General features: G+C 42.1%; 50 protein-coding genes and 1 tRNA gene (1 of these 51 running past the window's edge). 26 read left to right on the plus strand and 25 right to left on the minus strand.

Features of this window, described 5'->3' with window-relative positions; genetic code table 11:
• Positions 1–76: 76 nt before the first annotated feature.
• The 4 genes from B3B27_RS02185 (at position 77) to tal (ending at position 4,825) form a co-directional block, all read left to right on the plus strand.
• Entirely contained in the window at positions 77–1,660 is a 1,584-nt protein-coding gene (locus B3B27_RS02185) for an ADP-ribosylglycohydrolase family protein (protein ID WP_286832785.1), read from the plus strand.
• A 110-nt stretch (positions 1,661–1,770) separates the two neighbouring features.
• On the plus strand, positions 1,771–2,706 hold the full coding sequence (gene rbsK / locus B3B27_RS02190) for a ribokinase (RefSeq protein WP_238867304.1): 936 nt from the start codon (positions 1,771–1,773) through the stop codon (positions 2,704–2,706).
• A gap of 1 nt (position 2,707) precedes the next feature.
• A complete protein-coding gene (locus B3B27_RS02195; RefSeq protein WP_238867302.1) occupies positions 2,708–3,718 on the plus strand; it encodes a GRP family sugar transporter in 1,011 nt (336 codons plus the stop codon).
• Positions 3,719–3,868: 150 nt separating this feature from the next.
• Entirely contained in the window at positions 3,869–4,825 is a 957-nt protein-coding gene (gene tal / locus B3B27_RS02200; protein WP_238867300.1) for a transaldolase, read from the plus strand.
• A gap of 27 nt (positions 4,826–4,852) precedes the next feature.
• Here tal and pdxA read toward each other — a convergent pair whose 3' ends face one another.
• The 11 genes from pdxA to B3B27_RS02255 all read right to left on the minus strand — a co-directional run bounded on the left by pdxA (position 4,853) and on the right by B3B27_RS02255 (position 19,804).
• Entirely contained in the window at positions 4,853–5,959 is a 1,107-nt protein-coding gene (gene pdxA / locus B3B27_RS02205) for a 4-hydroxythreonine-4-phosphate dehydrogenase PdxA (RefSeq protein WP_238867298.1), read from the minus strand.
• A 23-nt stretch (positions 5,960–5,982) separates the two neighbouring features.
• Positions 5,983–6,975, minus strand: a complete 993-nt coding sequence (locus B3B27_RS02210) for a DUF4837 family protein (protein ID WP_238867297.1) — start codon at positions 6,973–6,975, stop codon at positions 5,983–5,985.
• Positions 6,976–7,057: 82 nt separating this feature from the next.
• Positions 7,058–8,086, minus strand: a complete 1,029-nt coding sequence (gene rlmN / locus B3B27_RS02215; RefSeq protein ID WP_238867295.1) for a 23S rRNA (adenine(2503)-C(2))-methyltransferase RlmN — start codon at positions 8,084–8,086, stop codon at positions 7,058–7,060.
• Between the two features lie 240 nt (positions 8,087–8,326).
• The gene (locus tag B3B27_RS02220) at positions 8,327–9,043 is read right to left on the minus strand and encodes a head GIN domain-containing protein (RefSeq protein WP_238867293.1); all 717 of its coding nucleotides are present in this window, start codon (positions 9,041–9,043) and stop codon (positions 8,327–8,329) included.
• A gap of 157 nt (positions 9,044–9,200) precedes the next feature.
• A complete protein-coding gene (locus B3B27_RS02225) occupies positions 9,201–10,511 on the minus strand; it encodes a TolC family protein (RefSeq protein ID WP_286832781.1) in 1,311 nt (436 codons plus the stop codon).
• 1 nt (position 10,512) lies between these two features.
• Positions 10,513–11,619, minus strand: a complete 1,107-nt coding sequence (locus B3B27_RS02230) for an efflux RND transporter periplasmic adaptor subunit (protein WP_238867291.1) — start codon at positions 11,617–11,619, stop codon at positions 10,513–10,515.
• A gap of 85 nt (positions 11,620–11,704) precedes the next feature.
• Positions 11,705–12,952 carry an ABC transporter permease gene (locus B3B27_RS02235; RefSeq protein WP_238867290.1) on the minus strand — a complete coding sequence of 416 codons (1,248 nt, stop codon included), beginning with the start codon at positions 12,950–12,952 and terminating at the stop codon, positions 11,705–11,707.
• A 50-nt stretch (positions 12,953–13,002) separates the two neighbouring features.
• Positions 13,003–14,265 (minus strand): ABC transporter permease, encoded by a 1,263-nt coding sequence (locus B3B27_RS02240; RefSeq protein ID WP_238867289.1) that lies wholly within the window; start codon positions 14,263–14,265, stop codon positions 13,003–13,005.
• Positions 14,262–14,984: an ABC transporter ATP-binding protein gene (locus B3B27_RS02245; protein WP_238867288.1), complete on the minus strand. Its 723-nt coding sequence runs from the start codon at positions 14,982–14,984 to the stop codon at positions 14,262–14,264. The genes B3B27_RS02240 and B3B27_RS02245 overlap by 4 nt, the downstream gene beginning before the upstream one ends.
• A 632-nt stretch (positions 14,985–15,616) precedes the next feature.
• On the minus strand, positions 15,617–16,258 hold the full coding sequence (locus B3B27_RS02250) for a polysaccharide deacetylase family protein (protein ID WP_286846774.1): 642 nt from the start codon (positions 16,256–16,258) through the stop codon (positions 15,617–15,619).
• A 75-nt stretch (positions 16,259–16,333) separates the two neighbouring features.
• Complete coding sequence (locus tag B3B27_RS02255; protein WP_286846775.1) at positions 16,334–19,804, minus strand: DUF2723 domain-containing protein; 3,471 nt, start codon at positions 19,802–19,804, stop codon at positions 16,334–16,336.
• A gap of 599 nt (positions 19,805–20,403) precedes the next feature.
• Here B3B27_RS02255 and ndk point away from each other — a divergent pair.
• From ndk to folE, 7 genes are all read left to right on the plus strand, one after another.
• Complete coding sequence (gene ndk / locus B3B27_RS02260) at positions 20,404–20,865, plus strand: nucleoside-diphosphate kinase (protein ID WP_238867283.1); 462 nt, start codon at positions 20,404–20,406, stop codon at positions 20,863–20,865.
• Between the two features lie 51 nt (positions 20,866–20,916).
• A complete protein-coding gene (locus B3B27_RS02265) occupies positions 20,917–21,933 on the plus strand; it encodes a peptidoglycan DD-metalloendopeptidase family protein (RefSeq protein WP_238867281.1) in 1,017 nt (338 codons plus the stop codon).
• Between the two features lie 112 nt (positions 21,934–22,045).
• Positions 22,046–22,597, plus strand: coding sequence for a DUF1599 domain-containing protein (locus B3B27_RS02270; protein WP_238867279.1), 552 nt, complete (start codon positions 22,046–22,048; stop codon positions 22,595–22,597).
• Positions 22,598–22,616: 19 nt separating this feature from the next.
• A complete protein-coding gene (locus tag B3B27_RS02275; RefSeq protein ID WP_238867277.1) occupies positions 22,617–23,921 on the plus strand; it encodes a BT_3928 family protein in 1,305 nt (434 codons plus the stop codon).
• Between the two features lie 26 nt (positions 23,922–23,947).
• On the plus strand, positions 23,948–24,703 hold the full coding sequence (tpiA, locus tag B3B27_RS02280) for a triose-phosphate isomerase (RefSeq protein WP_238867275.1): 756 nt from the start codon (positions 23,948–23,950) through the stop codon (positions 24,701–24,703).
• A gap of 212 nt (positions 24,704–24,915) precedes the next feature.
• Positions 24,916–25,449, plus strand: coding sequence for an SPOR domain-containing protein (locus B3B27_RS02285; protein WP_238867273.1), 534 nt, complete (start codon positions 24,916–24,918; stop codon positions 25,447–25,449).
• Positions 25,450–25,467: 18 nt separating this feature from the next.
• Positions 25,468–26,040 carry a GTP cyclohydrolase I FolE gene (folE, locus tag B3B27_RS02290; protein ID WP_238867270.1) on the plus strand — a complete coding sequence of 191 codons (573 nt, stop codon included), beginning with the start codon at positions 25,468–25,470 and terminating at the stop codon, positions 26,038–26,040.
• Positions 26,041–26,046: 6 nt separating this feature from the next.
• Here the strand turns inward: folE and typA are convergent, their stop codons facing one another.
• Complete coding sequence (typA, locus tag B3B27_RS02295; protein WP_238867268.1) at positions 26,047–27,846, minus strand: translational GTPase TypA; 1,800 nt, start codon at positions 27,844–27,846, stop codon at positions 26,047–26,049.
• Positions 27,847–28,271: 425 nt separating this feature from the next.
• On the opposite strand from typA, the gene B3B27_RS02300 reads away from it, so the two are divergent.
• Entirely contained in the window at positions 28,272–29,129 is an 858-nt protein-coding gene (locus tag B3B27_RS02300) for an energy transducer TonB (protein ID WP_286846776.1), read from the plus strand.
• 8 nt (positions 29,130–29,137) lie between these two features.
• Here the strand turns inward: B3B27_RS02300 and B3B27_RS02305 are convergent, their stop codons facing one another.
• The 6 genes from B3B27_RS02305 to rpmH all read right to left on the minus strand — a co-directional run bounded on the left by B3B27_RS02305 (position 29,138) and on the right by rpmH (position 34,006).
• A complete protein-coding gene (locus B3B27_RS02305; RefSeq protein WP_238867264.1) occupies positions 29,138–29,788 on the minus strand; it encodes a hypothetical protein in 651 nt (216 codons plus the stop codon).
• Positions 29,739–30,902 carry a 1-acyl-sn-glycerol-3-phosphate acyltransferase gene (locus tag B3B27_RS02310; protein ID WP_238867262.1) on the minus strand — a complete coding sequence of 388 codons (1,164 nt, stop codon included), beginning with the start codon at positions 30,900–30,902 and terminating at the stop codon, positions 29,739–29,741. The genes B3B27_RS02305 and B3B27_RS02310 overlap by 50 nt, the downstream gene beginning before the upstream one ends.
• Before the next feature lie 23 nt (positions 30,903–30,925).
• Positions 30,926–31,909, minus strand: a complete 984-nt coding sequence (locus B3B27_RS02315) for a D-alanine--D-alanine ligase (RefSeq protein ID WP_238867261.1) — start codon at positions 31,907–31,909, stop codon at positions 30,926–30,928.
• A gap of 21 nt (positions 31,910–31,930) precedes the next feature.
• The gene (locus B3B27_RS02320) at positions 31,931–32,974 is read right to left on the minus strand and encodes an RluA family pseudouridine synthase (protein WP_238869495.1); all 1,044 of its coding nucleotides are present in this window, start codon (positions 32,972–32,974) and stop codon (positions 31,931–31,933) included.
• Positions 32,975–33,019: 45 nt separating this feature from the next.
• Positions 33,020–33,682, minus strand: a complete 663-nt coding sequence (locus B3B27_RS02325) for a PASTA domain-containing protein (protein WP_238867260.1) — start codon at positions 33,680–33,682, stop codon at positions 33,020–33,022.
• A gap of 177 nt (positions 33,683–33,859) precedes the next feature.
• On the minus strand, positions 33,860–34,006 hold the full coding sequence (rpmH, locus tag B3B27_RS02330; RefSeq protein ID WP_238867259.1) for a 50S ribosomal protein L34: 147 nt from the start codon (positions 34,004–34,006) through the stop codon (positions 33,860–33,862).
• A 512-nt stretch (positions 34,007–34,518) separates the two neighbouring features.
• Between rpmH and B3B27_RS02335 the strand changes: the two genes are divergently transcribed.
• From B3B27_RS02335 to B3B27_RS02370, 8 genes are all read left to right on the plus strand, one after another.
• Positions 34,519–34,590 (plus strand) — tRNA-Glu (locus B3B27_RS02335).
• Positions 34,591–34,625: 35 nt separating this feature from the next.
• Positions 34,626–34,880: a 30S ribosomal protein S20 gene (rpsT, locus tag B3B27_RS02340; RefSeq protein ID WP_286832767.1), complete on the plus strand. Its 255-nt coding sequence runs from the start codon at positions 34,626–34,628 to the stop codon at positions 34,878–34,880.
• A gap of 1 nt (position 34,881) precedes the next feature.
• Positions 34,882–35,187 carry a Dabb family protein gene (locus tag B3B27_RS02345; RefSeq protein WP_238867257.1) on the plus strand — a complete coding sequence of 102 codons (306 nt, stop codon included), beginning with the start codon at positions 34,882–34,884 and terminating at the stop codon, positions 35,185–35,187.
• A gap of 367 nt (positions 35,188–35,554) precedes the next feature.
• Positions 35,555–37,513: a DNA topoisomerase (ATP-hydrolyzing) subunit B gene (gene gyrB, locus B3B27_RS02350; protein ID WP_238867256.1), complete on the plus strand. Its 1,959-nt coding sequence runs from the start codon at positions 35,555–35,557 to the stop codon at positions 37,511–37,513.
• An 18-nt stretch (positions 37,514–37,531) separates the two neighbouring features.
• Positions 37,532–38,437 carry a S66 peptidase family protein gene (locus B3B27_RS02355; protein ID WP_238867254.1) on the plus strand — a complete coding sequence of 302 codons (906 nt, stop codon included), beginning with the start codon at positions 37,532–37,534 and terminating at the stop codon, positions 38,435–38,437.
• A gap of 15 nt (positions 38,438–38,452) precedes the next feature.
• Positions 38,453–39,967 carry a potassium/proton antiporter gene (locus tag B3B27_RS02360; RefSeq protein WP_238867252.1) on the plus strand — a complete coding sequence of 505 codons (1,515 nt, stop codon included), beginning with the start codon at positions 38,453–38,455 and terminating at the stop codon, positions 39,965–39,967.
• Between the two features lie 271 nt (positions 39,968–40,238).
• Positions 40,239–41,243 carry a M28 family peptidase gene (locus B3B27_RS02365; protein WP_238867250.1) on the plus strand — a complete coding sequence of 335 codons (1,005 nt, stop codon included), beginning with the start codon at positions 40,239–40,241 and terminating at the stop codon, positions 41,241–41,243.
• 46 nt (positions 41,244–41,289) lie between these two features.
• Positions 41,290–41,721 (plus strand): SufE family protein, encoded by a 432-nt coding sequence (locus B3B27_RS02370; protein WP_238867248.1) that lies wholly within the window; start codon positions 41,290–41,292, stop codon positions 41,719–41,721.
• On the opposite strand, the gene B3B27_RS02375 is transcribed toward B3B27_RS02370, so the two are convergent.
• The 3 genes from B3B27_RS02375 to B3B27_RS02385 all read right to left on the minus strand — a co-directional run bounded on the left by B3B27_RS02375 (position 41,718) and on the right by B3B27_RS02385 (position 44,534).
• The gene (locus tag B3B27_RS02375; protein ID WP_238867246.1) at positions 41,718–42,500 is read right to left on the minus strand and encodes a pyrroline-5-carboxylate reductase family protein; all 783 of its coding nucleotides are present in this window, start codon (positions 42,498–42,500) and stop codon (positions 41,718–41,720) included. The two genes, B3B27_RS02370 and B3B27_RS02375, sit on opposite strands and share 4 nt — an antisense overlap.
• Before the next feature lie 86 nt (positions 42,501–42,586).
• Positions 42,587–43,345 carry a glutamate 5-kinase gene (gene proB, locus B3B27_RS02380; protein WP_238867243.1) on the minus strand — a complete coding sequence of 253 codons (759 nt, stop codon included), beginning with the start codon at positions 43,343–43,345 and terminating at the stop codon, positions 42,587–42,589.
• Between the two features lies 1 nt (position 43,346).
• Positions 43,347–44,534 (minus strand): glutamate-5-semialdehyde dehydrogenase, encoded by a 1,188-nt coding sequence (locus B3B27_RS02385; protein WP_238867241.1) that lies wholly within the window; start codon positions 44,532–44,534, stop codon positions 43,347–43,349.
• 441 nt (positions 44,535–44,975) lie between these two features.
• Here B3B27_RS02385 and B3B27_RS02390 point away from each other — a divergent pair, with 441 nt between their 5' ends.
• Positions 44,976–45,563, plus strand: a complete 588-nt coding sequence (locus tag B3B27_RS02390) for a manganese efflux pump MntP family protein (RefSeq protein ID WP_286845712.1) — start codon at positions 44,976–44,978, stop codon at positions 45,561–45,563.
• 39 nt (positions 45,564–45,602) lie between these two features.
• Here the strand turns inward: B3B27_RS02390 and B3B27_RS02395 are convergent, their stop codons facing one another.
• The 3 genes from B3B27_RS02395 to B3B27_RS02405 all read right to left on the minus strand — a co-directional run bounded on the left by B3B27_RS02395 (position 45,603) and on the right by B3B27_RS02405 (position 49,074).
• Complete coding sequence (locus B3B27_RS02395) at positions 45,603–45,962, minus strand: DUF488 domain-containing protein (protein WP_238867237.1); 360 nt, start codon at positions 45,960–45,962, stop codon at positions 45,603–45,605.
• A gap of 110 nt (positions 45,963–46,072) precedes the next feature.
• Positions 46,073–48,220 (minus strand): S9 family peptidase, encoded by a 2,148-nt coding sequence (locus B3B27_RS02400; protein WP_238867235.1) that lies wholly within the window; start codon positions 48,218–48,220, stop codon positions 46,073–46,075.
• Positions 48,221–48,246: 26 nt separating this feature from the next.
• Positions 48,247–49,074: a DUF4349 domain-containing protein gene (locus tag B3B27_RS02405; protein WP_238867234.1), complete on the minus strand. Its 828-nt coding sequence runs from the start codon at positions 49,072–49,074 to the stop codon at positions 48,247–48,249.
• 95 nt (positions 49,075–49,169) lie between these two features.
• Between B3B27_RS02405 and B3B27_RS02410 the strand changes: the two genes are divergently transcribed.
• Complete coding sequence (locus B3B27_RS02410; RefSeq protein ID WP_238867232.1) at positions 49,170–50,066, plus strand: cation diffusion facilitator family transporter; 897 nt, start codon at positions 49,170–49,172, stop codon at positions 50,064–50,066.
• A 51-nt stretch (positions 50,067–50,117) separates the two neighbouring features.
• Here B3B27_RS02410 and speA read toward each other — a convergent pair whose 3' ends face one another.
• Positions 50,118–52,016 carry a biosynthetic arginine decarboxylase gene (speA, locus tag B3B27_RS02415; RefSeq protein WP_238867230.1) on the minus strand — a complete coding sequence of 633 codons (1,899 nt, stop codon included), beginning with the start codon at positions 52,014–52,016 and terminating at the stop codon, positions 50,118–50,120.
• 243 nt (positions 52,017–52,259) lie between these two features.
• Between speA and B3B27_RS02420 the strand changes: the two genes are divergently transcribed.
• The 4 genes from B3B27_RS02420 to topA form a co-directional block, all read left to right on the plus strand.
• On the plus strand, positions 52,260–53,534 hold the full coding sequence (locus tag B3B27_RS02420; protein ID WP_286845711.1) for a serpin family protein: 1,275 nt from the start codon (positions 52,260–52,262) through the stop codon (positions 53,532–53,534).
• A 379-nt stretch (positions 53,535–53,913) separates the two neighbouring features.
• On the plus strand, positions 53,914–56,469 hold the full coding sequence (locus B3B27_RS02425) for an adenosylcobalamin-dependent ribonucleoside-diphosphate reductase (RefSeq protein ID WP_238867226.1): 2,556 nt from the start codon (positions 53,914–53,916) through the stop codon (positions 56,467–56,469).
• A 157-nt stretch (positions 56,470–56,626) separates the two neighbouring features.
• Positions 56,627–57,256 (plus strand): IMPACT family protein, encoded by a 630-nt coding sequence (locus B3B27_RS02430; protein ID WP_238867224.1) that lies wholly within the window; start codon positions 56,627–56,629, stop codon positions 57,254–57,256.
• A gap of 113 nt (positions 57,257–57,369) precedes the next feature.
• Positions 57,370–57,671, plus strand: the 5' end (the start) of a protein-coding gene (gene topA / locus B3B27_RS02435) for a type I DNA topoisomerase (RefSeq protein ID WP_238867222.1). The gene runs 2,155 nt beyond the window's last position; only the first 302 of its 2,457 coding nucleotides appear in the window; it begins with the start codon at positions 57,370–57,372; its stop codon lies off the right edge, out of view.

The raw sequence follows: 57,671 nt of genomic DNA on the forward strand, positions 1-57,671 counted from the left end.
ATGAAATAGCCGAAGAGATATTACAGTGAAGATAAAATATATTCGATTATTTATCAGTAAACTAAATAATATTATTATGCAACAATTTTACAAGCTAGTCATAGCCGGTTTCACAGGAGTAGTAGCCTTTGTTTTATTCTGCATGTCAGCTGGCTGTGATTCGAAGAAAAACGATAATCTTAAGTTGAATGAATCGGCAATTAGCAAGGCTGATTTGTTTGACAAAATAAAAGGAGGATGGGCAGGACAAGTAATAGGATGTACGTACGGAGGGCCTACCGAATTTATATGGAATGGTACTATGATAGACGACCATGTGCCAATCCCATGGGATGATATGCGTATGTTGTGGTATTTTGAAAATTTTCCTGGTTTATATGACGATATATACATGGACTTGACTTTTGTTGATGTTTTCCAAAAACATGGTTTAGATGCACCTGACTCACTGCATGCAATTGCATTTGCAAATGCTGAATATCCGCTATGGCATGCCAATCAGGCGGCACGTTATAATATCCTTAACGGCATAATGCCTCCAGCTTCGGGTTATTGGAAAAATAATCCACATGCAGATGATATCGACTTTCAGATTGAAGCCGACTTTGCAGGATTAATGTCGCCGGGAATGATTAATTCAGCTGTTGAAATATGTAACAAAATCGGGCGGATTATGAATTATGGAGATGGATTGTTTGGAGGAATGTTTGTAGCATCAATGTATTCTTTGGCTTTTGTATATAATGATATTGAGTTTATTGTTGAAGAAGCTTTGAAGGTTATCCCCGAAGAGAGCGACTTCTTTCACTGTATCTCCGATGTTATTCAATGGTACAAACAAAAGCCGGACGATTGGAAGTATGCCTGGTTTGAAGCGCAGAAAAAATGGACCCATGATAAAGGTTGTCCCGACGGAGTATTTGCGCCTCTTAATATTGATGCAAAAATCAACGCTGCATATATTGTAATCGGATTACTTTACGGGAAAGGTAATTATGGTGCAACAATAGATATCAGCACAAGGTGCGGCTACGACTCGGATTGTAATCCTGCGAATGCCGCCGGAATACTGGGGACTATGATAGGGTACAGCAATATACCTGATTATTGGAAACAAGGCCTTGAGAAGGTTGAAAAAATTAATTTCCAGTATACTGAAATGTCTCTAAAAAAAGTATATGATATAGGTTTTCAGCATGCCGTTGATATGATCAGGAGAAATGGAGGAAGGGAGAATGACGATTCACTGGTTATTAAATACCAGGTTCCACAGACAGTTCCAATGGAAGCTAGTTTTGAAGGATTATTCCCATCAGAGCGCAGAAGTGTGAACAAAAGAATAAGTGAAAAAGAAAAAGAGGCTACTGTTAGTTTCAACGGTTCCGGGTTTGTTTTAACCGGATATGCTTTTGCAGAAAACGGACATGGTGATGAAGTTTTGGAGGTTGATCTTTATATCGATGATAACCTAATTGAGACTATAAAGATGCCAACACAAACACTGTTGAAGCGTACTGAGGTAGCGTGGAATTATAATCTTCTGGAAGGAGATCATAATATTACTTTAAAAAGCCGGAATATACCTGGCAATTATCACATAGATGTTTTAAACCTTATTATATATTCTTGTAAAGAACCACAGGTAAAAGTGTATTATTAGGCTGTCTATGATATCGCAAATAATTATGAAACGATCATGAAAATCAGTTGCGTTCAAGTAAATGATTATTGCGAGTTTCATGCACCATAAATGAAAAATAAAATAATGGTATGAAGAAAATAATGATTATAGGGAGTGCTAATATTGATTACATATTGAAGATGAATGAGTTCCCTGTACCGGGAGAGACTGTTGAAGCTTCAGCGTTCATGCAGGCAATGGGGGGCAAGGGTGCGAATCAGGCTTTAGCAGCACATAAACTGGGCGGGGATGTAATATTTGTAACATCGCTGGGATCCGATTCAGCAGGAAAAAATTTATTGAAATATTATAAGGAGCAAAGCTTAAAAGTAGTTCCAATGATTGCCGAAGGTACACCAACAGGTAGTGCAATGATCTGGGTAAACAAAAATGGGGAAAACTGTATTGTAATTAATCCCGGGGCAAATAGGATGTTTACATCTGAACTGGTTTTCAAGCCAGATATTGAGACTGCTATCAGAAAGGTAGATATAGTATTATTGCAAATGGAAATTCCATATGAAACTGTTAAAACTATATGTGAAGTTGCATTTAAACATGGGAAAAAAATTATACTGAATGTTGCTCCTGCAAGGTCGCTAGATCGAAATATTATTGATAAAATAGATATTCTGGTAGTAAATGAAGTTGAGGCAGAAACTATATCGGGTATAAAGGTTGATGGAGAAAATATTGAAATCGTTCTGGATAAATTGTTGAATATGGGTGTAAAAAATGTGATCATGACTCTGGGAGACAGAGGGTCCATTTTAAAAAATGGCAATGTTTATAAGCATATACCGGCATATAGAGTTAATACTGTTGATACTACTGCAGCAGGTGATACATTTTGTGGTGCATTTGCTGCTGAGTTAGCAAGAGAAAACAATTGGGAAGATGCTCTTACATTTGCGACTGCCGCTTCAGCTATTTGTGTCACAAGAATGGGTGCACAACCCTCAATTCCGACCGAATCAGAAGTGCGTAATTTTTTAAATAACAACAAATTATATAAAAATAACTAATATGTTTATCGTAAACAGCTATTTATTGGCAGTTGTCCTTTGCTTTGTGACAATGCTTTGTTGGGGTTCCTGGGGGAACACACAAAAACTGGCGGCAAAAACCTGGAGGTACGAGCTTTTTTACTGGGATTACGTGATAGGGATTTTGTTGTTTTCAATTATTCTGGGATTCACATTAGGAAGCATCGGGGAGCAGGGGAGAGGATTTACTGATGATCTGATGCAAGTTAATTCAAGAAACTTCTGGAGCGCATTTACAGGAGGAATAATCTTTAATGCATCAAATATTTTACTCTCTTCTGCAATCTCATATGCTGGTATGTCAGTAGCTTTCCCCATAGGGGTTGGCCTGGCGTTGACACTGGGTGTGTTTATAAATTATTTCAGTACTCCAAAGGGTGATCCTGTAATTCTCTTTGCCGGAGTTGCATTTATCATTGCTGCTATTATTTTTAATGGAATTGCTTCGGGTAAGATGATAAAGGGAGAAAGTGAGAACAGTACAAAGAAAAAAGGAATAATAATTGCAATTTTCGCAGGTATACTGATGTCTTTCTTCTATAGGTTTGTGGCATCTGCAATGGATCTGGAAAACATGGCATCCCCTGCTACTGGTATGTTGACTCCATATGCGGCATTTTTTATCTTTGCACTCGGAATATTTGCAAGTAATTTTATTTTTAATACCTGGATCATGAAGAAACCCTTTATAGGTGAACCTTTGTCGTATAAGCAATATTTTGCAGGGAATCCAGAAACTCATTTTGTGGGTATCCTGGGTGGCCTTATCTGGGGTATAGGTACGGCATCCAGCTATATAGCCGCGGGCACAGCAGGTGCTGCTATTTCATATGCATTGGGGCAAACTGCTCCAATGGTGGCCGCACTCTGGGGGTTATTAATCTGGAAAGAATTCAGAGGTGCCCCGAAAAAAGTTAATCAATTGTTGACATTGATGTTCTTGTTTTTTGTTACAGGTTTAATATTTATAATTTATTCAGGAGGTAATTAATCCTCTATTTCACTACCGGAAACCGTTTTCGGTAGTGAAATATATTGTGATTTATTTATTAATGCTAAACCCGAGCCTCTTTTTTGTTTTTTTGCAATTGTTTCCTATCTTTGGTGAAAATCGTTTGAAAAAATCTAAACCCGGAAAATTATGAACTTACTTGAACAACTGAAAACATTCACCAAAGTGGTTGCCGATACTGGAGATTTTGCTTCTATTGAAGCTTACACACCTATAGATGCAACCACCAACCCATCGTTAATCTATGCGGCTTCGCAAGATGAAAAATACAAAAACCTGATTGAAAATGCTATTGGTTTTGCCAAACAGTCATCGTCTGAGAAAACCACTCAGCTACAGAAGGCGATGGACAAGCTGGCCGTAAATTTCGGACTGGAGATTTTGAAAATAGTTCCGGGGCGTGTATCTACCGAAGTGGATGCCCGCCTTTCGTTCGACACCGCCGCTACTGTCAAAAAAGCACGGGAACTTATTGCTCTTTATGAAGAGGCCGGTATTTCGCGCGAAAGGATATTAATAAAGGTAGCCTCTACATGGGAAGGGATTAAAGCAGCCGAAATACTTGAAAGGGAAAGTATTCACTGTAACCTCACACTTCTTTTCTCTCAAGCACAGGCTATAGCTTGTGCCGAAGCGGGGGTGCGGCTGATTTCACCGTTTGTGGGGAGGATTCTCGATTGGCATTTAAAGAACCGTGGCGTATCAGTAATACCCGCACAGGAAGACCCGGGTGTCCTTTCGGTGACCGGTATATTTAACTATTACAAGAAGTTTGGCTATCCAACTCAGGTCATGGGTGCCAGTTTCAGGAATATTGGAGAGATATGCGAACTGGCAGGATGCGATCTTCTCACCATCTCTCCCAAGCTTTTGAATGAGCTGGAACAGACTGAGGGTATATTAACAAAAAAACTTGACTCCAAAGCGGCCTGTGAAATGAACATGGAAAAAATATCACTTGATGAAAAAACTTTCCGCTGGATGATGAATGAAGATGCTATGGCTACCGAAAAACTGGCCGAAGGCATTCGTAATTTCACCAAAGATCTGCTGAAGCTGGAGAATCAGATTGCAGCTAAGCTGTAATAAGAATTTGAGCTACATATCACTGAACTAAAGCTGCTCCTCAGCTTCTTCTTTTGTCAGGTCAAGTTTTTCATCGTCCTTTCCTCTGTCGAAAAACATTTTGCGGAGCGGGTTTTTGCGCGCTTCATCATAGGCTTTTCTGTTTCTGAAGATGTCAATACCCATAAATATAGCCTGCCTGAACGACTCATCCGAAGCCAGGTTCTTTCCTGCAATATCGTAAGCCGTACCGTGGTCGGGAGAGGTCCTTACAATGGGTAATCCTGCTGTGAAATTAACTCCTGAATCCATAGACAGCGTTTTGAAAGGAATCAGACCCTGGTCATGATACATTGCTAGTATGGCATCAAAATCTTTAAAATGGCCGGTTCCAAAAAAACCGTCTGAGGCAAATGGCCCCGCACATAGTATTTTGTTGTCTTGCGCTTCTTTCACAACTGGTGAAATGATCTCTGACTCTTCCTTTCCCAGTAATCCGTTTTCACCGGCATGAGGATTCAGCCCCAGTACGGCGATACGTGGATTCTCTATTCTGAAATCCCGTTTCAAAGAGAGATCAAGGGTTTTCAGCTTCTCCATTATCAGCTCTTTTGAGAGTTTTGACGAAACCTCTGAAAGAGGTATATGGGTGGTTACCAGTGCCACACGCAAATTTTCTGTTGCCATGATCATCAGGGCTTTCTCTCCATTTCCTGAAAACCTCTCCTGCAGAAACTCCGTATGGCCGGGAAAATGGAAACGTTCGTTTTGGATTGTATCTTTATTGATGGGCAGAGTAATCAGCAGGTCTATTTTATTTGCTGCAAGATCACGGACAGCATGGTCTAATGCCATGTATGCTGATTCTCCGGCTTCTATGCTTGCTTTGCCCAATTCAATCTTTATCTCCTCCTTTACACAGTTAACAAGATTGATTTTTCCCTCCTGAGATTCCTCGACTCTGGAAATTATATGAAAATTCACGGAGTTGCTGTTCAGGGCCTTACGATGGTACGAGGCCGATTTAGATGACCCGTATATCACGGGATGGAACAACTCAAGCATCCTCGCATCAGAAAAAGCTTTTAACAGGATTTCATATCCAATACCATTGACATCACCATGTGTGATACCTATTTTTATTAATTCTGACATCTTTATTTTTGACTGACTTATTGTTATGATCTTTTTTTTACTTCGGGTATGCTGATGGTGTAAAGTGTGGATTCCAGATTGCGCATAAGGTTGCGCTTTGTTGTTTCGGGTGCGTAGATGAATGTTTCCACAACCACTACCATGCCGCTGTTTTCATTTACAAATGCCTGCATCACGAAGGGGCCGCCCATCATATCGGTAGTCATCTCCCACAATCCGCGCAGTTCGGCACGAAATATACTTTCCACTTCAATACGCCGGTAGTCGGGCATATACGAATGTATGGCAGTAGTCATCTCTGAATCGAAAGAACCTTTGATATACTCCCCCAGCACGCGATTGCGGATATTTATAAGAGAATCTTTTTCGAAGACGGCTTCCGTGGTATAAGGAAACTGGTAGATAACAATGTCCTGGCGTGACCGGGGCGCATTGTTGGTGGCCCAGTAGAAGTTTTTGTGCTCAGTTACATTCGATAAGCCTTTTGGAAAATGGATGTTTACTCCAAAAACCTGATTTATACGTGTTACCGGATCCGTCAGGTTTTTAAGATATTTGCCATTTCGCTCGAGCTCTTTTGTGACAAAGTAATCTACAATGCTTTCTTTGTTTTCGGTTACAAACTTCACAAAAGTGGCGGTGTCGGGAGCATGAATATTCATTATTACCTGTCCCACGGCATATTTGTCGATATCGGCTGTAAGTTTCGGATAGCTGTAAATGTTCGATATTTCTGGAATAATTATATTGCGTGCCATTTTAAAGGTACTACTGAAATTTTCCGGGACAATTTGCAGTATTCTGAAATTCGGTTCCGGTTGTGGTAGTGCTTTTGCATTCGAGTTGAGTACATTGAACAATGCTATTCCGGCTGTACTTTTCCAGGCAGTGTCATCGATCAGTACCATTACTTCATTAGTTGTTCCTGAAGCGGAGAAAAATCCTCCGCCGCCGTCGCACGATGTGAAAAAGAGGATGGCGGCCACGAAAGGTAGAAAAATTCTAAAATGTTTCATAAGGTGATTATTTGCCTATTATTTAACAAATATACAACTATTTGTGAGGAAATGAAATCCATCGCTTTTAATTTATGAAAAATTAGTGTTGTTCCAGTTTTGCAGTTGATAACATGCCGCAGGCTGCAAAGATATCTTCTCCTCTGGATGCACGTATGGTGCTGATGAATCCTTTAGCAGAGAGAAAGTCTCGAAACCTAATCATATTCTCTTCTGTTGAGGGCCTGAGGCTACTCATCGGGATTACATGAAACCTGATCAGGTTAATGCGGCAGTCCAGGCCTGCCAGCAGTTTGGTTAGTTCCCGTGCGTAAAGCAACGAGTCGTTCACCCCGTCAAACATGATATATTCAAAAGATAACCGTCTTTGGTGACTCCAGTCATATTTATGCAGCATTTCAATCACCGAGGTAATGGGTGCCGATTTCTCGATCGGCATAATGGTCTGTCGTTGTTCCGGAATAGGATTATGCAAACTGATGGCCAGATGGCATTTGCTTTCGTCGAGAAAACTTTTCAGGTTTGACGTTAGTCCGATGGTAGAGAGGGTGATTCGTTTTGGACTCCATGCAAGGCTGTATTCAGCCATCAGCAGTTCCGAAGCCTTATTTACCTGCTTATAGTTGTCCAGCGGCTCTCCCATACCCATAAAAACCAGGTTGGTGATCGTTTCAGAATCGGGTACCGAATATACCTGGTTAAGAATTTCCGTAGCAGTGAGGTTGTCATGGAATCCCTGTTTTCCTGTCATGCAAAAATCACAGTTCATCCGGCATCCTACTTGTGAGGAGACACAGATAGTCAGGCGGTCGGATTCAGGTATGGTGACAGTCTCGATAAACTTTCCGCTACCTGTCTTGAACAGCATTTTTCTTGTTCCATCGACAGATGTTTTCACATCGAGCGGTTCTGATCTTCCCGTGTCGAATTTCTCTGAGAGAATCTGCCTGTTCTTCAGAGAGATATTGGTCATCTCATTGATGTCCTTCACTCGCTTCAGATAGACCCAGTGGGCAATCTGTTTGGCGGTAAATTTGGGAAGGCCCAGTTCAGTAACTTTTTCCGTGATTTCGGCAAGTGTCATGCCGAGTAGATATTGTTTTTGATCCATTTGCTGCAATAGTTATTAAACTACAAAGATACGGAGGATTTAGCAAAATGAAGCATCGAATTGACAAAGAGTTAATTCGAAAACGGTATCTTTATTTTTACTTTTCAGGGGACTCTCCTGGCTTCGTGATATGGGTATGATAGAACAAGTGAACAAGTAGTGAAAACGGAGGCTTTCGCAAGCCCCCATTTTCGGAATTTTTGTAATTAGAAGTAGAGTATTTGTTTTAACCGGCAGGTTTTAATTTCCCGCCCTGATTTTTCCTATGCCGTCTTTGGAGAGGTCTGTTTCGCTTGGCTTTCCGTAGTAGGTTATGTTGCCAATGCCACCAGAACGTGCTTTGAGAAACTCCGATGCAAAACAACTTACATTCCCCACTCCCTGTGAATAAACGGTAGCCCTTCGGGATTTCAGCTCTCCAGCATCTATGTTGCCCACACCTTCAGACCTTATCTCCACACTGTCTGCTGTGCCAGCGATAGAGATGTTACCAACTCCTTCGGAAGAGATATGAACATGTCCTCCATCAAGCTCCCTGGCAGTAAAGTTACCTACCCCCTTAGAGTTGACAATTAGTCCGGGGGAAGAGAAGGATCCCTTAATATTGATGTTTCCTACTCCATCAAAGTCGATTTTTGTAAGGGTAGGGGTGGAGATGGAGATCAGCAGCTTGTCAGCTTTTTTATTAAACTGTTTCCAAAAACTCTTTTCCATCTCCAGAATGAGTTTGCCATCGTCCATTCTCACTTCAAGAATATTAAGCAGCTCTTCACTTCCTTCGGCGGTAACGCTTGTTTTATCGGATTGCATGATCATAATATTGGCGACCACCGACGATTTGATAGCCGTGAAACCGGTTACCTCGAATTGATCCGTTGCTTTGCGTTGTTGGGCACAAGAAGTGCTGCTGATTGTGCAAAGCAATAATATTAGTGTAAATGTAAGTGTTGTTCGCATATAGTTTATTTTTTATTTATTTGACTGAATAATGGTTACAACGGTTACAAAAAAATCTGTTTTTTTGTAAAGCCGAAATAACAGTCAGGCGAGAGCAGGTTCAGGAGAATCTGAAACTCTGAAACTCTGTCTGGAACCAGTTATTTATCAAAATGATTCAATCTTTCAACAACTCCAGGATTTTCAACCGGAAAGCATATTCATATTTGGCTTGCGCTTCTTCTCCCAGAACCTGAGTGAGATTGTTCTTGGCAAGGAAGAGCTCATATGAGTTAGCCCTGCCACTCTCATGTTTTTGTTCCGCAAAACGGTATGCTTCGCGGCTGGCTATGACCGATTTTTGAGCAGCGTTCCACCGGCTTCTTGCTCCTATTGCATTATAATAGGCCTGTTCAATCTTTTTTCGCAGTTCCAGTTTCGTTTTATCCATCTCCAGCCGTGTGTTGGCAATGATCAGTTCGGCATTATGAACACTGTTTCTGATCTGAAATCTGTTGAATATTGGAATACGAAGGTTGAAACCGAGCGAATTGCTTATATTATTACGCAATTGCGAACTGAAAGAGTCGTTATCTCTTCCGCTCATATTGTAATATCCTGTACCCATATTGGCTCCGAATGAAAGTGTGGGGTAATATTGAGCTTTTGCCATCAGCAGCTCTTTACGGCTACTTTCAAGCCGGTAGAGCATACTGCGAATTTCGGGACGGTTCATCAGTGCGCTCTCGTAGACTGCTTCTGAGGAAAGGAGTGCGGTTTCGTTAATCAGGTCCTCGGCTGATGGTGCCGTGATATCGAAATTATTGAACTCCTCCAGCTCCATGATTTGTGCCAGGTCAAGCAGAGCCAGCTTGAGATTACTTTCTGCCTGCACCCTGTTTAATTCCTCCTTAGCCTGTTGTGCCTCCAGTTCATACAGTTCACCCTGTGCCATTTTGCCGCTTCTAACCAGTTCGGAGCGTTGTGACAGTCCGGCTTTGGTAATACCAAGCTGGCTCTCGGCTATCTGTAATAACTCCCTGTTGAGTAATGCCTGTAAAAATGCCGTTGAAACACTCATGATAATATCATCGCGCATCTTTTCCAGATCGGCTTCCGATGCATGCATATCGGCTTTTCTTGCATCGATATTATGTTTCATGCGCAGTCCGTCAAAAAGGGTGATGTCCGCTCCGATACCGAAACTTGTCTGTGATGAGTTGGTATTTTGATAAACGTTGTCAAGTCCGATAGAGCGTCCGAACACAAAGTTTTGTCCGGCTGATGCATTCAGGTTTGGAAGCAGGTCGGTGCGTGCCTGGCTGTAGGCTATCTCCCTCTGTTGTTTGTTCAGCTCCTGCTGTTTTATATTGCGGTTGTTTTCCAGAGCAATATCTATACATTCTAACAGCGTAAATTGTTGCTGTGCGGTAACCGGGAACAACGATCCTGCTATCACTATAATGATAAGTATTGTTTTAATATTCATCTTATGATTTCTTTTCTTCTATAATTTCCGTTCCGCGAATTTTGTCACTCTCTTTCAATCCTTCAGTCACCTCAATATTGATACCGTCGGAGAGGCCGATTTTTACATGCCGTCTTTCAAACTCCTGCGGTTTTTCGTTTTTAACCATGTAAACAAATGCAGAATCTCCACTGAACTCTACTGAACTTTCCGGAATAGTCACCACTGCAGCTCGTTTATCGAGAATGATATCGGCATTGGCACTGTAACCGGCACGGATAAATACATCGGCAGGTAGTTCCATAGCAGCTTTCATCTCGAACAGAATAGCACCGCTTTCTTCAACACCTTTTGGCGATACATACTCCAAACTGGCAGGCACTTTCCTGTCCTGGATAGCTCCGATAGTGATTTCCATGGGCATTCCCACCGATAGTTTTCCCACTTCCGTTTCGTCAATCTTCCCCACAAAGAGCATGTCGCTAAGGTTTGCCACTGATGCCACCGTTGTGCCGTCGTTGAAGTTGTTGGACTGGATTACCGAGTTACCAACCTTGATAGGAATATCGAGGATAGTACCACTTACGGTGGAGCGCACCAAAGTGTTGCTGGTTTTTGCTGAACTCTTGGTAATTCCCGTTCTAACAAGGCTCAGATTGTCATTGGCCGCGCGCAACTCTTCCTGATCGTTTTTGTACTGTAACTCCACCTTATCGAACTCCTCTTTAGAGATCACTTCGTTCTCATATAGCTTCTTGTCTCTTTCATAATTGCTCCGGCTTTGATTGGCAGCTAGTTGCGCCCTCTCTACACGCGATTCGGCACTACTGAGATTTACCATATCGGGTACTACCTGAATCTTGGCAATAATATCACCGGCCTGCACAATATCACCGGCCTCCTTGTAAACTTCGGAAATGATGCCAGACATCTGTGGCTTTATAAGGATCTCGTTGCGTGGCTCAACCTTTCCCGTGGCTACGGTTCTTTTTTCTATATCTCCCTTTGCCGCTGTCTCAATTTTGTAGGTAACTGTTCTGGGGCGTGATTTCTGCCACAGAAATACGAAGGTGGATATTACCAAAAGCCCCAACAGAGCCAATCCTGCAATTCTTAATACTCGTTTCATGCCATTTATTTATTATTGATCATTTATTTCTCGTTTTATTGTCGTAATTTCCAGTCTCCAGCTTCAGTCCCAGTTCCCATTTTTTTTACTCTTCACTGATGGCCTCTACCGGTTTAATCATCATTGCCCGTTGTGCGGGTACATATCCTGCCATTGTACCTATCACTATCAGAATAAATAGGGAGATAACTGCCATACCGAACGATATTTGCGGATCTTTAAAGAACTGATCACCCTGGCTAAGCACTATACCCGTAGCTCTGAGCAATCCCACACCCACCACAATACCGAGTATTCCCGCCAAGACGGTTAGCACCACGCTTTCACTTAGAATTTGCCCGATAATGTTTCCGGGTGTTGCCCCCAATGCGCGCCTGATCCCGATCTCTTTAGTCCGTTCGCGTACTGTTACCAGCATGATGTTACTCACGCCGACAGCTCCGGCAAAGAGTGTTCCCAGTCCCACGATCCAGATCAAAGAGGCAATTCCTATTCCCAGGTAGTTGAACATTTTAAACTGCTCCTCTATATTCATGGTAAACAACGCATCCTTGTCGTCAGGTGCTATCTGGTGTTGTTGTTTCAGTATCTCCAGAATTTTGTTCTGAACCACTTTTACCGGTACTCCATCCTTGGCCGTAGCAGCCAGAAAGTGGATAATATTACCCTGGTTGAAAGCTTGCTGCATAGTAGAAAAGGGGAGAACCACCGTTTCGGCAGTGTTACCACCTATGCTTACACCCGATGAGCTTCTGGCAACCCCGATTACCTGAAAATAAATCCCATTCACCCTGATAAGCTTTCCCGTGGGGTCTTCGCCCTTCTGAAAGAGCACTTCATAAATTCGTTCACCAATAACACACACCTTTCTTTTTCCGGCAATATCAATGTCGTTCACATATCTGCCGTAAAGTATTTTGCTTTTCTCTATCAGATCGTATTCCGGATAACAACCTTTCACCAGGTAAGAGCCGTTTTTGTCACCTCTTACCACATTTCTGTCGTTTCCTCCGCTGAACAGCATTGGAGAGATGTACTGCAGCTCATCTACCCTTTGTCTGATAACGGGTAAATCGCTGTTGGTCATGTTCCATCTTCTTCCTTTACGGAAACCTTTGTAAGGGAGCGTCGTATTTTCTGCTGCAAAAAAGCAGGAGTTGGTTGCAAATCCTTCTATCTGAGACGAGATCCCTTTTTCAAGCGCGTTCCCGGCACCCACCATCAGCACCAGCATCAGCATACCCCAAAAAACACCAAATGCGGTGAGTACACTGCGCGATTTGTTGTGCGTAATGGTGATCCAAATCTCCTGCCATCTGTCTAAATCAAACATAACTGTATATTTTTAGCGTTCAGCGTTCACTCTTTTACATTTTCACATCCTCATTCCTGCCTCATTGCTTCTATAGGTTGTACACTCACCGCCTTACGTGCGGGCAGGTAGCCGGCGATTACCCCGGATATGATTAAAACTGCTGTCGCAAAAATGGCATACCCCAAGTCGACAGTCGGATTGCTGAATACCGACATTTGCGGTCCATCAGTAACAGGTTGCCCGTTTGCCGATTGTTCCATGAAGAAATTAATCACTTCTGTGAGCCCTATCCCCATAAATAATCCTATGTATCCGAAGATAGTGGTGATAAGTATAGACTCCAGAATAATGGTTTTAAGTATGGAAAGAGGTGTAGCACCTATAGCTTTACGGATACCTATTTCGCGTGTACGTTCTTTCACCGACACAAGCATGATATTGCTTACCCCCACTATTCCGGCAATAAGTGTAAGGATGCCGATGATGGTGACAAAGAAAGTAATTCCACCAAAAATCTTCATTGTTTCCACGTACTCCGATTGGGCGTTGTTGACCCATAATGCCTGCCTGTCTTCGGGATTAAAGTTAAGTTGCTTTCCCATTAATGCCCTAAGTGATTCATCAAAACTGTCGTTTGCAGCTTTAGTGTCGAGCCCGTCCACAGTGAAGGTGATTTGGTAAAACTTACGGTCAGGATTGAAGATTGCCTGTGACGCGGAGAAAGGGATGTAGGCATTTGAGCCTCCCCAGTCCTCTTTCTTGGAATTAATACCGATTACCTTGAACATAATCTGGCCTACCTTCACATAATTGCCTAATGGTGATTCATTCCTGAAAAGAAGATCAGCAATCTTTTTATCCAAAACAATCACCTTGTTAGCCTCTTTCATATCCAGCTGATTGATGAACCGTCCTTCCCCGGGTCGGATTATCAGTTTCTCAATATTTAAATAGTTAGGCATCACACCTCTCACCTCGTATGAGCCGTATTCGCTTCCGAAAGTAATTGTTTGTCTTGTGTTTATTCTTGCTGTGATAAGTCGGCTCTCCTCCACCTCGTTTTTGATCAGTTCTACCTCACTTTCCGAAAAACGCAGACGGCGTTCCGATTTCAATCCGTTGTAAGGCATTGAGGTTGTACCCGACCACAGGTTAATACGGTTTACGGCCCGTGAACTGAAGTTTAGCATTACACCGTTTTTCAGTCCGTTGCCTGCCCCCAGCAGCACAATGAGAATGAAGATACCCCATGATACGGACAGGCCCGTAAGAGTCGTTCGCATCTTGTTCTTCTTTAACGTGCTGATAATTTCCTGAAACTGGTCAATCATATTGTGTCTGTTCCTGCAGGTTGGAGTGATTCGTGCACCCCGTTGTTTTTACGTGTTTCATATTCAATCATCCCGTCTTTCAGATGGATGATGCGGTTAGTGGAGTTTGAAACCGAAGCTTCGTGCGTAACAATGATAGTAGTTATTCCCTGCCTGTTGAGGCCAGTCAGCACATCCATCACCTCTACGGTAGTTTTACTGTCTAAAGCGCCGGTGGGTTCATCCGCGAGAATTATTTTGGGATTGGATATCAGGGCTCGGGCTATTGCAACACGTTGTTTCTGTCCCCCCGATAGTTCGCTCGGCAGATGGTGCGCCCAATCTTTCAGCCCCATTCTGTCGAGATGCTCCATCGCAATGATATTGCGTTTTTTACGGCTTACTTTTTTATAATATAGAGGTAGAGCTACATTCTCGAGAGCATTTTTGAAGTTGATAAGGTTGAACGACTGGAAGACAAAACCAATCATCTCGTTGCGGTAATTTGCTGCTTGTCTCTCGGTTAGATTCTTTATCAATGTGCCGTTAAGTTGATAATCACCAGAATCGTATGCATCTAAAATTCCCAGTATGTTTAGAAGTGTGGATTTGCCCGATCCCGAAGCTCCCATTACGGAGACATATTCCCCCGCCTCTATATCGAGATCGATTCCCTTGAGTACGTGAAGTGATAGTGCTTCGGTATGATATGATTTGTGCAGTTGCCTGATATGGATCATCTTTATGCTGTTTTATTGTCTCTTATTAGACATATGTATGATTGAATTGGTTACAGAATTTATATCCTTTTATTTTTATTTTCTTTCTACTGTCAGATGGAACCACTGATTATCAACGATTATCATAATCATACCGGCCTCATCTTCATTACTTGAATTTTAAGAACTGCACAAATGTATGCCAAAACATTGTACTATGCAATACATAATACTATAATATTTATCTATTTAACATTATTTATAGTTTTAAGGTGTAAATATTATTAATCTTTGTTTACATTATCAGAATACTTCGGCAATTATTATTTAAATAATTCTTATAATACGCTGAATATCAATAGAGTATGACGCTTCTTAGGATCTGGCATAACTTATTGACTGTCAGCGCTATAAATGAGGTTTTAACGAAGCTTTATTACCAATGATACGTTGATAAATGATGCGATTGCTGTCTGTTCCATAATAGCCTATATATCAATAAAATATAATGAATTTAATAATCACATATGCACATACAAAAGCAGCCGTATAATAATGCGGAGCAGAAGTATGAAATAAAAGAAAAGGAATTATAAAGGGTGACAAATATTTCATATTTCTATGATAAGTGGCATCTTATCTGCGTGACAAGCTCATAGTGGTGTAAATCTTGCAGTGTTGGGAATAAGTTCAAATGTATATCCTTCGCCCAGCAACCACTCTATGGCACGTGGCATAGCGTACATCATATTTTTTTTGGCTTTCAGTGAATCGTGAAATACTATGATGGACCCGTCACGCGTGTATTTTTTAACATTTTCAAGCACCCTTTCAGGCGAGAGTTTGGCATTATAATCGCGTGTTACCACATCCCACATCACAATCTTGTACCCGCTTTTTCTGAGCAGCAAGGGTTGAGGTATAATCATATGGCCGTGAGGAGGGCGGAAAAGCCCTGAACGTATAAGGCTGTTTGCTTCACGGGTATCACTCAGAAACTTTTTGGGTGTGTTAAGCCATCCCTGCAGATGGTGAAAGGTATGGTTGCCCACAGAATGGCCACTTTCTAGTATCTCTTCAAATAGGTATCCATATTTGCGGACATTATCTCCAACACAAAAAAAAGTGGCTTTCACATCATATGTGTCAAGCACATCCAGTACCCAGGGTGTGATTTCAGGAATGGGACCGTCGTCGAACGTTAGGTACACAGTTTTTTGCAGGGGGACTTTCACGCGCCAGAGCGTTTTCGGATAAAGTAATCTATATATAATAGGTGGTTGTTCTATTAACATGAATATAGTTGTAGTGGTGAATATTGAAATAAGATGGGGCTGTGGGGAGATACCCCACAGCCCCATCTTATTATTCTATTGCTGATTTTTTGATTGGTATTGCTCCAATAGTCTGGGGCTGAATTGCTGCATCATACCTAAAGCTTTTTGCATTATCTCCTCTTCGGTGCTCCTTGTTAGAGTATCCTCTGCGGGAGTAGAATAAAAACCGCGTACCGAACCATCGGTTATCTCTTTCAAAATAGTATCTCCAATGTATGGAACTCCAAGCGTGTAAAAGGTCTGAGCCCGTTGAAGCATATCATCAACCATCATCTGGTATTTCACTTTATCATATTGTTGATATATACTTGCTATGAGAATTATCGGGTTGATATTATTGTATATCACGTCGGACATAGTATTTGATATCTGAAGGGGTTTCAGTCGTGAAAACCAGTCCAGGTTCCCATTAATCCTATCGCCAATTTCAGTGATGATGGCCGCAGCCTTATCCTTTTCACCCAAACTGTAGTATGCTCTGGCGAACAACAACCCGTCTGTGCCGTAGTGCACGGCAGAGGAGGGGATCATCGTGGTAACCTTGTCCAGTGCGGAAAGGGCTTTATCATTTTCGCCGGCATCTATCAATGCGCCGACTAATTGCGTGAAGTATAGACGGAAGGTAGAAAGCATCCTTCTGCTGGTTTCATCTAGATATATGTCCTGATTCTCTTCCAGCCCCCCCCATCTGAATTTATTCACCATATTATCGTAGGCCTTTTCTATGTTTACCCCTTTATACAGTGGTGTCCCTGGAACCACCTGGTAGGTAAGGCCATTAAGAGAGAAGTTGCTATCCTGAAGGTTCATATACAGAGAAGGAGTGATGGTTGTAGCGAAATGGATGGGGCGCTGCCAGTTGTCGTCGTTTATGTTGCCGAGCATCTCCAGGATCATCAGTTCCTGTCGATAGAGAGCCGATTTATCGCCCAGATTGATATACATCCTGGCTGCAGGTTTTGCTGCTATCGATTTCCAGTCTACTAAGGTTGTATCTACATCTAATGCAAGTACATTCCCGGGGATGATCTGAGTATTCCCGGTGTTGAACGGATTTACCGGTTTAAAATTACCGGTTCTCAGGCTTTCCATTGTCTGCTTGAGCGAAAGCGTATCTTTGAATGCGTTTACATCATAGTAGGTGCCAAAAGATACAGGTGGTATTTTGTTTTGCCGTAACACGTTCTCTATCTCCTGTCTAGAGATGATAAAGGCAGCACTACCGGCTTCGCCTGAATATAGCGGACGTGTCCATTTTATAGGCAGAGGCTTCGATTCATATGCAGGACGCACCAGCTGATCGATATACCATTCTGTCTGAAGGAAGCTTAGGTTGGTAACCCGCACATCGGTACGGAATCCTTCAGTCTCCTGCACATACCAAAGCGGATAGGTGTCGTTGTCGCCATTGGTAAAGAGAATAGCGTTCTCACCCACGCAGCTCAGATAGTTCATGCCGGTGTCACGTGCCAGTGTCCTTCCGGAACGGTCGTGATCGTCCCAGTTCTGTGAAGCCATCTGGATAGGAACAAAAAGGGCTGCCACAGTTGCAATTGAAGCGGCTGCAGTGGTGTTTTTCAAATATTTTCTCAGGAAGAGGCTGATACCGGCTACTCCCATTCCCACCCATATAGCGAAGGCATAAAAAGAGCCGGCATAAGCGTAATCGCGTTCCCTCGGTTCAAACGGTGTTTGATTGAGGTATAGGATAATGGCAAGGCCTGTCATGAAAAAAAGCATGAATACGATGGAGAAACTCTGCAGCCCTTTTTCTTTTAACCTCAATTGATACAATATACCAATGATTCCGAGCAGTAGTGGAAGCATATAATATTTATTGTGTCCCTTATTGTTGGCTATATCGGGTGCAATGTTGTCTTGCGGCCCAAGTCCCAGTATATTTTTATCTATGAATGATATACCCGTGATCCAATTTCCGGCAGTAATTCCTCCATCACCCTGGATATCGTTCTGTCTCCCTGAAAAGTTCCACATGAAATAGCGCCAGTACATATAGTTGATCTGGTAACTGATAAGAAACTTCAGATTCTGTAATACTGTAGGCTTTTGATTCATTTCGGTCACACCGCCCCACCGTTCGTAACCAATACTATGATTTCTAAAAGAGGGATTGTTGGAATTTGAATGCATCCTGGGGAACAGCATTGTGTTAGTATACTTGTAAACAGGTGTTGTAACCTTTACATATTCGTCTTTCTGATCGGGTGTTGTTTTTACAATTTTATTGTATGATTTGCGTTCGCCTTCAATAATTGCTGTACCGTTGGCATTCCTTGCTATCTGTGAAGCATAGGTTGTGCCATGCACAAGCGGGGTCTGCCCGTATTGCTCGCGGTTCAGGTAACTGCCCAGAGCGAAAACATCTTCAGGCGAGTTCAGGTCGAGGGGGGGATTAGCGCTCGATCGGATAGGAATTAGCGCGTATGCTGAAAATCCAATTAGGATGACCATCAGAGAAGACATTGACAGATGGATGAACCTGGTATTTATTTTTTTGTATTTAAATGAAAAAAATGCCCCTATAGCAATCAACACTATCCATAAAAAAATTTTACCTCCAATGAAGAGAATGCCGGAAAGGCCCAGGCTTATGAAGAAAGCTGTACGTGCACGTTTCTCTTTACCTTTTTTTGAGAGTGTTTCGTATATTGCCCATGAAATGCTTGCAACTAACAGGACAAGGTAAACTAATACTCCCGAGTTGTACGACATTCCAAGCGTATTCACAAAGAAGAGTTCAAACCATCCTCCCACTTTTGTGAAACCGGGGATGATTCCCCACATAAGTATAGCTATAAGCCCGAATGAGATCAGAAGAGATATAAGAGTTCCTTTCCAACCGGGGTTGTCATTTTTCTTGAAATAATAGACTAGTACGATGGCCGGGATACACAACAAATTAAGCAGGTGAACACCAATGGATAATCCCATGATGTATGCTATCAGTACAAGCCACTTATCTGAATTGGGCCTGTCGGCATTGTCCTCCCATTTGAGTATCAGCCAGAATACTAATGCAGTAAGCATAGATGAGAATGCATAAACTTCACCTTCCACGGCGGAGAACCAGAATGTGTCGGAAAAAGTATATACCAGTGCGCCGGCCAGTCCACTTCCCATTACAACTATAGTTTGCCCTAAGGTTAGCTCTCTTTCATCCTTTGAAATTATCAGCTTGCGAGTGAGATGTGTTATAGTCCAGAAAAGGAAAAGAATTGTAAATGCACTCAAAAGCGCCGACATGCTGTTTACCATCTTTGCTACTTGTGAAGGATCTTGTGCCAGCTGAGTAAACAGATTAGCTGTTAGCATAAAAATAGGTGCTCCAGGGGGGTGTCCCACTTCAAGCTTGTATGCCGATGTAATGAATTCGCCACAGTCCCAAAAACTTGCTGTAGGTTCAATGGTTAGAAGGTAAACAATAGCAGCAACGGTAAATACCAACCAACCTGCGACATTGTTTATAAACTTATATTTGTTCATTCTTTTCATTGATTTTTTAATTCCTGATCTCAAACTGAATCATACGGATCTTTTGCAAAATTTGAGCAAAGATACTGAAAACTATTTATTTTGATTCAGTATATGAAAAGCATTTGATGATAAATTGTTTAAAATATGTAAATCTGTAGGTTTTTCCTGACGCCATTGTCGCGGCATATTATTTTGTTCACTCTTTTACGCATCTGGAGATAAGTTGCACTTGTAATTTTTCCTGGTCACAATATTTGAAGGACAAAACTTCTTACCCTGCAATTCAAGGTAAGGTTTAGGGTTTGAATTTCGTTCTCAATTCATGGAAGATAAAACTAATATTGGAGATGTTAAACAATAGTTAATTAATGTTTAGTGCGCTTAATATCAAGAGAATATGTTTTATAACATATATTTGGTTAACAAACAGATATACAGGCAAATAATACATTTGTTTTTTTATTGAATGATTTTGATTTGAAAAAAAGAGGATAAAATATTTGGAAGAGAAATAATAAAAAGTTTACTTTGACGATGATTAAGGAAAAAAATCAATAATTAAAAGGTCATTTTCGTAATAGTTTATTATTTGTAATAGTTTATTATTCATGGAGATTACACTAGTAATTCTAAAACCATCAGCAGTTCAACGCGGGATCATCGGAGAGGTTATTTCACGCTTCGAAAAGAAAGGAATTCAGATTGTCGCAATGAAGATGGTACGGATGACCGATGAGAAATTGCGGGAACATTATTCACACTTAGTAGACAAGCCGTTTTTTTGCCGCATTAAAAATTCTATGCAGGCAAGCCCTGTTGTAGTGATGGCTCTAAAGGGTGTTGATGCAGTAAATGTAGTACGGAAACTGACCGGTGTGACAAATGGGAGAGAGGCGCAACCCGGCACAATAAGAGGTGATTTCTGTAATAGTATACAGGAAAATATTGTGCATGCATCCGATTCACCGGAAACTGCAGATGCTGAACTGAAACGCTTTTTCTCGGACGATGAGATTTTTAGTTACAACCAGTTTCTTGATCCGTATATTTACGCGAACGATGAATCATAATTGCGAAATTAAATATTCTGATATGAATTATTTTAAATCAGTAAGGTAGCAATGGAGACAGAGCATTTTTTTATTAAAGCAAAGAGCATATTATCGGCAGCACTGGTGTTCGTAACGCTGAATGCTTTCTCTCAATCTGCTTCGGAATCTTCCGGCAAATCCAGGCCGGAAGTGTCTTATAGACAGTTACACAGTTCCAGCCTAAGTGATCAGCCGGGATTATTTGCCGACGGATTAAAACTTAAGATGGATCTGTCTATTTTGGAGGAAGTTGAAGAGAGCAGAGAAGAGTTCAATCCCGACGAAATTCCTGCAGATGATATTTATGAAGGCATGTGGATCAACAGACACGTGAATATCTACGGAAGTCTGAAAAATGCCCCCGACACATTCATAGTGGATCTGGAAAATTTTACAATGCCGGTTGATGGTCATATGACCTCGAATTTTGGCAGAAGAGGAAGTCGTCGCTATCACTATGGAATAGACCTGAAAGCCCATACCGGTGACACAATTTATGCTGCTTTCGATGGTAAGGTAAGGGTAAAGCAATATGAAAGAGGAGGATATGGCTATTATGTTGTAATCAGACATGTGAATGGCTTGGAGACTGTTTATGGCCACCTATCTAAATTTCTTGTCGATGAAAATGATTTTGTCCTATCTGGTCAGCCTATCGGCCTGGCAGGCAATACAGGGCGATCATTCGGATCTCACCTTCACTTCGAAACACGTTTTCTTGGCAAGCCAATCAACCCCAATTTCATTATAGATTTTCAGAACAAGGTAACACACCGCGATGAATATCTGGTGACTAATTCCAGTTACCGGAAAACATCAAACAGCAGCAGGGTTCTTGTGTCAAATAACTCTCCGGCTGGTAAAGCCGTAGCCGATGCACCTAACAAATATGTATCTGGAGATGTTAAATACCACCGTATTAAAAAAGGAGATACTCTTGGTGCCATTGCCAGAAAATATGGTGTATCTGTCAATAAGCTCTGCACGTTGAATAATATGAATACCAGGACAACATTACGTATAGGAAGGTCAATCCGCATTTCCTGACATTTACAGACCTGGCGGTTTTATAGAAAAAGGTACAAGATTTCTGACTTGTACCTTTTTTTTGATTATCTTTGTTTGGATATTATATGTTAAACAATTTGCACAATTCACAATGGATGTAACCAGTAGACAATTTGACGAAGTAATAGCTATATGTCGAGAGATATTTGCCAAAAAATTACAGGATTATGGGGCATCATGGCGTATACTCCGCCCGGAGTCTGTTACCGATCAGATTTTTATCAAAGCAAACCGCATCCGTACACTCGAAGTTAAAAAAATGAACAAGGTGAATGAAGGTGTCTTTCCTGAATATATTGGCATTGTAAATTATGGTATTATCGGACTTATCCAGCTTCAAATGGGATATTCGGATGACGTTGATATTACACCAGAAAGGGCTCTAGAACTTTACGATGGCTACGTTGCAGAAACGAAAAACCTTATGAGTGCTAAAAATCATGATTACGATGAGGCTTGGAGAAGCATGCGCGTAAGTTCCTATACCGATCTTATCCTCACGAAGATTTATCGCATAAAAAAGATAGAGAGCCATTACGGGGAAACACTTATCTCCGAAGGGATAGATGCTAACTATAAAGATATGGTTAATTATGCTGTTTTTGGCTTGATTAAACTTCATTTTGACGGTAAAAAAGAGTGAAGAGTTTAGATAAATTCGAATGAAGGCAACCAGTAAAACAGTGAATATCTTTGTGGAATTGTCCCGCATTATTGTGGGGGCAACGTTTGTTTTATCGGGTTTTGTGAAAGCTGTCGATCCTATGGGATTTACCTACAAGATACAGGATTACCTTATAGAGTTAAATTTAACTGAAGTTTTTTCACTTGCTTTACCTGTCGCGCTCTTAATTATTGTGTCAGAATTCTTGTTGGGTGTTCTCCTTCTGCTTGGGGTTTACAGTAAGTGGACAACCCGCTTTACAGGTCTGTTCATGTTGTTCTTCACTCCGCTCACTTTGTGGATAGCCGTAACCAACCCTGTTGAAGATTGCGGGTGTTTCGGTGATGCATTTATTATTAGTAATTGGAATACTTTTTACAAGAATATTGTTCTTCTTGCTGGTACTGTCTTGCTTATTGCAAAGTGGAAGCTTATAAATACTCTGTTTTCATTGAAAACAGCTCCCCTTGCAGTTCTGTTCACAGCTCTTTTTGTATTGTTTTTTGCTCTCTATAATATTTATAAGCTTCCGGTATTTGATTTTAGGCCTTACCGAATAGGAGCCAATATACCTGAACAGATGCATGTTGATCCTGAGAAAGCCGATATTTATGAAACTATATTTCTCTATAGTAAGAACGGTGTACAACAAGAATTTACTGAAGAGAACTATCCGTGGAACGACTCCACCTGGACATACGTGGATATGAAGACTCACCTTGTGAAAGAGGGTGAAAAACCTAAAATAGAGGATTTTTCAGTGGACGCTTTATATTACGACGAATCATCCGGTTCATGGAATATCGGCAGCGATATCACTGATATTATTCTTTCCGAGCCTTCATATCTTTTCCTTATGGTCGCCTCTTCTCTCGAAGAGATGAATATGAAGCATTTAAACCGGTTTAAAAAGGTTAGCACCTATGCAATTGATAACGGTTGGCCTTTTTATCTGATTACCTCATCTGGCACCGATGTTGTGGAAAATTGGGAGAAGTCGAACAGAAGCGGTTTTCAGTTTTGTCATTCCGATGAAAAGGTACTGGAGACGATGATTCGCTCCAATCCCGGACTAATATTGTTGAAAGGGGGCACGGTTATCAATAAATGGGACGACAGCAGCGTGCCGTTAATTGGCGATATGGCCTCAGTCGCTGAGCAGACTGACATTATAGCTGAGTTGAATAATACGGGAACAACGGGAACAGTGAAGTTGTTCATTATAGCACTTCTTTTTTTGATACCTCTTTTACTGATAAAATTGGGCGATCGAAAAATGTTAGTCCGGAAAAAAGTGGAATAATTTTTTATTAATTATATATTGATTGTATGAGAAAAAACATTGTGGCAGGTAACTGGAAAATGAATAAAAACCTGCAGGAAGGCCTTGAACTGGCAAAGGAATTGAATGAAGCACTAAAAGGTAAAACAGTGAATTGCGATGTGGTAATAGGAACACCGTTTATCCACCTTGCTAGTGTAGTAGCCAGTGTAGATACTACTAAAATAGGTGTAGCCGCACAGAATTGTGCCGATAAAGCTTCCGGAGCTTATACCGGTGAGGTGTCTGCAGAGATGGTAGCATCAACAGGTGCAAAATATGTGATTTTGGGGCATAGCGAACGTCGTGCATACTACCACGAAACGCCGGAGATACTGAAGGAAAAAGTGTTGTTGGCGCTAGCTAATGGCCTTACCCCAATTTTCTGTGTTGGGGAGGTACTGCAAGAGAGGGAATCGGGGAGACATTTCGACGTAGTTAAGTCGCAGGTTGAATCATCGCTTTTTGATCTTTCGCCGGAAGATTTTACTAAGATTATACTGGCATATGAACCGGTGTGGGCAATAGGCACTGGTAAAACAGCTACTGCCGGGCAGGCTCAGGAAATGCACGCTTTCATACGTAAAACCCTGTCAGAAAAATATGGAGAAAAAATTGCCGATAATACCTCCATCCTTTACGGAGGAAGTGCCAATGCCGGCAATGCTAAGGAACTTTTCTCAAATCCCGACGTTGATGGCGGACTTATTGGCGGCGCATCACTTGGTGTGAATAAATTCCTGCCTATTATTGAGGCTTTTTAATCGATTAACAGAATTTTACCACAGATTCCTCATGGGTCTGTGGTATTTTTTTACCTTTGCAGAAAATTAATTAACAGGATGCAATAAAAACTCAGTTATTAATGGAACCAAAAAACTTTTGTTTTTTCACTCTTTATTTGTAATTCAAAAATTTCAGATCTCATGATTAGTGATTCAGGTTCCAAATCAAGAGTTTATATAAAAATAATCGTATGAACTATTTTCCTCATGTAATAACTATTTTTATGTTGTTATCTCTCTCTGCAGAAGCTGGGGCACAGCATTCTTCGCAAAAGAAAGAAATACTGAATGAGTTGAATTCAATTGTCCCGGGTAAAGGACGTGTTACCATTTACGAGGATGAGAGCATCAAACACATATTGGGACGCCATATGGCACCTCCCAGGACTGTCTATTCAAGTGCTGATGGCTCAATTCAATATTATAAGATGCGTGGTTACAAGATTCAGGCCTTTTCCGGAAACAATCAGCGTACATCCAAAAACGAGGCACTCCATAAGCAAGGGCTAATTAATAGTGCTTTTCCCGGTCAGGAGACAGTAGTACTGTTTGAATCTCCGTTTTGGCGTTTACGTATCGGTAATTTTGAAGACAGGGCTCAGGCCGAAGAGATGATGAAAGAGTTGAGAAGAGCGTTTCCCTCTTTTGGTAAAGAGATGTATATTGTAGTGGATGAGGTGAAAATTCCTATTAATAAGACGTTCGAAAGTGATGATCGTCAGTAACAGTAGAAACAAAAAGAGATGTCTTCCGAAGAAATAGAAAAAAACAGATCCGTGATAGCGGATCATATGAGAGGTATTCTTTCTCTTCTAGGAGAGAATGATGGCCGCGAGGGGCTTGTTAAAACACCCGAAAGGGTTGCAAAAGCCATGCAGTATCTTACCAGAGGATATTGGCAGGACCCGGAGGAGATACTGCGTTCCGCCCTGTTCAGGGAAAACTATCGGCAGATGGTGATAGTAAAGGACATTGACCTGTTTTCATTGTGTGAACATCATATGCTCCCATTTTTTGGAAAGGCACACGTTGCTTATATACCCGATGGCTACATTACCGGACTGAGCAAAATAGCCCGTGTTGTTGAGGTGTATTCCCGTCGTTTACAGGTACAGGAGCGACTCACCACTCAAATAAAAGAGTGCATTCAGAAAACACTGAACCCTATGGGGGTGATGGTAGTTATTGAAGCCCAGCATATGTGCATGCAGATGAGGGGTGTGGAAAAACAGCATTCTGTAACCACTACATCCGATTTCACCGGCGTGTTTCGTGAACAGAGAACGCGAGAGGAGTTTATCGCGTTGATAAAATAGTCTTTATCATTTTTTTGATACCCGCTTTCGGTCGGTTTCGTCCAGCATGATTTTGCGGATACGCATATGCTTGGGTGTTACCTCCACATATTCATCTTCCTTGATATATTCAAGTGCTTCCTCTAAGCTGAAAATAACGGGAGGAGCCAGTTGTGCCTTGTCGTCGGTTCCCGACGCACGAACGTTTGTCAGCTTTTTTGATTTGGTTACGTTGACTACCAGGTCGCCCTCTTTATTGTTCTCCCCTACAACCTGTCCTGCATATACATCAGTCTGAGGTTCAATAAAGAATCTTCCTCTGTCCTGCAACTTGTCCAAAGCGTAAGCATACGCATTTCCCGATTCCCCGGCAATGATGGAGCCGTTTTGTCTCTTCTCGATATTTCCCTTCCAGGGCTGAAATTCCAGAAAGCGGTGCGCCATGATAGCTTCACCAGAAGAGAGTGTGAGAACAATATTATTCAGGCCTATAATGCCTCGCGACGGAATAATGAACTCCATGTGCATGCGATTTCCTTTATTTTCCATGGTAAGTAGTTCGCCCTTGCGGCGGGTAATTACGTCTATGACCTTGCTGGCCGACTCCTCAGGGAGGTTAACTGTCAGTTGTTCAACAGGCTCATGTTTCTCGGCTCCTATCTCCTTGATTATCACCTGTGGCTGCCCTACCTGCAGTTCATAACCTTCGCGGCGCATGGTCTCTATAAGGACAGAGAGATGGAGTACACCGCGTCCGTAAACAATCCATGAATCAGAGTTTTCGGTCTCCTCAACACGAAGAGCCAGATTTTTGTCGAGCTCGCGCATCAGCCGGTCGTATATATGGCGCGAAGTTACATACTTTCCATCCTGTCCGAAGAAGGGAGAATTGTTTATAGTGAATAACATCGACATTGTAGGCTCATCGATAGCTATAGGATCAAGCGGGTCGGGTTTTTCCAGGTCGGTTATACTGTCGCCAATATCGAACCCTTCAATACCTACAAGCGCGCAAATATCGCCTGAGGTAGCTTCTTCAACCTTAATACGTTCCAATCCCTCAAAAAGGTCCACCTCTTTTATTCGGATCTTTTTTACAGTTCCGTCACGTTTACAAAGCGCATAATCTTTATTAAAGCTTATGGATCCGCGGTGCACACGCCCCACGGCAATACGTCCCAGGTAGTTTGAGTAATCGAGAGAGGTGATAAGCATCTGAGGCGTCCCCTCCAGCACTTTCGGGGCAGGGATATGCTTTATGATCGCATCAAGAAGTGGAGTGATACTGTCTGATGGCTTTTTCCAGTCGTTCGACATCCATCCATGCTTTGCCGATCCGTAAAGAGTGGGGAAATCGAGCTGTTCCTCGGTACCATCGAGACTGAACATCAGGTCGAACACCTTCTCCTGAACCTCTTCTGGACGACAGTTAGGTTTATCCACTTTGTTTATCACCAGAATCGGTTTTAATCCTATCTCAAGTGCTTTCTGCAATACAAAGCGCGTCTGCGGCATGGGCCCTTCAAAAGCATCCACAACAAGGAGGCATCCGTCAGCCATATTGAGCACCCGCTCTACCTCCCCGCCAAAGTCGGCATGTCCCGGCGTATCAATAATATTTATCTTTGTGTTGTTATATCTGATGGATACATTTTTTGATAAAATAGTGATACCCCGCTCACGCTCCAGGTCGTTGTTGTCGAGTATAAGGGCATTGGTCTGTTGGTTATCCCTGAAGAGATTCCCGGCCATAAGCATTTTGTCAACCAAGGTGGTTTTGCCGTGATCTACGTGGGCTATAATAGCAATATTTCGGATATTCTGCATTTAAAACAATCTTTTTGTTCCGCAAAGATACGTTTTTTTAGGCTATTTATTCATATATGTCTGCCTGTTTATTAAAATATATGATTTTATTGTTTGTATTACGTAACAAAAGAAAGCTGTGAGATTGAAGCCCAGAGACCTTTTTCATTATTCAATCAGCAAAAAAAAGCTTATTTCCCTTGATCGGGTTTATTTTGAGGATTATTAGTAGATTAAGCGAGCCTGCGTAAAGTCACGAAAGGAAAACGGTTTATGTTTGTTTTGCGGATAATTGGTAAATTAAGTGGTTTATCGAAATTTTTTTACGGACTGATGATGGGAATGATTGGAAATTTCGGAAATTAACATTTCTATTTCAATGATTTGTTTGTTTTTTGTATCTTTGCCTTTCAAAAAAATTTAATCATTCAGTTCAAAATTGTTTCATGAATTTACGTAAAATTCTTCTTCTGGCGGCGCTGTTTATTTTAGCCGGCAGTGCTACTGTTGCACACACGTGCCTGATGGCGCAGGAACCGCCCATTTCAAAAAGCGACAGAATTTTTGAGGATCCTGATATTATACCAATGTTTACCGGTGGATCGGGGGAGATGAACCGTTTTATTTTCAATACCTTGAAGTATCCGACCGAAGCTGTTGAACGTAATGCTCAGGGATTAGTGGTTTACACCTTTGTTGTGGAAAAAGATGGGACCCTTTCAAATTTTAACATAATTCATCGTGCCGATTCGTTGTTGAATAAAGAAGCATTGCGTATTCTTGAGGCAATGCCTCCATGGCGTCCTGCAAGGCACAGGGGGGAGATTGTGCGGGCTGAAACATATGTTCCCATGTATTTCAGGTTGAACAAAAATGCTATTGCAGCCAGCAAAGCTTCCAAGACAACGGTAACGCGCAACTACGCCAAAACCGATCGCTCAATTATGGAAAACAACGACATCTATACAATTGTGGATAAGATGCCTCAGTATTCTTACGGTGAGAGTGGTCTTGGTGCATTTATTTCACACAATATACGTTATCCCCGTGAAGCAAGGCAAGAAGGGATTGAAGGTAGAATTCTCTGCTCATTCATAGTCGGCGCAGATGGCTCAATTTCCAATATTGAGGTGGTGGAAGGACTTGATCCTTCACTCGATAGTGAAGCTGTGCGTGTGCTGGGGTTGATGCCAAAATGGATTCCAGGCGAGAATGGGGGTGAGAAGGTAAATGTAAAATGCCTTCTGCCGATAGATTTTACCATTGATGAGGATCCTATACCGCCCTTTACAAAATCTGAGTGAGAAAACAGTTATTTCAATTCAAACCAAAACTCGCGCATTCCTGAGTGGGTGTTGATAAACAGGCGGAATGGAACGGGAAAAGTGTTTGATAAGGAGTGGAGGTCCTTCAGCGAAAAAGAAGCATGCATAGTTTGAGGGTATCCCCTGGGATCGTTGTTCCTGGAATGACTGAAATAGAGGTCAACCGAGGTGGATGAGTTATTTCGAAGCAGTGCCACTCCATGTGGCACGCTGTGGTATTCTATCTCAAGTATAAGATTCAGATAATCACTGCCTACCCACACACTTTGTATTTTTACAGGATCATCCGAATACTTTTCCGGATATCCTTCATGTTGAATTCCGGCTGTAAAAATGTTGGAGATGTTGATAATCCTAATATTGTTGTCTTTTAGCGGAACGTATCTCAGAATCACACGCTGCCCATCATTGCCGCTGTAGTTTTTTATCTCTTCGGGTATGAGTATCCTATTGTTATCGAGTTTAAAACGATAGGTTGCGTTTTCTTTCTGTACGGTGGCAATCTCCACCAGATAATCGTCAAGACGTTCCACCTCCTTGTCGCATCCAGATAAGATGAAAAAAAGGAGTGAAACCAGAAAGAGCTGTTTATGGTTCAATATGACGGGTCTCCAGATTGTTTTTAACCGTGTTTCCATACATCTCTATCATTTTTTCGCGCAGGTAATATTCGTCTTTGCCCGGGATATCTATTTTATTGATTTGTCCCTGCAGGTATGATTCAAACCGCGAGCGATCTTCGTCGGAGTATTCCGTGGCAAATGTGCCGGTATCCGTCATGAGGTCATACGCAACATAATTAAAAGGGAAAAAGGAGTAGTTTCTGTAAATCTCATCATCAATTGCTGAAGCCGCAATATTGAGCAGTTCGTTTCTTCCGGTACCTCTGGATAAATTACTGATGAACCGATTGATATTATTTCCGAAACGAAAATGCACGCGACCCTTGTAACCCATAATTCCTGCGATCATGTTCTCTATATCATCGGCTTTGGACTTCCTGTGTCCCGGATTATCACGCTTAAGCTGATATTCTTTGGCCTTCAGATAATCACATGGATCAAATTCGTATGTGATGGACAACGGCACAATATTGAGTTTCTTCAATGCATCGGAAGGATTGGCGCTGTCATGAAGTGTGAGCATCTTGAGAAGGCTTGTCTGGGTTTTGTCATTTGAGTCTTTCGCACGCCCTTCTCGCTGTGCTATCCAGACAGATTGATTCCGTTCTCTTATGGTATAGTGGATATAGTCTGAAAGATGTTTTGATACTTCCAGCATCTGTCTAACGTTTACCCCCCGCTTCACGATAAAACTTTTATTGAGCCGTACCAACTCTTCTATCCAGGGATAGATTAGCAGGTTGTCTCCAATAGCTATTTCGGTGGTGGGTATGCTCTTGTCAAAAAACAATATATTTAGGAAAGCAGCATCCAGTACAATATCCCGGTGATTGGAGATAAACATGCAGCTTCTGTCAGTACTAATCTTTTCCCAGCCGAATCCGCACATCTCTTTCGTCGTTTTTTCAATTAGCCGCTTCATTACCGGATATATAATGTAGTGTTGAAAGTCGTCTTTCGATTTACAACCTCCCATAAGTACAGAAAACTCTTCCCATGTATAAGGTTTTACAAAAGGTTCTGCAGTCCGCCTGAAATAATCGTTGGAGATAAGATGAGAGATTGTTTCAGGTACTTCACTGTCAAGTAACGGACGTATGTCGTCAAAACGGTTGGTTGTTATTTCCATTGTCTAACGTTTGTTTTGAAGCTTTATTTTTTTGTTGCCTTATTAAGTTCTGTTTCAATAATATTCGTCAATACCTCTTTCATTGAGAGTCCGGCTGCAGCAACCTGTTGAGGAATAAAGCTGGTTTCGGTCATCCCGGGAGTAGTGTTAACTTCAAGAAGAACCGGCTTGTCACCCGAAATGATGTAATCGGCCCTTATGATTCCCTTTGCGCCGATGAGCCGATAGATCTTTTTAGTCTCCTCGCGGATAGTTTTTGCAATATTATCTGGAATTCTTGCTGGAGTGATCTCTTCAACCTGGCCTTTATATTTTGCGTTGTAATCGAAAAATTCATTAGTGGTAACCACTTCGGTCAATGGCAACACAGTGATACCATCTTCTGTCTCAAAGCAGCCGCAGGTTACCTCACAGCCTTTAATAAAGCGCTCGGCAATCACCTCGGGCGCCTCCGAAAAGGCTTCATATATAGCGCTTTCCAGCTGAGATGCTTCTTTAACTTTAGTGGTTGCAAAGCTGGAGCCTCCCATGTTGGGCTTCACAAAAAGAGGCAGTCCCAATTCATTGATTATTTCGTTTGCACATGAAGTGTCTCTTTTTCTGATGACTACCGATGGTGGCACCTCAATTCCGAAACTCTTCAAAAAATTGTTGCATGCAAATTTATTGAAGGTCAGCGCTGATGCAAGCACGCCACAATTGGAGTAGGGGATGCCAAGCATATCGAAGTAACCTTGCAGTTTCCCATCTTCCCCAGGGGCTCCGTGAATGGTAATGTATGCAAAATCGAATGCAACTACATCTCCTTCTGTGGTAAAACTGAAACTGTTTTTATCAATCGGGATCATTTTGTCGTTAAATTCAACATTCCACGATGTCATGTCGATCCTTACATTATATACATTGTATTTTTCTTTATCGATGAAGGAGCTGATACCTGCGGCACTTTTTTCGGATATAATAAATTCAGAAGAGTATCCTCCCCAAACAATAGCAACATTTTTCATATGATTAATTGATCTTTTTATTCAGGTGTTTATTAATGTATATGTACGCCATTTCTCTATAACTCCCTGTATGTCTTCCGGAATCTTACTTTCAAAATATAGCTCCTCATTGGTTACCGGATGTCTGAACCCCAGAGTGGCAGCATGAAGGCACTGACGCGGGCAAATTGCGAAACAATTATAGACAAATTGTTTGTATTTTGCAAAACGTGTACCGCGAAGTACTTCGTTGCCACCATAGCGTTCATCGTTAAACAGAGTATGTCCTATATGTTTCATATGCACACGTATTTGATGTGTGCGGCCTGTTTCGAGACGGCACTGAACCAGTGTTACGTAACCGAATCGTTCCAGAACACTGTAATGGGTGACTGCTGTCTTTCCCTGATCTCCATCAGGGAAAACCCGCATAAGCATACGGTCTTTAGGATCGCGTCCTATATTTCCTTCAACGGTGCCGTTGTCTTTTTCAATATTCCCCCAAACAAGCGCAACATATATCCGTTTTGTCTCTTTGTTGAAAAATTGCGCAGAGAGATGTGCTTTGGCCGTCTGTGTTTTAGCTACGAGAAGCAGTCCCGAGGTATCCTTGTCTATTCTGTGAACCAGCCCAAGTCTTGGGTCATTTACATCTTTAATTCCTTTCTGTTTTAGATGAAATGCAACTGCGTTTACTAGCGTTCCTGTGTAGTTGCCGTGTCCGGGGTGTACCACCATTCCTGCCGGTTTGTTGATGACCATGAGCGCATCATCTTCAAAAACAATGTCCAAAGGGATATTCTCAGGGATGATCTCCAGTTCACGCCTTGGCCTGTCCATCACAATGGAGATTACATCTAACGGCTTAACTTTATAGCTCGATTTTACAGCTGTTCCGTTCACCAGAATAGAGTCTGCATCGGCAGCCTTCTGAATCCGGTTCCTTGAAATACCCTCAATGCGTACCGACAAAAACTTATCGATTCGCAGCAAATTTTGTCCTTTATCTGCTACAAACCGATAGTGTTCATACATTTGATCATCATTCCGTGAGTCTTCCGTTATATTATCATCATCCTCTGTCAGGAAATCGAGATCATCAAAATTGTTTTCGGCCACAAGACAATTTTTTTAGAAAAATGAATCGTCAATTTTAGCGCCTTCTGGCGGCACCATGTTATTATTGTTTGTATGCCCAGGAGGAACAATATATTCATTATCCACTTTCAGTGAATCAGCGAGTGCACCACTGGTGACAATCAGAGTTAACGGTGATCCGGCGGGTACCTTCTCATCCGGGGCTAGTGTCTTTCCCCTGAACTCAACGGCCCTTACCAGGCCCGAGTATTCAGCAGGCACCTCGACAATTGACAGCTGAGTGAAGCCCAGAGAGTTCAGTAGTGCCGCAGCCTGGCGGCTGGAGTAGTCTGTCAATCCAGGCACGGCAACCTCTTGTGGGGTTTTTGAATATATTGTAATATATATTGCGCGCCCTTCTTTTACTTTATTGTTTACTTTTGGTGTCTGGTCAATGATTGCTCCTGGAACGGCATCGCGTTCATAAACGGAATCTACTATTTCGGCATGTAATCCCCTCGACCTGAGGATGGCATTAGCCTCATCTGCCTGAAGCCCTTCAAGCGGGGGGACCACTACATTCTGTCCGTGTCTTGTGTAAATATTCAGGAATAGCAACGCAAATACAACAAGCAGTGCACCGCAAGCAATGATTATCAGCAGATTTTTAAGTATGCTGTTGTCAAAAAGAGTTTTTTCAGTTCGTTTTTTGCCCATGACAATTGACAATAATGTACGTAAGCTTTTATGGATACAAATGTACAAAAAAAATGAGAGCAGGAGGGAAGAGAAACCAAAAAGAGTTATTAATTTGAATTAAACAGTTCCTGATCTGGATAAATAAAAAACAGGAATACGATGATCGCATTCCTGTTTTACCAATGGAGTTATTTCTTAATATTCGTCGGAAATGGTTAATCTTGCTCTGCCTTTTGCTCTACGTGAGGCAAGTACTTTCCTTCCGTTTTTCGTAGCCATTCTGGAACGGAATCCATGTTTGTTTTTTCTCTTTCTGTTAGAGGGTTGGAATGTTCTTTTCATACGATTGTCCTACTTTTTCTTAAGGTGCATGAAACTTGCTACCATTACTTGTTATTGTAAAAATAACCCGGTGCATGTTACTCCACCTGTGTATATGTTATATTTTTGTTTATTCTTTATACCGGGCTGCAAAATTAGATAAAATATTTGAATGAACCAATTTTATAAATAATAAATTCAACTTTCGGCTGTTTTGAGATTACAGCTAAGTATTTCACTGGCGTTAGATATATGATTTTTGTTCTTTTTTTTTTGAGCTCTGTCTTGATAATGCCCAAAGTGGCATAGTACGCTATCATCACGGAACAGGCCAGGCGCCAGGATCGATACCGTAATAAAATAAGCCTTGTTAAATGTCATGATTATCTGTAAGTACCACATGACATAAAGAAAAAACAGAATAATCGCTGGAAAATTAAGAGAAAAGTTTTGTGTTTTGGGAAAATCGTTCTATATTTGCACCCGCAATTTGGGTAGTAATAATTTTAACAATAGGGTTAACGCCCGGTAATGGCCCATTCGTCTATCGGCTAGGACGCAAGATTTTCATTCTTGAAAGAGGGGTTCGATTCCCCTATGGGCTACTAATAAAAAAGATTTAAACATACGCATCAAGAGAATGGCAAATCACAAATCATCAGAAAAAAGGATCAGACAGACTAAAGTGCGCCGGTTGACCAACAGGTATGCATCTCGTACGACTAGGAACAAGGTTCGTAAATTACGTGCAGTAACCTCCAAAGAGGAGGCGATTAAGATGTACCCCGAAGTTTGCTCTATGTTGGATAAATTGGCAAAAAACAGTGTTATTCACAAAAATAAAGCTGGCAATCTGAAATCAAAATTAGCTGCTCATGTGAATAGCCTGAGTTGATATGATAAAACACTTGGTGTTGTTCAAGCTGGCGGATGAGGCTGAAGGGAACTCGAAAGAAGCCAATGCTATCATTATTAAGGAGAAGCTGGAGGCCCTGAAAAATGTTATTCCGGTAATCCGAAAGATGGAAGTGTTTATAAATCATGTTGAAGCTTCGTGCGTCAATTATGATATTTTACTCGACAGCGAATTTGAAACACTGGACGATCTGAAAATTTATGCCCGCCACCCTGAACATATCGCAGTTGGGGAGTTTATAGTAAAAGTAAGAACCGAAAGGGCGGCAATTGATTACGAATTTTAAAAATCGTTATCTACATAATACGATTATCAAAAAAAGCGGACTTTTTGTCCGCTTTTTTTGGTTGTATGCATTGAATGGATAACATCCGTTGTTAAAGCATGCTTGGGGGGTATGGGCACCAGCCATTAGCTACGGGCAAGGGTGTTTCATTGCATGTTGTAATTGAAATAGAGCAACCATCGTACCCAATAACGATGAGGCTTTCAGTTAAGTTAATCACCTTTTATCGGTGATATAATCCAGTTCAAAAAAAGCCAAAAATGGTTGGTGAAGAGACAAATTTTTCGTACTTTTGTTCTCATTAAAAATATCCGTATAACTCATCATAATTGACGAATAGAGAGATAGTTCAACAAAAAATCAAGAAATGTCAGAAGAAGAAAAAAAATCGGCAAGCGGAAGTTATTCTGCGCAAAATATACAGGTACTCGAAGGCCTTGAGGCAGTGCGTAAACGTCCTGCCATGTATATCGGCGATGTGAGCGAGAAGGGGCTTCATCACCTGGTGTACGAAGTAGTGGATAACTCCATCGACGAAGCTCTTGCCGGATATTGTTCCGAAATAGATGTGATTATCAATGAAGATAATTCTGTTACCGTAAGAGACAACGGACGCGGAATCCCGGTAGACTATCACGAAAAAGAGAAAAAATCGGCTCTTGAAGTGGTGCTTACGGTCCTGCATGCAGGTGGTAAGTTCGACAAGGGAACCTATAAGGTCTCCGGAGGGCTACATGGTGTGGGTGTCTCCTGTGTGAACGCGCTTTCTATATATCTGAAGGCTGAGATTCACATAAACGGTAAAATATATGTACAGGAATACTCACAGGGAAAGCCCTATTCAGATGTGAAGATTGTTGGCGAAACAAAAGAGACCGGCACGGTGATTACCTTTAAACCCGATAATTCCATTTTTACAATATTGGAATACCGCTATGACATTCTAGCTACCCGCCTCCGGGAGCTTGCATATTTGAATGCAGGCATAACGCTGACACTTACCGATAAAAGGGTAGTGAGGGATGACGGGTCGTTCAAGGCAGAACGCTTTTATTCCGAAACGGGCCTGGAGGAGTTTGTCAGATATATCGATAAAAATAAAGACCCTCTTATCAGTGAACCTATTCATATAGTTACGGAGAAAAACGAAATTCCCATTGAGATAGCGTTAACATATAACGACACCTATAATGAGAATATATTCTCTTATGTAAATAATATAAATACTATAGAGGGAGGAACACATCTGACCGGTTTCCGGAGAGGCCTCTCGCGTACACTGAAGAAGTATGCTGAAGACTCCAAAATGCTTGAAAAAGTGAAGGTGGAGGTAAGCGGCGACGACTTCCGTGAAGGAATTACCGCGGTGCTTTCAGTGAAGGTTGCCGAACCACAGTTCGAAGGACAAACCAAAACAAAACTGGGAAACAGTGAGGTGATTGGTGCCGTGGATCAGGCAACAGGAGAGGCTCTTAGAAATTATCTGGAAGAGCATCCAAGAGAGGCAAAGGTGATTGTTGAGAAGGTTATCCTGGCAGCTACAGCACGTCATGCCGCCCGTAAAGCCCGTGAAATGGTTCAGCGCAAATCGCCTCTATCAGGCGCAGGCCTACCAGGAAAGTTGGCCGACTGCTCTAGCAAAGATCCAGTTCAGAGTGAGATATTCCTTGTGGAGGGCGATTCTGCAGGCGGTACGGCAAAACAGGGGCGTAACCGCATGTTTCAGGCTATTCTGCCATTGCGCGGTAAGATACTCAACGTGGAAAAGGCAATGCCGCACAAGGTACTGGAGAGCGAAGAGATAAAGAATATTTATACCGCTCTTGGTGTATCAATAGGAACAGAAGAAGACTCCAAGGAGCTCAATATTGAGAAACTTAGATATCATAAGATTATTTTGATGACCGATGCCGATGTCGACGGAAGCCACATCGACACTCTTATTCTTACATTTTTCTTCCGCTATATGCGGCCTCTCATCGAGAATGGCTACGTATATATAGCAACTCCGCCACTCTATCTTTGCAAAAAAGGCAAAATTGAGGAGTACTGTTATAACGATCGCCAGAGACAGGTTTTTATTGACAAGTATGGCGAAGGGAACGAAAACGCTATCCATACACAGCGTTACAAGGGCCTTGGAGAGATGAATGCAGAACAACTCTGGGAAACAACAATGAATCCTGAGCACCGTACCCTGAAACAGGTTACAATTGAGAATGCTGCCGATGCCGACATTATATTCTCCATGCTTATGGGCGAGGAGGTGGCTCCGCGAAGGGAGTTTATTGAAGATAATGCCACCTACGCAAATATAGATGCATAAATGATCTGATTTTTACGGATGAAACGTCCTCCATCACTGCAATCCGGCGATAGAGCCATCATTTTGTCTCCCGCGGGAAACATTGACGAAAATGTTGTACGGGATGCAGTTGCCATATTGGAATCCTGGGGGCTGGTGCCTGAGACAGGTGAAAACGCTCTTTGCGAAAACGGGCGTTTCAGCGGCTCTGTAGAGGAAAGGATGTCTGATTTGCAAAGAGCATTCGACGATCCGTCAGTAAGGCTTGTTTTTTGCTCAAGAGGAGGTTATGGCGTTGTTCATATGCTCAATAAGCTTAATTATTCCGGTATAAAGAGATTTCCGAAGTGGGTGGTGGGTTTTAGTGATATCACTGCTCTTCACGCCGCTTTGCAGGTGAATGGCATTGCGTCAGTACATGGGCCTATGGCTAAGCATTTGTCTGACGAAGGAGCAGAAGATGAAGCTGTCAGATATATGCGAAGTCTCCTGTTTGGTGAATCTGTTGAGTATCGGATGCCTGTGAGGCAGTATGATATTCTGAATCGCAGGGGAACTGCTGAAGGCAGGCTCTTCGGAGGCAACCTGTCAGTCTTTTGTGCTCTTATGGGTACTAAGTTTGTAAAAATCCCCAACAAAGGCATCTTGTTTATAGAGGATATCGGTGAAGCTCCATACCGGGTTGACAGGATGATATATCAGTTAAAGCTTTCAGGTGTCTTTGAGAAAACCGGAGGGTTGATCGTTGGACAGTTCACTGGCTACGAAGAGGATGCCCGGATGTACTCATCATTACAAGAATCGATATTCAATGCAGTGAGAGAATACGATTTTCCGGTATGTTTTGATTTTCCGGTGGGGCATGTGAAACAGAACTACCCTCTTATCATGGGTGAACATGCCTCGTTGAACATAGGTGGTGATTATATCACATTCATTCAATAAACAAAATTATTCATAATGACGATCAGTACAGAGTTGATGTTACTTGTAGGATCTGTCTTGTTTTTTATAAGCATGCTGGTCGGAAAGGCCGGACATCGTTTTGGTGTTCCTGTATTGTTGCTTTTTCTAGTTGTGGGAATGGTTTTCGGATCCGATGGGTTCGGTTTGATTTTCGACAATGTTCAAACCGCACAGACTATAGGAACAATCTGTTTGACTATCATCCTTTTTTCCGGAGGGTTAGATACCAGGTTTACTGAGATAAGGCCGGTAATATGGCCGGGTGCAGTTCTTGCCACGTTAGGCGTACTAATTACAGCTATACTTACAGGATTTTTCACCTACTGGTTGTCGGGACTTATGTTTCCTTCTTTGGGAATAAGCCTGCTGACAGCTATGCTGCTAGCCTCTACCTTCTCTTCTACCGATTCAGCTTCTGTTTTCGGGATACTTCGCTCCAAAGGATTGGTACTAAAGAATAATCTGAGGCCTTTGCTTGAGCTTGAGAGTGGTAGTAACGACCCCATGGCGTATATGCTTACCCTTATGTTTATGAGCATCATTCAGTCGGGAGGTGATCCCAATATCGGAATGGTAGCCTTTAACATACTTGTTCAGCTGGTGGTAGGTACGGCAATGGGTTATCTTCTTGGAAGAGCTGCGGTAATCATTATCAACCGCATCAGAATGGATAACGCCTCACTTTATCCAATTTTACTGTTAACTTTCGGTGTGTTTATCTTTGCGTTAACCTACTATCTGAAAGGTAACGGATATCTTGCTGTATATATTGCCGGATTGGTGATCGGGAACTCAAAATTCTCTCATAAGCGTACTTCTATGAAGTTTATGGATGGTTTCGCCTGGATGAGCCAGATACTGCTCTTTCTAACACTGGGATTGCTTGTTAACCCGGGCGAGCTGGTGCAAGTTCTGGTACCGGCATTGATTATATCATTTTTTTTGTTATTTATCGGCCGTCCGGTAGCCGTCTTTCTTTCGCTGACTCCTTTCCGCGAGATAGGCCTCAAAGATAAACTATACGTATCCTGGGTCGGGTTGAGAGGTGCCGTACCAATTATTTTTGCTATTCTGCCTCTTGCAGCCGGAGTGCAGGATGCAAGATGGATTTTCAATATTGTATTCGTAATAACTATTGTCTCCCTGCTTGTACAGGGGACTTCCCTGCCTATTGTTGCAAGGTGTCTGGGGCTGGCTGAAAATCCTCCAAAATATAAAGCTTTCGAAGATTTCGATGTGGAGTTTGCAGAAGAGATAAAATCTGCTATGACAGAGATTTTAATTACCGAAGAGACATTGACATATGGTAAAAATCTGATAGAGATGCCGCTGCCCGACAAAACTCTGGTGGTTATGATTAAACGAGAAGAGCAGTATTTTGTGCCGACCGGTCAAACCGAACTGCATGCAGGAGATAAACTATTGGTTATTTCTGATGACGAAGATGCACTAAAAGAAACATATTCCAACATAGGAATTTCAGATTTCTCATATCAGAAGAATAAGTAGGGTATACCTTTGATTTTTCACCTTCTTGCTGTATGCAAGTGACATTTATTGTGAGAATAAGAGTAGCCAGAACAGGTTGAAGCGTTACAAATTAAAGATTTACTGACGGGAAAGTAATTGAATCAGTAGAGAAAATATTGGCTGAAAAAAATCCGGAGGAAAAAGAACGAAACAGAGCCAGCTGATTGGAGACTAGTAATAATAAAGTTTGATTTATAAAGATTTTCGGATTAGAAAGTCATAACTTTGCAGAAATAAAAAATAGAGGAAAGTGAAAACTAAAATATATATACCGGTTTTATTGATAACCGGGTTGCTGTTTACCATTTCGTGTAACTCATGCCAGTCAAGCAAGAATACTGTTGTTATGGAGCCATACCGGCGGCTATCACCTGGATTTAACGCCGACAGTGCCTATCTGTTTGTGGAGAAGCAGGTGCGTTTTGGTCCCAGGGTTCCCGGTACGGAAGCTCACAATGCCTGTGGCGATTATCTCGTTGCAAAACTGACTGAATTTGGTGCCCGGGTAGTAGAACAGCGCGCCAATATTACTCACTACGATGGCAAAAATTTGACCGTACGCAATATCATTGGGAGCTATCAACCAGAAAAAGAGAAGAGAGTATTGCTTTTTGCCCATTGGGACTCGCGCCCCTTTGCCGATGAGGAGACAGATGTCGGCAGGCAACGTCAGCCTGTTCAGGGTGCCGACGATGGCGCAAGCGGTGTAGGTGTACTGCTTGAGATTGCCCGCCAGCTGCATCAACAACCGCCTGAAGTGGGTATTGATATTATATTCTTCGATCTGGAAGATTGGGGGCAACCCTCTTTCGAAAGCGAATGGGTAGAGGGTGACTGGTGGTGTCTTGGTTCCCAATATTGGTCTGAACAGCCGCATGTTGAAGGTTATAAAGCTTCTTTCGGAATTCTGCTGGATATGGTGGGTGGTGCAAATGCTACATTTTTGAAAGAGGGGTATTCAATGAAATATGCTCCGTATGTTGTGGAAAAAGTGTGGGGCATAGCTTCCAAAATGGGCTTTGGTAGTTATTTCTCTTCCGGCAGTGGAGGATATATTACCGATGATCATCTGATGGTGAACCAAATGAAACTTGCTCCAAGCATAAACATCATAAATCTGAAAAAGGATTCCCCTACCGGATTTGTTCCTTATTGGCATACACTCAGCGATGATATGCGAAATATCGACCGGAATACGTTGGAAGTAGTAGGTATTACAGTAATGGAGGTAGTCTACTCGGAAAAAATCCGTTGATTCAGCTACCGGAAAAAGTAGGTAATGATAAGACAAAATAGTGAAAATGCAGACGATAAACGAAGTACAACAAGAGATTATTGAAGAATTCAGCATTTACGATGACTGGATGGATAAATACGCGATCATCATAGAACAGGGTAATGCCCTGCAGCCTCTAGATGAGAAATACAAGATTCCCGAGAATATCATCCAGGGATGTCAGAGCAGGGTCTGGTTGCAGACAGATTATTGTGACGGCAAGCTCTATTTTCAGGCCGAGAGCGATGCTATTATTGTTAAAGGCCTTCTGGCGCTTGTACTGCGTGTGTTTAATGGGCGCACTCCGGATGAGATTATCAGTGTGGATTTGCGTTTTATGAAAGAGATAGGACTTACCGAACATCTTTCACCAACACGCTCCAACGGGCTGCTCTCAGTAATTAAACAGATCCGTTATTATGCTATTGCATATAAAGCCAAAGCAGAAAAAAACTAATTCCCGTTACTGCTCATTTCAGCCGACCTGTTTCTGGCGGCATCGAGTACACCCTCGAAATGCTTTCCCAACTCGTGTAAGCGGAAATAATCCAATCCTGCCTGCGTGGTGCCTCCCTTGCTTGTAATATTTCTTATCAGCTCTTCAATGCTGTATTGCTTCTGGTTTTGGGCAAAATATATTGTGGTCCCCTGTGTAAGTTCAAGCAAAAGTTCGTCAAGGAGAGGCCCGGGCAGATTAAATTCCTGCATCTTATTCTTGAAGATCTGAATAAACGCCAGTATAAATGCCGGGCCACTTCCGAACACAGAGGTAAAAAGGTCGAACCCGCTCTCCTCAAGCTGTACTACTTTTCCCAGCTTACCCATAATACGGCAAACATACATAGCCTTTTTGTTGCCCGGACGGTTGGTGGCAAAAGCTGTCACCGATTTGCGATAAGCCATAGCCAGATTGGGCATAATACGCACTATAAGATGCTCCTTTCCCAAATACTTTTCAATATATGAAATACTCTTTCCTGCTACAGGTGAAACGATAGCCTTCCCTTTTATATCGAACTTTTTCAACTGATCTAATATACCGGCAAGGTCCTGTGGCTTTACCGCCAGCCATATGACATCGGAAAAGGTGACCAGGTCTTCCATTTTATCACAAAATAATATATCAACCTCTTTTCGGTTTCTGTTAAAATAGGCGAACTCCATCTCTTTCTCATCTTTCAATCCATGATAAACCGCTCTTGCCAGATTGCCGAATCCTATAAATCCATGTTTCATTGCCTTCTGTTTTTGACTCTTAATCTTTAATACTACGTGAATATTTCTATTTTTAGATCTTCTATGTAACTCTGTGAGTATTTACTTTACTTAAATTTTGTGAAAGGAATCTGTTTTTTCAGAGCCTTAATTATATAATTAGCACGCTGTCCGTTAACTATCCACATCTCTACTCCGCTCTTCATACATATTTCAGCAGCATGCACTTTAGATGACATACCTCCTGTGCCCAGAGTAGATTCCTTTTCTTCTATGCATCCTTCGATAGAGTTTAAATCAGCCACATCTGTAATAAGCTGTGCATCAGGGTGAAGGTGAGGGTTTTTGTTGAATATTCCATCAATATCCGATACAATGATCAGCAGATCCGCTTCCGTAATCACAGCAACAAGTGCCGACAGCTTATCGTTATCTCCCAGTACGATCTCCTCGATGGAAACAGTGTCGTTCTCATTCACTATCGGTATATAATCGGCATGCCACAGCCTTTTGATGGTGTTCCGGGTATTTTCGTTAGCAACCGGGTTCTCAAAGTCGCGGTAGGTAAGAAGTATCTGAGCGATATTCAATCCAAAAGTACGGAAGATAGTGTCGTAAAGCTCAATCAACTTGGTCTGACCGATAGCAGCCATAGCCTGTTTTGAATCTACCCGTTTGTTAAATCCGTTGATCTCAACAAATTGCCTAGCGGTAGCTATAGCTCCTGATGATACGATTACCACATCATATTCGTTCTTCAACTCCACGATCTGACGTGCCAGACTCTCGATTACGGCAAATGATATTCTGTTTGTTCCTGCCGTCAGCGTGGAAGTGCCAATTTTTATGATCAGTTTCTTTTTCATATTATTCCCTGATATGTCCGTTTCCAAAGACGAACCATTTGTTTGTCACAAGCTCCTGTGTCCCCAGGGGACCGCGGAAGTGAAGTTTTTGCGTGCTGATAGCTATTTCAGCACCTACGCCAAACTGTCCACCGTCGGTAAAACGTGAAGAGGCGTTATGATACACTGCTGCACAGTCCACCTTTTGCATGAAATCTCCTGCTTTCCCTGAATTATTGGTGACGATTACCGCAGTATGCCCTCCGGAGTAGCGGTTGATCATTTCAATGGCTTCAGATTCAGTATCTACGAGAGAAAGGTAGAGTTTCGGAGCCAGGTACTCCTCACAAAGTGTATGTGCATCGTTCTCCTCCTTGATGAAATGGCAAAGGGATGCTATCTCCCTGTTTCCCCATACCTCGATACTATTCTCCAATAGTTGCGTTACAAGGTCATTAAGCTTTTTCTCCAGCTGATGCAGTCTTTTGTTTATGAGCACCTTATCGATAGCGTTGCATACGCTTATACGCTTTTTACCATTCAATATCAGCTGAATGGCCATTTTGAAATCTGAATCATCATCCACATACAGAAAATTGTTCCCCCTGCCGCTTACAATCACCGGAACGGAAGAGTTCTCCTGCACAAACCTGATTAGCCCTTCTCCACCACGCGGAATTATCAGATCCGCCTTATGACTGTTTTCCTTGATAAGCATCTGGGTCTCTTCGCGGGACAGGCTCAGGTATTTCACATAACTTTTGTCGGCTCCATTTTCCGACAGCGCCCGTTGCCAAAGCTCTGTAAGCAAAATGTTAGTATTAGAAGCCTCTTTGCCTCCTTTAAGCAGAATGCGGTTACCAGCTTTGAAAGCGGTAGCCGCCGCTTCAATGGTAACATCGGGACGCGACTCGTAAATAATAAGAATTGTCCCAAACGGGACTGTTCTGTTTACAATCCTTAACCCGTCTTCACGTGCAATCTCATACAATATTTTTCCTTCGGGGTCGGGTTGTAAAGCCACCTCCTCGAGTGAGCGTATCATCCCTTCAATTTTTTTCTCATCTACCTTCAGGCGATCTTTCATTGAATCGTCCATATCGGGAAAAGCCAGCATATCGGTGTTATTGGCATCCATGATCTCCTTCCTGTTTTGTTGTAACAGAAAGGCAAGGGATGATAACACGCTATTTTTTTGTGTTATATCCATATTGCTATAAAAAAAGAAATTATTTCGGCCCCAAAGGTAGCAATTTATTCTTAAACAACATGTTTGTACATCTATTTATTATTTTAACGTGTGAGTCCTCTCCGAAAACCTCGAAACCCAATTTTATTGATTTTCAATAAGTTGAAAATCAATGATCATCTTTTGAAATTTTCAAGAAAAAAGACTTATCGGAGGAGACTCACGTGTAGAATCTTAAACCGTAACAGCAATGTTAGTTTACGGATAGGTTAGATAAAGAGATGCAATAACCAGAGGTTAAGTTCAACTTATAAGTCCAATTTTTTCGATTAAATTCGGTTCATAAGAACACCATTTCCGGTTAAGATCTACTCAGAAGTTCAACGCTCAGGCGTGGTTTTCAGAAAATATCGCGAATAATTCCGGCTAAAATGGTAACTTTGCACCTCTTTTAAGATATAAGTGGATTTACTTTCAATAATCATTATTGCCGTAGGACTGGCGATGGACTCTTTTGCTGTCTGCATTGGCAAGGGCATGTGTCGTAAACGTTTTTACGTCTGGAGATCACTCAAGATTGCCATCGTATTTGGTCTGTTCCAGGGTTTGATGCCTCTGGCGGGATATCTGCTGGGTATTGGGCTGTCGGCCTGGATAAAGCAGCTTGATCATTGGGTCGCATTCGGTATTTTAGTTCTTTTGGGATTTAAAATGATATACGAAGGTTTATTGCCTGAAGATGAACCAGACTGTATAGGCTGTGATTGCAGAGCAAATCTGTCCATCGATTGGAAGAGAGTATGTATACTGGCTGTTGCTACAAGTATTGATGCCATGGCAACAGGGTTAATCTTTGCCACTTATCCCGGAACAATACTCTCAGCAGTAGTTGCTATTGCATTGGTAACAATTCTTTTTTCCTTCACAGGTATCTTTCTTGGTGTTCGTCTTGGAAATAAATTCAGATTCAATTTCGAGATTTTAGGTGGAGTTATCCTTACAGTAATAGGATTGAAAATATTGCTGGAACATCTTTTTAATGGTGGTTGATTTTCTATTTCTTTTCTTCGCTTGACATCGAGTCTCTTTTCAGGATGATAAAACCTCTCTGCCGGATAATACCTCAATCAGAACCGCTGCCTGAGAATGATCCCCGTCCTTTGCAGCATAGAGCAATGTGACTTTTCCATGCTCCTTTTCCAGATCTTTTATCTGTTGCAGAAGCTCTCCCTTTTCGGTCAGCTCTTTCCTGTATAACCTGTCAAACTCGTTCCATTTGGCGGGATCGTGATGAAACCATTTCCGTAACTCTGTTGACGGAGCTATCTCTTTCATCCAGAGATCTACATGTACTTTTTCTTTCGATAAACCGCGTGGCCAGAGTCTGTCTATCAATATACGGTAGCCGTCGTCGCCCAATTGTTCATATATACGCTTAATTCCGATCATTGTTTATTCAGGATTATTCTTCCCTCCTTCTATGGTTGAAGGGTAAGTCATTATTCGTTTCCGGAAACTAACCGGTTCCCAGGTTATAACGAATAAGTTGTCCTGTAAGTTCAGATCTGCTTCGCTATTCCTGCGCGGTTCAGGATGAAGGCGAACTCGAAAGCGGTGTCTTTTATTCCTTCGTAACGTCCGGTGGCCCCTCCGTGTCCCGAGTCCATATTAATACGAAGCAGCAGGATATTATTGTCGGTTTTTAGCGACCGGAGTTTTGCCACGTACTTGGCGGGTTCGTGGAATAACACCTGTGAGTCGTTTATTCCACCTGTCACTAGAATGTTTGGATAATCTTGAGCCTTTATATTGTCATATGGCGAGTAGGAGAGGATATAGTTATAATACTCCTCCTCGTTGGGGTTACCCCACTCCTCGTATTCGCCGGTCGTTAGCGGCAGTGTGTCGTCGAGCATTGTGTTTATAACATCCACAAAGGGTACCTGTGCTACGATGGTATTATATAGGTCCGGGCGCATATTCGCAACTGCACCCATCAGCAGTCCGCCCGCACTTCCTCCCATGGCAGCCAGCTTGCAGGGGGAGGTATAACCCTCTTGCACCAGTTTCTCACTGCAGGCAATGAAATCGTTGAAAGTGTTCTTTTTCCTGAGCAACTTCCCATCCTCGTACCACTGTTCTCCAAGATCACTGCCACCCCGGATCTGGGCGATAGCGTACACGAATCCTCTATCTATCAGGCTATACATGCTTGCACTGAAATAAACATCAGAGCTGCTGCCGTAACTTCCGTATGAGTAGATAAGTGCAGGGCTGCTACCATCTTTCTTCAATCCCTTTTTATAAACAACTGCCATCGGGACCTTTACTCCATCCGGAGCGGTCGCCCAGAGGCGTTCTACTGAATAATCATCTGGATTGAACCCTGACGGTATCTCCTGTTCCTTCAGTTTCTCTGTTTTTCCCGTTTCAATATTGTACTCATAAAGCGTGGTGGGCCGGTTGAGAGATGTGTAGGAATAGCGGAAGGTAATGGCATCATACTCCGGATTTCCACTTAGCCATGCAGAATAGACTGGCTCAGGAAAAGCAATGGTCTTTACATTATTGCCCGAAACAGGTTTGACCTGTATCTCAGTAAGTCCGTTTTTGCGCAATTCCATCGACACATAGTCTTTCAGGATATCAATCCCTTCTATGCGAACATTTTTGTTATGTGGCACAAAAACTTTCCAGGCCGACCGCTCCTCGTATCCATTGAGCGGAAGTTCAAAAATCATCCCGTTCAGGTTTTCTTTATCCTTATAGCGCATAAAAAATTTCTCTTTATGAGGATAAATGCTGTATTCTACATCTTTTACACGGGGAAAGAAAATTTTGAATTCATCCATCGGACGATCGGCCCTAATGTATCGTTCTTCAGATGTAGTTGAGCTGGTACAGCCTATAAAAATATACTCTTTGGTTTTACTGCCTGAAACGTATGTACTGAATTTGTTGTCCGTCTCTTCATAGACAAGCGTACCTTCGGGAGAGTCGAGCATACGCCGATATATATAACAGGAACGTAATGTGTTGTCTATAGTGCTGTAAAATAGCGTTTCGTTGTCGTTTGCCCATGCTGCAGAGGTAGCTCCACTGACACTGAAACCCACCTCTTCGCCAGAGGCGAGATCTTTCACTTTCATCATGAACTCGGCATACGAACCTGTTTCATTGAAAAAATAGGCTGCTTTGCTGTTGTCGGGGCTGATGGAATACCCTGCAAAAATAAATGCCGGTTTACCTTCAGCCATCCTGTTCACATCAAAGATAATCTCTTCCGGTGCCTCCATTGTACCTTTGCGGCGACAATAGGTACGGTACTGTTTCCCTTTTTCCGTACGGCTGTAGTAGTAATAGCCATCGCTAAAAGAGGGATATGTTTCATCGTCCTCTTTTATGCGCCCTACAATTTCATTGTAGATGGTTTGCCTGAGAGTTTCCGTAGAAGCCATTAAGCTATCTGTATATGCATTCTCGGCTTTCAGATAATCTATCACCTTAGGATTTTTTTTGTCCTTCAGCCAATAGTAGTTGTCGATGCGTTGTTTTCCGAAATTTGTAAACGTAACGGAATTTATTTCTGCCACCGGGGGGGCAGGAAAATCGGATTGCTTTAAAATCTTCACTTCTTCTTTTTTAGGATTGCACGATAGAGATAATAATGCCATTGCGTAGACTGCAATTAAATTTTTTGATTTCATGATAAGTTCAATTAAGATTTTATATATTATTCCTTTTTCTTCTTCCTCTTCTCTTTTTTTATATAAACGGCTGATAACCAAAGAATAAAAGATAATAAGATAATAGCCCATAGATTAGTGATGCCTATCAGCACCCAGAGCAGGTTGCTCCATCCGTTTTTGAATGCGTTGCTTATTTTATCAAAAAAACTGAATTGTCTGTTTATGACGTAATAAGTAACCGTTAGTGTGCTGTAATCAACCTGTTTGGAAAGATAACGCATACTGCCTTCTGCAGATTCAATCTCAGTTTGAATTTTTCCTATTTGCTCTTCAATCTTCAGGATATCTTCCACTGTATTGGCGCGTTTCAACAGTTCCTGATAACGTGCTTCAATCTCTTTTTTTGTATTAATACGTGTGACCAGGTCATAATATTCCTGGGTAACGTCATGTACATCAAAACTTTTATAGTCAATTTTTAATGAGAAGGATTCGATTTTTTGCAACAGATTATCAAAATTTTCTGATGGAACGCGAATCGTGAGTGTATTCTCTGTCCTATTTTCATATCCTGACGTGGTTTCATTTGATATGTAACCTTTTAAATCAGTAACAGTTCTGTTTATATCGTTTTCTGTTTTGTTCATGTCCGAAGTGCGAAAACGAATTGTACCCGTTTTGGTAAGTTTTCGCTCCTGAATTTGAGTATCCCTATCTCCTGCTTCTGAAGTTACCGGAAGCGTGGCGGCTGGCATTATAGCCTCTTTATCTGTTTCGATCTCTTTATAAACATTGTTTTTTGAACCCCTATCACAAAAAGTCAGAGAAAGAAGCAGTAATATAAATATAAAAGACCTGATTGATCGTCTCATAACAATTTTTCATATAATAAAGAGCAAAAGTACACATTTCTTTTGAGAAAACTATATGAACAATCTTTTTCTCATAACGTTATAATCTGAACTTGATGATTGAAATGCATTCACACGAACAAAAACCTCGGCACGAAGATGTGAAGAACATCAAAGCGGCATTTTTCCTGAATCTCACTTTTACGTTTATCGAGCTTGCCGGAGGGCTGCTGACCAACAGCGTAGCGATACTTTCGGATGCCGTTCACGACCTGGGCGACAGCTTTTCGCTCGGCTTATCATGGTATTTTCAGAAAGTTGCGAAAAAACCGCGTACAAAGGAGTATACATATGGCTTCAAACGATTTTCGTTGTTGGGTGCAGTAATAAATTCGTTAGTACTGATAGTGGGAAGCGTGGTAATCCTTGCTCACGCCATTCCCCGTCTGTTCAACCCTCAGCAACCCGATGTGAAGGGTATGTTGCTGCTCGCAGTGTTGGGCGTGATTATCAACGGACTGGCGGTCATTCGCCTGAGAAAGGGAAGTTCTATTAATGAACGGGTAGTATCTCTGCATATGCTTGAAGATGTGCTGGGATGGATGGCTGTACTTATAGGAGCGGGTATAATGTATTTCATCGATGCTCCCTTTATCGATCCTCTGCTTTCCGTTGCCATATCTCTTTTCATCCTTTATAATGTGTACAGTAATATTCGTCGGAGTCTGCATATCATTCTGCAGGGAAGTCCCCTTGAATTGGATATGGAAGAGGTGAAGCAGTCGATCATGGATATCAATGAGGTTCAGAGCGTGCATGATATACATGCCTGGTCGGTAGATGGTGAATACAACGTCATGACTATCCATGTTGTACTTAAAGATGCCCTAACTATGGAAGAGCACCAACGTCTGAAACTACTTATCCGTAAAAGATTAATGTCTATGGGAATACAGCATTCTACAATAGAACTTGAATCGTATGACGAGGATTGTGCTTTGGAAGATTGCTGATAAATATTACACCTGTTTCGTAAACAGACATATCTGCTTACCTTGAACAGATTATTCCAAATAAGTATACCCGTACAATCCTGAGCGGTAGTTTGAGAGGAACTCCTTCCCTTCCTCCACTGAGATTTTTCCCTGTTTCACAGAACTCATCACCCATGTTTCTACAGTCCGCACAAGTTTTTTCGGGTTGTATTGAGCATACTCCAGCACTTCGGCTACCGACTCACCATCAATCACCTGGTCTATTTTGTAGCCTGTTTCACTGGTGGATACGTGCACTACATTGGTGTCGCCGAACAGGTTGTGCAGATCGCCCAATATCTCCTGATAAGCTCCTACTAGAAATACGCCGATATAATAAGATTCGTTCTTTTTTAGAGAGTGAACGGGGAGATATGATGAACGGAAGCCATCCTGAGAGGCAAAATTGGCAATTTTTCCATCCGAATCACATGTGATATCCTGTAGAGTGGCTGTTTTGTCGGGTCTTTCGTCTAATCGATGAATAGGAATTATGGGAAATACCTGGTCAATAGCCCATGAGTCGGGAAGCGACTGAAACAGAGAGAAGTTGCAGAAATATTTGTCTGGTAGCAGACTCGATAACTGGCGCAATTCTTCGGGTGCATGTTTAGAACGATTGCTGGTAATGTTGATCTCTCGAGCAATTGAAAAGTATAGCTGTTCAACTTGTGCCCTGGTCTTCAAATCGAGCATACCCAGGCTGAAAAGGTCGAGGGATTCTTCACGTATTTGCTGAGCATCATGCCAGGCTTCCAGCATGCGTGCCTGTGTAAGTGAATCCCATATGTTATAGAGCTCTTTTACCAGCTCGTGATCGTTATCCTCAATATCCATCTCCTCCGACCATTCGGGAAGTGTAGCGGTTTCCAGTACTTCAAAAATCAGCACCGAATGGTGTGCCGTGAGCGCTCGCCCCGATTCGGTAATAATATTTGGGTGGGGTATTCCATTCTTGTTGGCAGCATCCACGAAAGTGAAGATTGAGTCGTTTACATACTCCTGTATTGAATAGTTGATGCTGTTTTCGGTAAAAGAGGAGCGGGTTCCGTCATAATCAACCCCCAGGCCACCGCCGATATCTACGAACTCAATTTTAAAACCCATAGAATGCAGTTGCACGTAGAACTGGGCTGCTTCGCGAAGGGCTGTCTTGATGCGGCGTATCTTTGTGATCTGACTACCGATATGAAAGTGAATCAGCCTGAAACATTCGCTCAGGTTATTATCTCTGAGTACTTCCAAAGCTTCCAGCAGTTCACTGGAATTGAGCCCGAACTTGCTGCCGTCACCGCCCGACTCCTCCCACTTGCCGCTTCCGGAACTGGCCAGCTTCACACGTATGCCTATGTTTGGCTTTACTTTCAGCCGCTTAGCTATCTTGATGGTCAGGCCCAGCTCATTCAGCTTTTCCACCACTATAAACACTTTTTTACCCATCTTTTGTGCAAGTAGAGCCAGTTCTATATAACTTTCATCTTTATAGCCGTTACAGATAATAAAGGAGTTGCTTTCCGTGTTGATGGCAAGCACTGCATGGAGTTCCGGTTTTGAGCCTGCTTCCAGTCCTATGTGGAATCGCTTTCCGCTTGATACGATCTCTTCAACTACCTGGCGCATCTGGTTTACCTTGATGGGGTAGATAATATAGTGCTGGGCTTCGTATTCATACTCTTTTGAGGCAATGGCGAAACTGTTGGATATTTTTTCGATTCTGTTATCAAGTATCTCGGGAAAACGTATCAGTACAGGAGAGGAAACATCTCGAAGATAAAGTTCACGCATCAGATCGCTCAGATCAACGCTACTGCCCTCTTTTTTACGTGGTGTAACCTGAACATGCCCCTTTTCGTTTATGGAGAAATAACCATTTCCCCATCCGTTGATATTATACAACTCTTCCGAATCTTCAATTCGCCATTTTCTCATTCCAACAAACACTAATTAAAGGTGATACATTAAAACTGACAAATCAGCACACAAAAATAGTGATTAATTTTGTCATTTAATGTTGCAATGGTTAAAATGATATGGAAAACAAATTGTTTATGCAGATATATCAGGAAGTAAAGTATATTATAACTTTTTTTAATGATAAACATGCAACTTTTACTGCTTAAAAGCATCATATATATATGTAAAAGAACAGTTACTTTAAAAAATTATAATTCTATGCGATTTAAAACCTACCCCCTCCAACTTGCGTTTGTGACTGCTGTAAGTTTGCTTGCCTGCACATCATGCGATAAAAACAGTACTGTTTTAGATGGTGATAATTTGCCCAAGCCCATTAAAATTAATCTGCGCTTGACTGAACAGGAAATGTTAAAGTCAGATCACTCATTCGCATTTGAGTTTTTTGAAAAAGTGTTTGTTGAAGAGTCTGCTGATAAAGATAAAAACTTCATGGTGTCTCCACTGAGCCTTAGCATGGCGCTGGCTATGACATGGAACGGAGCTGATGGTGAAACCAAAGATGCCATTCAGAAAACATTGAAGTTATCGCAATTTAAAAACGATGAAGAAATAAACCAATATTACAAGAAGCTGAGGGACGCTTTGCTTAAGACCGATCCCTCTACAAAACTGGCTATCGCTAACTCTATCTGGACTAACCGGAACGTGCCCATAAAGCCTGAATTTATCAGTGCTAATAAAGATTATTTCAGCTCAACAGTTGAGTCTGCCGACTTTACCGATGTCAATACTGTTAATCGAATCAACCGGTGGGCTGCAGACAATACAAATAACCTTATTGATCATGTGTTGGATAAGACCAACCCGATGGATCTGATGTATTTATTGAATGCCATATATTTTAAAGGAATTTGGACTTCGAAATTCGATCCCAAGAATACATCTAAAAAACCGTTTACCTGCGAAAACGGCACTGTGAAGAGTGTGGAAATGATGCATCAGAAGTCGGATTTCAACTATACCGGCAATCAAACATTTCAAATGGTACAGCTTCCGTACGGAAATCAGGCATTCAGCATGTTGTTATTGTTGCCCAATGAGGGGAAAAAGATCACCGATATCACTGCCATTCTACAAAATAATGATGCGTGGAGCAGCCTGAAATCTGGATTGAGCAATACGCAAGTCGATATTTTTATGCCCAGGTTCAAAACGGAATACAGTAAACGTTTAAATGATGTACTTAAAAATATGGGTATGGAGATAGCTTTCAAGCCCGGCCAGGCAAATTTCTCCCGTATGTCTGATATAAGTGCCTTTATCTCTTTTGTAGATCAGTTTACATATATCAATACAGATGAGGTGGGGACAGAGGCTGCCGCTGTTACAGTGGTCGGGGTTGAATTAACTTCGTATCAACCGCCCAAAACGGTTACATTTAACGCCAACAGGCCATTTATCTATATAATACAGGAAAATTCAACCGGTTCAATTCTTTTCATGGGAGCAGTAAAGGGTTTTAATGAATAGGATTGTTCGGCGCTTTAAATATCTTTTACAAACATAAGATCACTCAATGGATATTATTCGTTGAGTGATCTTTTTAAATTTGTCCCTTTCCTGGAAATTATATATAGTGAATTATATCTATTTGAATTTCAATGAAGTTGTACCAAAAGGGAAACATTCTACACTTATTAAAATGTTAACGCGCACATAGACAAATATTTACGGAAAAAATAGGGAAACTTTATATTTTTATGATAAAATAATAAGGAAATATTTTGCATTCTTGGAAACTTTCCATAAACTTGTATTGCCAAACGGAATAATGTTTAGAAAATTATCTTTTCGGAACAGGAAAGTTATTGATATTTTAAAAATCGTTTCAGTTATTTAATTAATAAAGATGAAAAAGGAGACATACACTTTCAACGAAGCATTTAAAGCTTCGATGGACTATTTCAGAGGCGACGAACTTGCTGCCAAGGTGTGGGTTAGCAAGTACGCCCTCAAGGACAGCCAGGGGAAAATATACGAAAAAACACCTGAGGATATGCACTGGCGGATGGTAAAAGAAATTAGCCGCATAGAAAAAAAATATGCCAATCCATTGAGTGAGAATGAACTGTTCGCCCTTTTCGATCGCTTCAGATATATTATTCCCCAGGGGAGCCCCATGACGGGAATTGGAAACGATTACCAGGTGGCCTCGCTATCGAACTGTTTTGTAATTGGTATGGAAGGATGTGCCGACTCTTACGGGGCAATAATTCGTATCGATGAAGAGCAGGTTCAGCTAATGAAGCGCCGTGGCGGTGTTGGGCATGATTTGTCACATATTAGGCCAAAAGGTTCGCCTGTGAAGAATTCTGCACTCACATCCACAGGACTGGTGCCTTTCATGGAGCGTTACTCCAACTCAACACGAGAGGTGGCACAGGATGGTAGGCGCGGCGCCCTTATGCTCAGCGTATCTATCAAGCATCCCGACTCCGAGGATTTTATTGATGCTAAGCTGGAGCAGGGAAAAGTTACCGGAGCCAATATCTCGGTGAAGATAGATGATGAGTTTATGAAAGCTGCCTCAGAAGGGAAACCCTATGTGCAGCAGTTCCCAATCGACTCACAAGAGCCAAAATATAAAAAAACTATTGATCCGCAAGAGCTGTGGAAAAAGATCGTGCACAACGCATGGCGGTCGGCCGAACCGGGTGTTCTCTTCTGGGATACCATTATCCGTGAGTCGGTGGCCGACTGTTATGCCGATCTTGGCTTCAGAACTGTCTCTACCAATCCATGCGGTGAGATCCCGTTGTGTCCATACGACAGCTGCCGGCTATTGGCTATCAACCTATACTCCTATGTTGTAAATCCGTTTAAAAAAGATGCCTATTTCGATTTTGGCCTCTTCGAAAAACATGTGCGGTTGGCACAACGTATTATGGACGATATTGTGGACCTGGAGTCTGAGAAGATCGACCTGATACTGGAGAAAATAGATGCTGACCCCGAGTCGGAAGAGGTAAAATATTCGGAGCGCAACCTGTGGAAAAAGATTCAGCGCAAAACAATGCAGGGGCGCCGTACCGGCGTGGGTATTACTGCCGAGGGTGATATGCTGGCAGCATTAGGTATTCGCTATGGAACGGATGAAGGGAACGACTTCTCGGAAAAAGTTCACCGCGTTGTGGCTCTCAATGCTTATGCCTCGTCTGTAGAGATGGCAAAAGAGCGTGGCGCTTTTGAAATTTACGATGCCGAAAGAGAAAAAAACAACCCTTTTATCAATCGTCTGAAAGAGGCCGATCCTGATCTTTATGAAGATATGGTGAAATATGGCAGGCGCAATATTGCACTTCTAACCATTGCCCCTACCGGAACCACAAGCCTTATGTCGCAGACTACATCGGGCATTGAGCCGGTCTTCCTGCCTGTATACACGCGCCGCCGCAAAGTAAACCCTAACGATAAGGATGTAAAAATCGATTTCGTGGACGAAAATGGTGACTCTTGGGAAGAATATACGGTCTTTCACCACAAATTCGTTGCCTGGATGGAGGCCAATGGTTATCCCACTACCAAGCGCTACAGAAAAGAGGAGATTGATGAGCTGGTAGCCAAATCACCCTATTACAAAGCAACATCAAACGATGTGGATTGGCTGCAGAAGGTGAGGATGCAGGGACGCGTGCAAAAGTGGGTAGACCACTCCATCAGCGTAACTATCAACCTGCCGAATGATGTATCGGAAGAGCTTGTTGGAGAGCTTTATATGGAGGCTTGGAAGAGCGGATGTAAAGGATGTACGGTTTATCGTGAAGGGTCGCGGGCGGGCGTGCTTATCTCTAACGGTGATGACGAAAGTAAAGAGGAAAAAGAAGAAAAAGAGGATGGTTGCTACGAACTGCCGCAGATTGTTACTTCACGACCCATAGAGCTTGAAGCCGATGTGATAAAGTTTCAGAACAACAAGGAGAAATGGATCGCCTTTATCGGGTTGTTAAATGGAAGGCCTTACGAGATCTTTACTGGTATCAACGATGAAGACGACGGTATCATGGTGCCCAAGAACGTCACGTCCGGGAAGATCATCAAAGCATACGATAATGATGGTCGTAAACATTATGATTTTCAGTTCCAAAACCGTCGAGGTTATAAGGTAACTATTGAAGGGCTGGACGGAAAGTTTAATCCTGAATACTGGAACTATGCGAAGTTGATCTCGGGTGTGCTACGATACGGGATGCCCATCGACCAGGTGATAAAACTGGTGTCGGGACTCGAGCTTGACAGCGAAACCATCAACACTTGGAAGAATGGTGTGGAGCGGGCGTTGAAGAGATATCTCCCCAACGAAACCGAAGTTAAAGGGCAAAAATGCCCCGTTTGTGGACAGGAAACGCTGGTTTATGAAGAGGGGTGTCTGAAATGCAGGAACTGCGGCGCATCCAAATGCGGGTAATAGATGGTACCAGTGACTGATTTACACCTGAACAGTCACATAGGAAGCACACTTATCAGTAATAATAGAACAGCGATGCCTGAAAAGTATCGCTGTCTGTTTTCAGTTAACTGGTATGCTGATGGGTATATTCAAGCACTTTTACTATTTTTGCAGTATGAATGATACGTATAAAACTGTTGACCGGCCTGCAGAAGGGTATGTTACCGAGAAGAAGAGCAAGTTTATCTCTTATATTTTTCCGGTAAAGAGTGCTGAAGAAGTGAAAGAGATCCTGGAAGAACAGCGCAAGAAATACTATGATGCCCGCCACATTTGTTGGGCATATATGCTGGGATGGCAACGGGAAGAGTTTCGTGCAAACGACGACGGAGAGCCATCGGGTACAGCAGGTAAGCCTATTCTGGGTCAGATCAACTCTGCTGGACTCACCGATGTGTTGGTTGTAGTTGTTCGTTATTTCGGGGGTACTTTACTTGGAACTGGTGGACTGATAAAGGCATATAAAGAGGCGGCAGCCGATGCCATCGCCAATGCCGGGATCACAGAGAAGACGGTGGATGACATTATTGATATAGTGTTTGATTATCCGCTGATGAACGAGGTTATGCGTGTGTTAAAACAATTTGACTCGCTTCAATGGACGCATGATTTCAGAGAAAGTTGCCGTATGCGACTACAGATACGCCGTTCGCTTGCTTCGCAACTTACCGGGATGCTGGAATCAATCCACGGTGTATCCTTTGACAATCCACAAAAAAATCTTAATAAAGAAGGAATTTCTTAAAAATGTGTTGTTCCTTACACAAAATTACTACTTTTGCACCCTAAAAGGAGTAGTATTCCACTTGATTGGAAGTAGAATATTTTCAATAAATTAAAGAAGAAAGACAATTTTGAATGGAAAAAAACCTGGTTATCGTTGAGTCGCCTGCAAAAGCAAAGACAATTGAGAAATTTCTAGGAAAGGATTTTCACGTTATGTCGAGCTACGGACATATCCGTGATTTGAAGAAAAAAGATTTCAGCATAGATATAGAGAATGGTTTCAAACCTATATATGAGATCCCCTCAGATAAGAAAAAGGTTGTTAACGAACTTAAAGCGGCAGCAAAAAAAGTCGATACTGTGTGGCTCGCATCTGATGAAGACCGTGAGGGAGAGGCAATCTCGTGGCACCTGTTCGATGCCCTGGAGCTCAA

The sequence above is a fragment of the Proteiniphilum sp. UBA5463 genome, assembly GCF_002427225.1.
Lineage (GTDB): Bacteria > Bacteroidota > Bacteroidia > Bacteroidales > Dysgonomonadaceae > Proteiniphilum > Proteiniphilum propionicum.

What these genes read in the sequence shown, in the direction of transcription:
- B3B27_RS02245 (WP_238867288.1), bottom strand. Translation starts at nt 14,984, where the DNA reads ATGATCCATATCAGGCAACTGCACAAATCATATCATACCGAAGCACTA.
- B3B27_RS02420 (WP_286845711.1), top strand. Translation starts at nt 52,260, where the DNA reads ATGCGATTTAAAACCTACCCCCTCCAACTTGCGTTTGTGACTGCTGTA.
- B3B27_RS02395 (WP_238867237.1), bottom strand. Translation starts at nt 45,962, where the DNA reads ATGATCGGAATTAAGCGTATATATGAACAATTGGGCGACGACGGCTAC.
- B3B27_RS02225 (WP_286832781.1), bottom strand. Translation starts at nt 10,511, where the DNA reads ATGAATATTAAAACAATACTTATCATTATAGTGATAGCAGGATCGTTG.
- B3B27_RS02255 (WP_286846775.1), bottom strand. Translation starts at nt 19,804, where the DNA reads ATGAACAAATATAAGTTTATAAACAATGTCGCAGGTTGGTTGGTATTT.
- B3B27_RS02305 (WP_238867264.1), bottom strand. Translation starts at nt 29,788, where the DNA reads ATGGAAACACGGTTAAAAACAATCTGGAGACCCGTCATATTGAACCAT.
- B3B27_RS02370 (WP_238867248.1), top strand. Translation starts at nt 41,290, where the DNA reads ATGCAGACGATAAACGAAGTACAACAAGAGATTATTGAAGAATTCAGC.
- B3B27_RS02410 (WP_238867232.1), top strand. Translation starts at nt 49,170, where the DNA reads ATGATTGAAATGCATTCACACGAACAAAAACCTCGGCACGAAGATGTG.
- B3B27_RS02250 (WP_286846774.1), bottom strand. Translation starts at nt 16,258, where the DNA reads ATGTTAATAGAACAACCACCTATTATATATAGATTACTTTATCCGAAA.
- rbsK (WP_238867304.1), top strand. Translation starts at nt 1,771, where the DNA reads ATGAAGAAAATAATGATTATAGGGAGTGCTAATATTGATTACATATTG.
- B3B27_RS02310 (WP_238867262.1), bottom strand. Translation starts at nt 30,902, where the DNA reads ATGGAAATAACAACCAACCGTTTTGACGACATACGTCCGTTACTTGAC.
- tpiA (WP_238867275.1), top strand. Translation starts at nt 23,948, where the DNA reads ATGAGAAAAAACATTGTGGCAGGTAACTGGAAAATGAATAAAAACCTG.
- B3B27_RS02210 (WP_238867297.1), bottom strand. Translation starts at nt 6,975, where the DNA reads ATGAAACATTTTAGAATTTTTCTACCTTTCGTGGCCGCCATCCTCTTT.
- pdxA (WP_238867298.1), bottom strand. Translation starts at nt 5,959, where the DNA reads ATGTCAGAATTAATAAAAATAGGTATCACACATGGTGATGTCAATGGT.
- B3B27_RS02425 (WP_238867226.1), top strand. Translation starts at nt 53,914, where the DNA reads ATGAAAAAGGAGACATACACTTTCAACGAAGCATTTAAAGCTTCGATG.
- B3B27_RS02315 (WP_238867261.1), bottom strand. Translation starts at nt 31,909, where the DNA reads ATGAAAAATGTTGCTATTGTTTGGGGAGGATACTCTTCTGAATTTATT.
- B3B27_RS02275 (WP_238867277.1), top strand. Translation starts at nt 22,617, where the DNA reads ATGAAGGCAACCAGTAAAACAGTGAATATCTTTGTGGAATTGTCCCGC.
- B3B27_RS02240 (WP_238867289.1), bottom strand. Translation starts at nt 14,265, where the DNA reads ATGATTGACCAGTTTCAGGAAATTATCAGCACGTTAAAGAAGAACAAG.
- speA (WP_238867230.1), bottom strand. Translation starts at nt 52,016, where the DNA reads ATGAGAAAATGGCGAATTGAAGATTCGGAAGAGTTGTATAATATCAAC.
- B3B27_RS02400 (WP_238867235.1), bottom strand. Translation starts at nt 48,220, where the DNA reads ATGAAATCAAAAAATTTAATTGCAGTCTACGCAATGGCATTATTATCT.
- folE (WP_238867270.1), top strand. Translation starts at nt 25,468, where the DNA reads ATGTCTTCCGAAGAAATAGAAAAAAACAGATCCGTGATAGCGGATCAT.
- rlmN (WP_238867295.1), bottom strand. Translation starts at nt 8,086, where the DNA reads ATGGATCAAAAACAATATCTACTCGGCATGACACTTGCCGAAATCACG.
- B3B27_RS02235 (WP_238867290.1), bottom strand. Translation starts at nt 12,952, where the DNA reads ATGTTTGATTTAGACAGATGGCAGGAGATTTGGATCACCATTACGCAC.
- B3B27_RS02430 (WP_238867224.1), top strand. Translation starts at nt 56,627, where the DNA reads ATGAATGATACGTATAAAACTGTTGACCGGCCTGCAGAAGGGTATGTT.
- B3B27_RS02375 (WP_238867246.1), bottom strand. Translation starts at nt 42,500, where the DNA reads ATGAAACATGGATTTATAGGATTCGGCAATCTGGCAAGAGCGGTTTAT.
- B3B27_RS02405 (WP_238867234.1), bottom strand. Translation starts at nt 49,074, where the DNA reads ATGAGACGATCAATCAGGTCTTTTATATTTATATTACTGCTTCTTTCT.
- B3B27_RS02360 (WP_238867252.1), top strand. Translation starts at nt 38,453, where the DNA reads ATGACGATCAGTACAGAGTTGATGTTACTTGTAGGATCTGTCTTGTTT.
- tal (WP_238867300.1), top strand. Translation starts at nt 3,869, where the DNA reads ATGAACTTACTTGAACAACTGAAAACATTCACCAAAGTGGTTGCCGAT.
- B3B27_RS02285 (WP_238867273.1), top strand. Translation starts at nt 24,916, where the DNA reads ATGAACTATTTTCCTCATGTAATAACTATTTTTATGTTGTTATCTCTC.
- B3B27_RS02325 (WP_238867260.1), bottom strand. Translation starts at nt 33,682, where the DNA reads ATGGGCAAAAAACGAACTGAAAAAACTCTTTTTGACAACAGCATACTT.
- B3B27_RS02230 (WP_238867291.1), bottom strand. Translation starts at nt 11,619, where the DNA reads ATGAAACGAGTATTAAGAATTGCAGGATTGGCTCTGTTGGGGCTTTTG.
- gyrB (WP_238867256.1), top strand. Translation starts at nt 35,555, where the DNA reads ATGTCAGAAGAAGAAAAAAAATCGGCAAGCGGAAGTTATTCTGCGCAA.
- B3B27_RS02345 (WP_238867257.1), top strand. Translation starts at nt 34,882, where the DNA reads ATGATAAAACACTTGGTGTTGTTCAAGCTGGCGGATGAGGCTGAAGGG.
- B3B27_RS02300 (WP_286846776.1), top strand. Translation starts at nt 28,272, where the DNA reads ATGAATTTACGTAAAATTCTTCTTCTGGCGGCGCTGTTTATTTTAGCC.
- B3B27_RS02270 (WP_238867279.1), top strand. Translation starts at nt 22,046, where the DNA reads ATGGATGTAACCAGTAGACAATTTGACGAAGTAATAGCTATATGTCGA.
- typA (WP_238867268.1), bottom strand. Translation starts at nt 27,846, where the DNA reads ATGCAGAATATCCGAAATATTGCTATTATAGCCCACGTAGATCACGGC.
- B3B27_RS02385 (WP_238867241.1), bottom strand. Translation starts at nt 44,534, where the DNA reads ATGGATATAACACAAAAAAATAGCGTGTTATCATCCCTTGCCTTTCTG.
- ndk (WP_238867283.1), top strand. Translation starts at nt 20,404, where the DNA reads ATGGAGATTACACTAGTAATTCTAAAACCATCAGCAGTTCAACGCGGG.
- B3B27_RS02195 (WP_238867302.1), top strand. Translation starts at nt 2,708, where the DNA reads ATGTTTATCGTAAACAGCTATTTATTGGCAGTTGTCCTTTGCTTTGTG.
- B3B27_RS02185 (WP_286832785.1), top strand. Translation starts at nt 77, where the DNA reads ATGCAACAATTTTACAAGCTAGTCATAGCCGGTTTCACAGGAGTAGTA.
- B3B27_RS02265 (WP_238867281.1), top strand. Translation starts at nt 20,917, where the DNA reads ATGGAGACAGAGCATTTTTTTATTAAAGCAAAGAGCATATTATCGGCA.
- B3B27_RS02355 (WP_238867254.1), top strand. Translation starts at nt 37,532, where the DNA reads ATGAAACGTCCTCCATCACTGCAATCCGGCGATAGAGCCATCATTTTG.
- rpmH (WP_238867259.1), bottom strand. Translation starts at nt 34,006, where the DNA reads ATGAAAAGAACATTCCAACCCTCTAACAGAAAGAGAAAAAACAAACAT.
- rpsT (WP_286832767.1), top strand. Translation starts at nt 34,626, where the DNA reads ATGGCAAATCACAAATCATCAGAAAAAAGGATCAGACAGACTAAAGTG.
- B3B27_RS02220 (WP_238867293.1), bottom strand. Translation starts at nt 9,043, where the DNA reads ATGCGAACAACACTTACATTTACACTAATATTATTGCTTTGCACAATC.
- proB (WP_238867243.1), bottom strand. Translation starts at nt 43,345, where the DNA reads ATGAAAAAGAAACTGATCATAAAAATTGGCACTTCCACGCTGACGGCA.